The following is a 57,671-nucleotide window of genomic DNA, read 5'->3' on the forward strand; positions in this document are numbered from 1 at the left end:
TCGGCATCGGCAGCGTGCTGGTGCCGTTCGCCGCCGCCGTCGACGACCACCAGACCCGCAACGCCGAATACCTGGTCGAGCGCGGCGCCGCCGTGCTGCTGAAGCAGGACGACGCCCTGGCCGGCCACCTGCAGCGCGTGCTGCGCGACCTGCTGGCACAACCCGCACAACGCCTGGCCATGGCCGAGGCCGCACGCCAGCTGGCCAAGCCGGATGCGGCCGAGCGCATCGCGGACATCGTGCTCGAAGAAGCCGGGAGTCGGGATTCGGGATTGGGGATTGGCAAGAAGCAGGAGCACAAGCAGGACACCATGCAGACACCCGTACAACGTGCAGCGCTGCGGCAACCGGCCGCCAGCGACACGAATCCCCAATCCCGAATGCCCAATCCCGGCACCTCCACCGGAGGTGCCCAATGATCCGCCGTCTCCACGACACCGGCGATCTCGTCCGCGCGTTCCCGCGCGTGCACTTCGTCGGCATCGGCGGCACCGGCATGAGCGGCATCGCCGAGGTCATGCTGACCCTGGGCTATGAGGTCTCCGGTTCGGACAACGCCGACAACGCCGCCACCCGGCGCCTGGTCAAGCTCGGCGCGCGGGTGATGCGCGGGCATTCGGCGGCCAACGTGCTCGGCACCGACTGCGTGGTGGTGTCCAGCGCGATCCGCGAGGACAACCCGGAACTGATGGAGGCGCGCAGCCAGCGCATTCCGATCATGCCGCGCGCGGCGATGCTGGCCGAACTGATGCGCTTCCGCCGCGGCATCGCGGTGGCCGGCACCCACGGCAAGACCACCACCACCAGCCTGGCCGCGGCGGTGCTCAGCGAAGGCGGGCTGGACCCGACCTTCGTGATCGGCGGCCAGCTGCTCGCCGCCGGCGCCAACGCCAAGCTTGGCGGCGGCCAGTGGCTGGTGGCCGAGGCCGACGAGAGCGACGGCAGCTTCCTGCGCCTGAACCCGCTGATCTCGGTCATCACCAACATCGATGCCGATCACCTGGAGAACTACGGCAACGACTTCGCCCGGGTCCAGGCTGCGTTCGCCGAGTTCCTGCAGCGCCTGCCGTTCTACGGTCTGGCGGTGCTGTGCATCGACGATCCGGAGGTGGCCGCGCTGGCGGCGAAGACGCCGCGCCACGTGATGAGCTACGGGCTCAGCGAGAACGCCGACGTGCGCGCCGAGGATGTGGTCCAGGACGGCCCGCGCATGCGCTTCACCCTGCGCCTGCCGGAAGGCAGCAGCATCCCGGTGACCCTGGCACTGCCGGGCCGCCACAACGTGCTCAACGCGCTCGCCGCCGCCGCCATCGGCTGGCAGCTCGGCGTGGCCCCAGAGGCGATCGCCAGCGCGCTGCAGAGCTTCGCCGGCATCGGCCGCCGCTTCAACGACCTGGGCGAAGTGACCACCGCCGGCGGCGCGCGCGTGCGCGTGGTCGACGACTACGGCCACCATCCGCGCGAGCTGGCCGCGGTGTTCGCCGCCGCCCGCGGCGGCTGGCCGGACAAGCGCCTGGTGGTCGCGTTCCAACCGCATCGCTACAGCCGCACCCGCGACCAGTTCGACGCCTTCGCCGCGGTGCTGTCGGAAGTGGACGCCCTGGTGCTCAGCGAGGTCTACCCGGCCGGCGAGGCGCCGATCCCCGGGGCAGATGCACGCTCGCTGGCGCGCGCGATCCGCGCGCGCGGCCGCAGCGAACCGGTGGTGGTCGGCCAGGTCGGCGAACTCGACAGCGTGCTGCCGGACGTCCTGCAGGACGGCGACCTGTTGCTGATGATGGGCGCGGGCGACATCGGCTACGTGGCCCAGCACATCGCCCAGCACGGCTTCGCTGGCGGAGCCGACGCATGAGCGCGCAGACCGTGCCGCCGCCGCGCGTCACCGATCCGGCCGCGTTCGGCCGCGTCGCCGTGCTGCTGGGCGGCAGCTCCAGCGAGCGAGAGGTGTCGCTGAACTCCGGCGCCAACGTGCTCGAGGCGCTGCGCAGCCGCGGCGTCGACGCGCAGCCGGTGGACGGCATTCCCGCCTTGCTCGAGCGCATCCGCGCCGGTGCGGTCGACCGCGTGTTCAACATCCTGCACGGCGGCGACGGCGAGAACGGCGTGCTGCAGGGCCTGCTGCGCGCGCTGCAGGTGCCGTTCACCGGCCCCGACGTGCTCGGCAGCGCGCTGACCCTGGACAAGATCCGCACCAAGCAGGTGTGGATCGCCGCCGGCCTGCCGACCCCGGGCTTCGCCCGCATCGACGCCCAGGCCGACCTGGCTGCGGCCGCCGCCGCGCTGGGCTACCCGCTGTTCGTCAAGCCCGCCTGCGAAGGCTCCAGCGTCGGCGTGTTCCGCGTGCTGTCCGAGGCCGACCTGGCGCCGGTGCGTGCCTTCGCCGCCGACTACCGCGGCGAGCTGCTGATGGAGCAGATGGTGCAGGGCGAGGAATACACCGTCGGCATCCTCGGCGACGTCGCGCTGCCGTCGATCCGCATCGTCCCCGCGGGCGACTGGTACGACTACCACGCCAAGTACATCGCCGAGGACACCCAGTACCTGTGCCCGGGCATGGAGGGTGAGGACGAGACCCAGATCCGCCAGCTCGCCCTGCAGGCCTTCACCGCCGCCGGTTGCAGCGGCTGGGGCCGCGTCGACGTGATGCGCGACCGCGTGCGCGGCCTGCAGCTGATCGAGGTCAACACCGCCCCGGGCATGACCAGCCACTCGCTGGTGCCCAAGGCCGCGGCGCAGCTCGGCGTGGATTTCGCCGGCCTGTGCTGGCGCATCCTGGAGCAGACGCTGTGAAGCGGGGATTGGGGATTCGGGAGTCGGGATTCGCAGCGTCGGCGCTTCGCGCCGCCGGCGGGTTCCGCTGCGCGCGTTGCGCCAATCCCCAATCCCCAATCCCCAATCCCGCGCACCGGAAGGTGCGCCAATGAACGCCTCCCTGCGCATCCTCGCCTGGCTGCTGGCGCTGGCCCTGGTCGCGCTGCCGATCGTGGCCGTGCTCAACGGCTGGGTCGGGGCCGAGCGCTGGCCGCTGAGCCGGCTGCAGGTCAGTGGCGACTTCAAGCGCGTGTCCGCCGAGCAGTTGCGCCAGGTGGTGCTGCCGTACGCGCGCCGCGGCTTCTTCGCGGTGCGCCTGCAGGATGCGCAGGACGCGATCGAGCGCCTGCCGTGGGTGGAGAGCGCGCGGGTTCGCAAGCGCTGGCCGGACGTGCTGGAAGTGCGCGTCGTCGAGCACCGCCCGTTCGCGCGCTGGGGTGCGGACCGGATGCTGTCCGAGCAGGGCCGCATCTTCGCCCTGCCCAACGAACTGCGCGACGTGGCCCTGCCGCACCTGGCCGGCCCGGACGCCAAGGCCGCCGACGTGGTCGCGCTGTACAACAGCTCGCGCGCGCTGTTCGCGCCGGTCGGCTTGCCGGTGCAGGGCGTGGCCCTGGACGCGCGCGGCAGCTGGTCGCTGGCGCTGGGCAACGGCGTGCAGGTGGTGGTCGGCCGCGACGACGCGCGCGCGCGCCTGGAGCGCTTCGCCCGGGTGCTGCCGCAATTGCTGCAGCCGGGCCAGCCGCCGCTGGCGCGCGCCGATCTTCGCTACACCAACGGATTCACCGTGGCATGGGTACCCGAGAGCAAAGAGCCGAGCAAGGAGCCGGGCAAGGAGAAGAAGCCCGCGGCGCCGGCCCAGCCCGCGCGGCACGCGGCACTGGCCGACCCTCCATCCCATCGCGAGAGCCCGCTCTTCTCCCTTCCCCATTCCCGATTCACTATTCCCGGCTCCAAGACATGAACCGCAAAGGCGACAAATCCCTCATCGTTGGACTGGACATCGGCACCTCCAAGGTCGTCGCGCTGGTCGGCGAATACTCGCCCGGCAACCCGATCGAGGTGATCGGCATCGGTTCGCACGAATCGCGCGGGCTCAAGCGCGGCGTGGTGGTGGACATCGAATCCACCGTGCAGTCGATCCAGCGCGCGATCGAGGAAGCCGAGCTGATGGCCGGCTGCGAGATCCGCTCGGTGTACGCGTCGATCTCCGGCAACCATGTGCAGTGCAAGAACTCGCCGGGCATCGTGCCGATCCGCGACGGCGAGGTGACCTGGAACGACCTGGACCGCGTGCTGGAAGCGGCCAAGGCGGTGGCGATCCCGGCCGACCAGCGCATCCTCCACGCGATCCCGCGCGAGTACGTGCTGGACGATTCGCAGGAAGGCATCCGCAACCCGGTCGGCATGACCGGCGTGCGCCTGGAGGTGCATGCGCACCTGGTGGTGTGCGCGCAGTCGGCCGCGGCCAACATCAGCAAGTGCGTGCAGCGCTGCGGCCTGCAGGTGGACGACCTGATCCTGTCCTCGCTGGCGTCCTCGGTGGCGGTGCTGACCGCCGACGAGCGCGAACTGGGCGTGGTGCTGGTGGACATGGGCGCCGGCACCACCGACCTGGCGGTGTTCGTACAGGGCGCGATCTGCCACACCGCCTCGCTGCCGATCGCCGGCGACCACGTCACCAACGACATCGCGCACATGCTGCGCACGCCGACCCCGGAAGCCGAGCAGATCAAGGTGCGCTACGCCTGCGCGCTGGCGCAGCTGGCCACCGCCGAGGAAAGCATCCAGGTGCCCAGCGTCGGCGACCGTCCGCCGCGGCGCATGCCGCGCCATTCGCTGGCGCAGGCGGTGCAGGGCCGCTACGAGGAGATCTTCGAGATGGTGCAGGCGGAACTGCGCCGCTCCGGCTTCGAGGAACTGGTGCGCGCCGGCATGGTGCTGACCGGCGGCGCCTCGAAGATGGAAGGCGTGGTCGAACTGGCCGAGGAAATGGTGCAGATGCCGGTGCGCGTGGGCATTCCCCAGCACGTCACCGGCCTGGGCGAAGTCGTCGGCAACCCGGTCCACGCCACCGGCGTGGGCCTGCTGCTGATGGGCAGCCAGATCGAACACCCGCGCCGCCCGTCGCTGCCGACCGGCCGCGCCGGCAGCTTGTTCAAGAAATTGAAGAACTGGTATCGCGGCGAGTTCTGATGGGGCTGGGATTCGGGATTCGGGATTTGGGATTGGTGGGAGCAACAGCGGTAGGTAGAGAGAGAGTGGAGAGCGGTAGGTAGGCAGGCGATCGTTTTTTGCAGTAATTCCGCCGCGGAGCAGGGCACGGAACTGGAGAGTCGCTTTTGCGAATCCCCACTCCCGACTCCCGAATCCCGGCATCCAAACAACAACACTCGCCGGACGGAGAGGCGGGAAAAAGGATCGGAGTTCTCCGAATCCCCAATCCCCACTCCCGAATCCCGGCTCAAAGAGGAAACGGACATGGCGCATTTCGAACTGATTGAAAAGATGGCACCCAATGCAGTGATCAAGGTGGTCGGCGTGGGCGGCGGCGGCGGCAACGCGGTCGCGCACATGGTCAGCAGCAGCGTGGACGGCGTGGAGTTCATCACCGCCAACACCGACTCGCAGGCGATCAAGAACTGCGGCGCCAAGCTGCAGCTGCAGCTCGGCACCAACGTCACCAAGGGCCTGGGCGCGGGCGCGAACCCGGAAGTCGGCCGCCAGGCCGCGCTGGAAGACCGCGAGCGCATCATGGACGCGCTGCAGGGCGCGGACATGGTGTTCATCACCGCCGGCATGGGCGGCGGCACCGGCACCGGCGCCGCGCCGGTGGTGGCGCAGCTGGCCAAGGAAATGGGCATCCTGACCGTGGCCGTGGTCACCAAGCCGTTCCCGTTCGAAGGCCGCCGCCGCATGCAGGTGGCGCTGAAGGGCATCGAGGAACTGAGCCAGCACTGCGACTCGCTGATCACCATCCCGAATGAAAAGCTGATCACCGTGCTCGGCCGCAACGCCACCATGATCCAGGCATTCCGCGCCGCCAACGACGTGCTGCAGGGCGCGGTGCAGGGCATCGCCGACCTGATCGTGCGTCCGGGCCTGATCAACGTCGACTTCGCCGACGTGCGCACCGTGATGTCGGAAATGGGCCTGGCGATGATGGGCACCGGCTCGGCCCGCGGCGACGACCGCGCGCAGGCCGCCGCCGAAGCGGCGATCCAGAACCCGCTGCTGGACGACGTCAACCTGGCCGGCGCCAACGGCATCCTGGTCAACATCACCGCCGGCCCGGACTTCACCATGGCCGAGTTCGACGAGATCGGCCGCACCATCGAAGGCTTCTCCTCCGAGGACGCCACCGTGGTGGTCGGCACCGTGCTGGATCCGGACATGCAGGACGAAGTGCGCGTGACCGTGGTCGCCACCGGCCTGAACCGTGCGGTGTCGCGCCAGTCGCAGCGCCCGGAACAGCGCGCGCCGATCAAGCTGGTGCGCAACGCCACCACCGGCCAGCCGGAGTTCGGCGACTTCGAGCATGGCGGCGACGCCGTGTCCAAGGCGGTCGGCGGTGCGATGGGCCTCGGCCTGCGTCGTCCGAGCGGCGAGTCGATGAGCGCCGCGGCGTCCGCCCCGGCACCGGCCGCGGCCGACCTGCCGAGCGACTACCTGGACATCCCGGCGTTCCTGCGCCGTCAGGCCGACTGATGCCGTCCCTGGCGCAGCCGTCCGGCTTGCGGATGGGCCTGCCCGGCCATCCGTGGCCGGGCGCGGGGCCGCTCGCGACGCAGTGCGTCGCAAGCAAGCGGCCCGCCCTGCGCCGTCAGGCCGACTGAGGTCGATGCGTCATCGGCCGGCGTTCGCGCCGGCCCGCAACACCGCCGTCCAGGAGCGCCTCCCTGGCCGGCGCGCCGTGTCCCTTGCTGCCGGGTCCCCGCGACCCGGCAGGTTTTTGCGACCGCGACGCCGGCACGGGCCAGCGTTGCACCGATGGGATGCTGTGACCGCTTTGTTAAAATTTAGCTAAACGCGTGATATTCTCGTTGTCTGTTCAGTTCCCGTGCGAACAGACGTTCCCAGACTGTCTGCCATGACCCAGCAACGCACCCTCAAGAACACGATCCGCGCCACCGGCGTGGGCCTGCACAGCGGCGACAAGGTCTACATGACCCTGCGCCCCGCACCGGCCGACCACGGCATCGTGTTCCGACGCGTGGACCTGGATCCGGCGGTGGACGTGCCGGCCGATGCCGAGCTGGTCACCGAGACCACGCTGTGCACCGGCCTGAGCCGCGGCCAGGCCAAGATCCAGACGGTGGAGCACCTGATGTCGGCGATGGCCGGCCTCGGCGTGGACAACGCCATCGTCGAACTGTCCTCGGCCGAACTGCCGATCATGGACGGCTCGGCCGGTCCGTTCGTGTTCCTGCTGCAGTCGGCGGGCATCGTCGAGCAGGACAAGGCCAAGCGCTTCATCCGCATCAAGCGCGAAGTGGAAGTGCGCGACGGCGACAAGATCGCCCGTTTCGTGCCCTACGACGGCGGCTACAAGCTCGGTTTCACCATCCAGTTCGACCACCCGATGATCCCGGCCAAGCAGTCGCGCCAGGAGATCGAGTTCTCGACGATGGCCTACATCAAGGAAATCTCCCGCGCGCGCACCTTCGGCTTCATGCGCGACCTGGAGTACATGCGCGAGCGCAATCTCGGCCTCGGCGGTTCGATGGACAACGCCATCGTGCTCGACGAGTTCCGCGTGCTCAACGACGACGGCCTGCGCTACGCCGACGAGTTCGTGCGCCACAAGATCCTCGATGCGATCGGCGATCTGTACCTCGCCGGCGGTGCCATCCTCGGCGCCTACGAGGGCTACAAGTCCGGCCATGCGCTGAACAACAAGCTGGTCCGCGCGCTGCTCGCCGAACAGGCAGCGTGGGAGTGGGTCAGCTTCGAATCCGCCGCCCAGCAGGCGCCGGTGGCTTACGGGGCGGCGGCTTACGCCTGAACCGTTCAACCCGGTGACGGCCGGGTGGGTATCACGGAATCGGCAATCGGCCGTTCCTTCTTCTCCCCTTAACGCCGATTTAACGAATCGGTAACGACCTCGCGCCCGACGCCCGCTAGGATGCGTCGGTCGCGGCGTGCGTGTCTACGTACGTCGACGGCCACGGTCGGAGCCCGTGGTCGCATCAGGCGTCGCGGAGACGACGTCCTGCAGGGAAGCCAGGGCCTCGCGCAGTCCCTTGTGCGTGGCCGCAGAAACCGGAGCTGGCGTGCTTCTTGCCTGATGCATTGGGGAATGCGCGGGCGCAGTCGCAGTCTTGACGGTCACTTTGGTGGCTTTCAGCCCGAGGGAACGGGCCGCAGCAAGGATGTCGGCCTCGGCCAGCCTGACCCGGGCGTGCCAGACCGGAGACTCAACGAGAAAAACGAGCTGTTCGCCGTTCACATTGGCCAACCGGCAACGGGGCGCCAGGTTCGGCGGCAAATGGGGGCGTAACTGCCGGTCCAGCGCGTCGAGCCACAGGGCGCGGCGCAACGGGTCGCCCGCCTTGTCAGCCAGTGCGGCGTCCAGCGCCGGCTGCGGCGTGGCGGTATGGCCTTCGCCGGACTTTCGCTTAGACATGAAAACTCATATGACGTTCAAGAAGATCGTAATCCGTTCCAGTGAAAAGGGGGTCAAGACGTTGCCGTGGCGATTGCGCGAATTCGCCGATCGTCGCCCCCTCGCCGCGCTCGGTGCGGTGCTCGGCCTCGGCATGGTACTCGGCATCGGCGTCAGCGCCGCAGCCGGATGGGGTGGTTCGGCGCAACTGCGCGCCAAGCTCGAGCGGCAGGACCAGGAGCTGGCGCAGGTGCGCCGCGACGCGCAGACCCAGGTCAACGCCCTGGCGGCGCGGCTGGGCGAACTGCAGGCGCAGGCGACCCGGCTCAACGCGCTCGGCGATCGCCTGACCCGCATGGGCAAGCTGCAGGACGGCGAGTTCGATTTCGACCAGCCGGTCGGCGTCGGTGGCGGCGACGACGAACCCAGCCACGACATGCCCGCGCAGCAGCTCGGCAAGGAACTGGACGGGCTGCAGCAGCAGTTCGCCACCTCCGGCCAGCAGCTGTCGGTGCTGGAATCGCTGCTGTTCGACCACCAGCTGGACCAGAACGCGGTGCCCTCGCGGATGCCGATCCGCAACAGCTACATCACCTCGGCCTTTGGCGGCCGCGCCGATCCGTTCGGCCGCGGCACCGGCAACCACAAGGGCATCGACTTCCACGCCAACGTCGGCGACCCGGTGCTGGCGGTGGCCGACGGCGTGGTCAGCTACTCCGGCGTGCGCGGCGGCTACGGCAATGTGGTCGAAGTCGACCACGGCAACGGCTATGTCACCCGCTACGCGCACAATTCGCGGCTGTCGGTGAAGGTCGGCGACCTGGTGCGGGTCGGCCAGGAAGTGGCCAAGGCCGGTTCCACCGGCCGTTCCACCGGCGCCCACGTGCATTTCGAGGTCTGGAAGGATGGGGTGGTGGTGAACCCGGCCAAGTTCCTCGGCGATGGCGCCATTCCGGTGGGCCGCCGCGGCCGTGGCTGAGCCGCGCGGGGGCTGGCGTGCCGGCGCTTGAATCGCCGGGCGCCGCCCCAAGCTACAATGTGCTTTGCCATCGACAGGGCGCCTCGCGCCCTGTTTCGTTTGCGGCCCGTCGATTCCTTGGGGATCGGGCCGTCGAGGCGTTCCTTTCCAACCGGTTCCTTCAATGATCAACAGTCTGCTTACTCGCGTTTTCGGTAGCCGCAACGAGCGCCAACTGCGCCAGCTCCACCGTATCGTCGCCAAGATCAATGCGCTGGAGCCGGAGATGGAGCAGCTCTCCGACGAGCAGCTGCAGGCCAAGACCCCGGAACTGCGTGGGCGCATCGCCGGCGGCGAGACCCTGGACAAGGTGCTGCCGGAAGCGTTCGCGGTGTGCCGCGAGGCCAGCCGACGCGTGCTGGGCATGCGCCACTACGACGTGCAGTTGATCGGCGGCATGGTCCTGCACCTGGGCAAGATCGCGGAAATGCGCACCGGCGAGGGCAAGACCCTGGTCGCGACGCTGCCGGTGTACCTCAACGCGCTGGAAGACAAGGGCGTGCACGTGGTCACCGTCAACGACTACCTGGCGCGCCGCGACGCCGCGCAGATGGGCAAGCTGTACAACTGGCTGGGCCTGAGCGTGGGCGTGGTGTACCCGGGCATGCCGCACAGCGACAAGCACGCCGCCTACGCCGCCGACATCACCTACGGCACCAACAACGAATTCGGCTTCGACTACCTGCGCGACAACATGGCGCTGTCCAAGGCCGACCGCTTCCAGCGCGGCCTCAACTACGCCATCGTCGACGAAGTCGACTCGATCCTGATCGACGAAGCGCGCACCCCGCTGATCATCTCCGGCCCGGCCGACGAATCGCCGGAGCTGTACATCCGCGTCAACCGCATCGTGCCGCAGCTGGTCAAGCAGGAGTCCGAAGAGGGCGAGGGCGACTTCTGGGTCGACGAGAAGGGCAAGCAGGTGCACCTGTCCGAAGCGGGCATGGAGCACGCCGAAGAACTGCTGCGCGCCGCCGGCATCCTCACCGACGAGGAAGACCGCCTGTACGGCGCGCAGAACCTGAGCGTGGTCCACCACCTCAACGCGGCGCTGCGTGCGCATGCGATCTACCAGCGCGACGTCGACTACATCGTGCGCGACGGCGAGGTGGTGATCGTCGACGAGTTCACCGGCCGCACCCTGCCGGGCCGCCGCTGGTCCGACGGCCTGCACCAGGCGGTGGAAGCGAAGGAAGGCGTGCCGGTGCAGCGCGAGAACCAGACGCTGGCCAGCATCACCTTCCAGAACCTGTTCCGCATGTACAAGAAGCTGTCCGGCATGACCGGTACGGCCGATACCGAAGCCTACGAGTTCCAGAGCATCTACGGCCTGGAAGTGGTGGTGATCCCGACCAACCGCCCGACCATCCGCAAGGACTGGCCGGACCAGGTGTTCCTCAACCGCCAGGGCAAGTTCAACGCGGTGCTGGCCGACATCGAGGACTGCGCCAAGCGCGGCCAGCCGGTGCTGGTCGGTACCACCTCGATCGAGACCTCGGAGATGCTGTCCGAGCACCTGCGCAAGGCGGGCGTGAAGCACGAGGTGCTCAACGCCAAGCAGCACGAGCGCGAAGCGCAGATCGTCGCCAACGCCGGCCAGCCGGGCGCGGTGACCATCGCCACCAACATGGCCGGCCGCGGCACCGACATCGTGCTCGGCGGCTCGCTGGAAGCCGAACTGCATGCGCTGGGCGAGGAGCCGGACGAGGAGACGCGCGCGCGCCTGAAGGCGGCCTGGCAGGAGCGCCACGACGCGGTCAAGGCCGCCGGCGGCCTGCACATCATCGGCACCGAGCGCCACGAGTCGCGGCGTATCGACAACCAGCTGCGCGGCCGTTCCGGCCGCCAGGGCGACCCGGGTTCCTCGCGGTTCTACCTGTCGCTGGAAGACAACCTGATGCGCATCTTCGCCTCCGATTGGGTGCAGAAGGCGATGCGCATGATGGGCATGAAGGAAGACGACGTCATCGAGGACAAGCTGGTCAGCCGGCAGATCGAGAAGGCGCAGCGCAAGGTCGAGGCGCACAACTTCGACATCCGCAAGAACCTGCTCGACTTCGACGACGTCAACAACGACCAGCGCAAGGTGATCTACGCCCAGCGCGACGAACTGCTGGACGCCGAGTCGGTCAAGGAGAACGTCGACGGCATCCGCGACGACGTGATCTACGACATCGTCTCGCGCTTCGTGCCGCCGAACTCGGTGGACGACCAGTGGGACCTGCCGGGCCTGGAAGCCACGTTGGCCAGCGAACTCGGCCTGTCGCTGTCGATCACCGACCTGGTCAAGCGCCACGAGGAACTGGACGCGGACGGCATCGTCGAGAAGGTACGCGAGGAAGTGGACCGCCATTTCCGCGAGAAGGAATCTGCGATCGGCGGCGAGACCATGCGCGCGCTGGAGAAGCACGTGATGCTCACCGTGCTCGACCAGAGCTGGAAGGAGCATCTGGCGCGCATGGACTACCTGCGCCAGGGCATCCACCTGCGCGGCTACGCGCAGAAGCAGCCCAAGCAGGAATACAAGAAGGAAGCCTTCGAACTGTTCTCGGAGATGCTGGAGCACGCCAAGCGCGAAGTGGTCACCCTGCTGGCGCGGGTGCGCATCCGCAGCGAGGAGGAAGTGGCCGCGCTGGAGGCGCAGGAGCGCCAGCAGGTGGAGGCGCAGTTGCGCCAGGCCCAGTTCCAGCACCAGGACGCCGGCGGTTACGGCGCCGACGAGGAAGCCGAGCAGGTGCAGCGCGGCGAGGCGGGCGCGCCGACCGTGGCGCAGGTGACCCGCGAAGCGCCGAAGGTCGGCCGTAACGATCCGTGCCCCTGCGGCAGCGGCAAGAAGTACAAGCACTGCCACGGCCAGCTGAGCTGAGCCTGGCGTTGCGCGGACCGCTGCGCAATCGCGCGGCGGCCCCGCATTCGGCGTCGCACGCTGTGGGTGCCGGCGCGCCGGCCATCACATCCCCATGCCGGCTGGTGCACTCCCTTCGGGGAAGGAGGAAGCGACGGATGCAGGTGCTGGATCGATCACGTGTTTGCGAATAGCCCCGCCTTGCGCGGGGCATTCTGTTTTTGGGAAGGGCTTGGGGCGATGCGCTTGCCGACGTGACGTATCGTGCGTGCGGCGCGTAGGCTGGCCGATGTCGCCATTGCCTCTGTAGGCCTGCCGTGGAGCCTTCGCCCAGCCTGGAACTCAAGGTCTTCGTGCCGGCGCAGGATCTCGCGCTGTCGGCGCAGTTCTATGCGGACATGGGCTTCGCGCCCGAGCCGCTCGGCGACGGCCTGATCTGCTTCCGCCATGGCGACCGCTGCGCGTTCCTTCTGCAGGATTTCTACCACGCGGGCCTGGCGCACAACCTCGTGCTGCATCTGTGGGTGGACGACGCCGATGCCTGGTGGCGGCGGCTGCAAGCGGCCGACCTGGTCGGCCGTTACGGCGCGCGCCTGGGCGAGCCCGAGGACCGTCCCTGGGGCATGCGCGACTTCACCCTGCACGATCCCGGCGGCGTGCTGTGGCGGATCGGCCACGGCCTGGGCGCCTGAGGGTGCGGCGGTGGTGGAAGTGTGGCAATCACCGCGCGCGCCGCCGCAGCTCTCTGCGCGCCGGGCAGCGTTGCAGGTGGAGCAGCGACCGCTCAAGGCCATCTTCGATGACGCTCTGGCGTTGGTGCGGTAGGCATCTGCCATCAGTGGCGCGCCGCCAAAGAGGCCATCGCCTGGGACTGCCTGGCTGCGTGGGCGTCGCCGCTCTCCACAGCCGATCGGCGCCAATGTGACCCTGGTTGATTGCGCTGGCGCTGCCGGAAACGGCAAGCTTGCGCCATGTCCGAACCGCTCAGATCCATTCATGTCGTCGCCGGCGTCATCACCGATGCGCGCGGCCGTATCCTGCTGACCCGCCGCACCGAGGGTCGCGACCTCGCCGGCCTGTGGGAATTCCCTGGCGGCAAGCGCGAGCCCGGCGAGACCTCGGAGCAGGCGCTGGTGCGCGAGTTGCAGGAGGAACTGGGCATCGAGGCCGTCGTCGGCGAGTGGCTGATGGAAGTGCCGCAGCGCTACCCGGACAAGCGGCTGCGCCTGGAAGTGCGCCAGGTGGCGGCGTGGAAGGGCACGCCGCGTGGCCGCGAGGGCCAGGCGCTGACCTGGGTGAGCGCCGACAAGCTGGGCCGCTACGCGATGCCGCCGGCGGACCAGCCGGTGGTGGCGATGCTGCGCCAGCCCGCCTGCTACCTGGTGACGCCGGAACCGGCCGAGCCGGGCCCCTGGTTGGCGGCGCTGGAGCGCGCGCTGGACGCCGGCGTGCGCCGCGTGCAGCTGCGTGCGCGCAGCCTGCCGGCCGAGCAATGGCCGCCGCTGGCGCGGGCGGCCGCCGCGCTGTGCGCGACGCGTGGCGCGCAGGTGCTGCTCAACCGCGACGTGGCGCTGGCGCAGGAACTGGGCGTGGGCGTGCACCTGGGCGCCGAGCAGCTGCCGCAGTGGCAGGCGCGCCCGTTGCCTGACGGGCAGGCCGTGGCGGCGTCCTGTCATACCGTTGAGGAATTGCAGACAGCGCAGCGCATCGGCTGCGATTTCGCGGTGGTCGGGCCGCTGGCCCCCACCGCCAGCCATCCTGGCGCCGCGCCGCTGGGCTGGGAGGCGTTCGAGCGTCTGCGCGAGCAGGTCGCCCTGCCGATCTACCCGATCGGCGGCCTGGCGTCGACGCAAGTCGCCGAGGCGCGCCGTCATGGCGGCCAGGGCATCGCCGCGATCCGCGGGCTGTGGCCGCTGGCGGCCGATGTGGCGTGAGCGCCGCCAGGGCGCATGCCCGATCGTAGGAGCGGCTTCAGCCGCGACCCGGCATCCTCGAGAAGGCCCGATCGCGGCTGAAGCCGCTCCTACAGATGATGCGGTGTGCGCATAGGAGCCGCTGTTGCGATTTCCCCAATCCGCATCCTCGAATCCTGGCTCCACTGCGTCGCGGCTGAAGCCGCTCCTACAGATGATGCGGTGCGCGCACAGGGAGCCGCTGTTGCGATTCCCCAATCTCGAATCCCGAATCCCGGCCCTTCAGAAACTGATCCAGAAGCAGTCGTACTGCCGGCGCAGGTCCAGCACGGTGGAGGCGGGGGTGATGCTGCTGGCGAGGGTCTGCTGCAGACGCAGGCCGGTCGGGTGCGGACGCGATGGCGCCTCGCCACCGTCGGCCTCCGCCACGGCCGACGTAGCCGTTGTCGCGGACGCGGCTGTCGACGCCGTGCCGGCTGCGGGAGCGTTGGTTCCGCTGGTGTCCGGCAACACCGGTACGATTGCGACAAGGGGGCGGCGCACGATCGCCTCCAGCCGGTCGAAGATGCGTTGCGCGCCGTCGTCGGAAACGCCGTTCCACCAGTACAGTGCCGATAGTCGATTGACGTCGCGAGTCTCGACCGCGCTGCGGATCTGCTGCGCCAGCACGCTGAGCCGGCGCACGCACTGCGGCGGTGCCAGGCCGCGGGCGTTGCCGCCGACGTTGCCAGGTGCGGCCGGTGGCGGCAGGCGATCGATCGCGCCGACGTCCTCGCAGCGGCGATCGCTGAACACGGTGGTGCCGTCGGGCCCGGTGCAACGGTTCACCCGTTGCGCGGTGGCGGGCGTGGCGAGGCCCCACAGGCACAAGAGCAGCAGCATCGGCGGGAGCAGGCGCATCGCCGCAGGGTAGCCGCAGCCGGCGTGACCGCGGAGCGAATGCCCTCACGAGCGCTGGGATTGGGGATTCGGGATTGGCAACAGCGGCGCGCGGCCTGGCTTTGGCGAATCCCCAATCCCGAATCCCCAATCCCGAGCGGCCGCACAGCGGCCGCGACACTCAGCCGACGGCTGAGGGCAGACGTGCCAGGACGCTGGTGGTGGGCTTGGCCAGGTTGAGCGTGTAGAAATGCAGCCCGGGCGCGCCGCCGTCGACCAGGCGTTGGCACAAGGTGGCGACCACGTCGGCGCCGAACTCGCGGATGGCCTCGGCATCGTCGCCGTAGGCCTGCATGCGCTTGCCGATCCAGCGCGGGATTTCCGCGCCGCACTGCTCGGAGAAACGCCGCAGCTGGCTGAAGTTGGAGATCGGCATGATGCCGGGCACGATCGGGATCTGCACGCCGAGCTTGCGCACCGCGTCGACGAAGTGGAAGTAGGCGTCGGCGTTGTAGAAGTACTGGGTGATGGCGGCATCGGCGCCGGCATCGACCTTGGCCTTGAAGTGGCGCAGGTCGCTGAGCGCATCGTTGGCCTGCGGATGCGTTTCCGGATACGCGCCCACTTCCAGGTGGAAGGCGTCGCCGTGCTCGGCGCGGATGAAGGCGATCAGGTCGGCGGCATAGCGCAGGTCGCCCGGGTGGCCCATGCCCGACGGCAGGTCGCCACGCAGCGCGACCAGGCGGCGGCAGCCGATGGCGCGGTACAGCTTGAGCAGCTCGCGGATTTCTTCGCGGCTGCCGCCCACGCAGGACAGATGCGGCGCGGCCTCGAAACGGTGGTGCTGCTTGAGGTGGCGCACGGTCTCGGAGGTGTAGCTCAGGGTCGAGCCGCCGGCGCCGAAGGTGCAGGACACGTACTCCGGCGCGTAGGCCTTCAGCCGCGCGGCGGTGCGGTCGAGCTGCGCGCGCTGCTCGTCGGTCTTGGGCGGATAGAACTCGAAGCTGATGGCGGTCATGGGCGCAACGCAGCGGGTGGTGCGCCGAGTATATCTCTTCATCCGGATGGATATGCAAGAAGTCGCGGCTGCGCGGTCGCCGCGTCGCCCGGGATTGACGACGCGATCCCCGCGCGGCGCGCCGATGGGCGCGCCGCGTCCGCTCCCAGGCTCAGCGCTTCCACATCCGCGCCTGCCGTGGCGGCAGGCTGAAGGTGTAGCTGCCGCTGGAAATACGCACCACGCTGCCGGAGCCCAGCGCATCGGTGTAGTCGACGTTCCAGCGCAGCACGCTGCCGGTCATCGGTACCGCGGCGGTGACGGTATTGCCGCACTTGTTGATGCCGACGATACCCAGGTCGCCGCGGCGGAACAGCAGGTAGCAGGCGCCGTGCGCCAGCACCTGCATGTCGCGGCCCTGCGCGGCGTTGTGGAAGCCGACCATGCGCTTGAGGTCGTCGCGCTGGTAGGCGTTGACCCAGCGGTTGTCGCCGCTCTCGTTGTTGTCCGAGTACACCATCGGCACGCCGCCGTCGCGGCCGAGCAGGTAGGCGTAGGCCAGGGTCTCGTCGACCGGGTCCATGATCGCGTAGCGGAAGCCGGCGTTGTTGGGGATGTCGTGGGTGATGGCGAAGGTCACCGCGCGCGCACCGGGCAGCGCCTGACCGTAGGCGCCCGGATCCACCAGCAGGTCCATGCTGCCGCCGTAGGCGAAGGCGTTGCGTACCGAGTTGAACAGCGGGAAGTCGTAGGCGGCATGCGGGGTGGCCTGCAGGTACGGCGCCAGGAACTGGTCGTAGTCGGAATTGCCGCTGCCGCCGCCGGTGATCACCTCGCCGAACACCAGCACGCCGGAGCGGACCTGCGCATCGAGCACCTTGTTCAGATGGTCGAAGGTCATGTGCTTGGCCGCATCGATGCGGAAACCGGTGACGCCCAGCGCCTTCAGCGCCAGCAGATAGTTGCGCTGCTGCTGCACCACCCAGTCGTTGCCGACCAGATCCGGCAGGCCGGGATCGCTGCCGCCGCCGCAGATGCGGTAGGTGCGCACCTGGTAGGGATCGTTGTAGTTGGTGATGCACTGCGCCGGGCCGAAATCGTTGGCGCTGAGGAAATTCTGCGAGAGATCACCGAACAGTCGCAGCGACGCATAGCGCTGCGGATTGGCGGCGTACTGGCCGAGCACCGCGCTGCCCGGGTAGTTCAGGTCCGAGCGCGTGGCCGCTTCGTTGGCCATGTGGTTGAGCACCACGTCGGCATAGGTTTCCACGCCCACCGCCTTCAGCGCCTGCACCATGCTGGCGAAGGCGTCGGTGTCGCCGAGCGGGTTGTCGATCAGACGCATGTCCTGCGGCTGGTAGCGCGCCCACCAGGCGTCGCCCTGCGAGCGGTAGGCCGGCGCCACCAGCACCTTGCGGTAGCCGGCGGCGGCGATCTGCGCGGCACGCGCTTCCACGGTGGCGTAGGGCCAGTTGAAGGCATGCAGGATGACGTCGGCCTGGGCGCTGGCGGTGGCCAGGAGCAGCAGCAGGCCGACCAGCAGGCTGCGCCAGCGGTGCAGGTGCAGCAGACGATTTGCAGCGGATGGGACGCGCATCGTTCGATCTCCTCGTTGCATGGGCGCAGGCAGGGACGCCTGCAGGACAGGGGCATGACGTCGCCGCGGGGCTGGCGTGCGGCGGGAGGATGCTAAGCGCGCATCGCGGCGCAACATGCGCGCGCTACATACGTATTCATGGCGACAGCGCACGAAAGCGGGATCGGCATCCGCTTCCGCTCGGGAGCGCCGTGCGCGCTGCATTCATGGCACATGTCGCATCGCGGCCCATGCGCTTTGCTACAGTCGCCGCCCTCACCTGTCGACGCGGAGCCGCACCATGACCAGCGCAGCCTTCTATCCGATCGGAACCCCCGGCGTGCCCTGGGGCGCCGCCGAGAAGGCGGCCTGGCTGGCGGGTCAGCCGCGCCGGCGCAGCTACCAGGACGAGGTGGTCGCTGTCATCGAAGGCCTGCGCGGGCAATGGGACGTGGTCGCGTACGGGGAACTGGTGTACGCGCAGGAGCGGTATCCGCTGCTGGCCTTGCGCAGCCGCAACTGGGACGATGCCTTGCCGTGCATGCTGGTCACCGGCGGCGTGCATGGTTACGAGACCAGCGGCGTGCACGGCGCGCTGCAGTTCGCGCAGCAGCATGCCGAGGACTACGCCGGCCGCGCCAACGTGCTGGTGGCGCCGTGCGTGAGCCCCTGGGCATACGAGCGCATCCACCGTTGGAACGCCGATGCGCTGGATCCCAACCGTTCGTTCCGCGCCGACAGCCCGGCGCAGGAATCGGCCGCGCTGCTGCGCCTGGTCGCGCCGCTGCGCGATCAGGTGCGCATGCACATCGACCTGCACGAGACCACCGACAGCGACGAGTCCGAGTTCCGGCCGGCGCTGGCCGCGCGCGATGGCATCGCCTACGCGCCGGGCGGCATTCCCGACGGTTTCTACCTGGTCGGCGACAGCGAGAACCCGCAGCCCGCGTTCCAGCAGGCGGTGCTTGCCGCGGTCGCGCAGGTCACCCATATCGCGCCGGCCGATGCCGCCGGCGAACTCATCGGCACGCCGCTGGCGGCGCCGGGGGTCATCAACTACCCGGTGAAGCGGCTGGGGCTGTGTGCGGGCATCACCGACGCGCGCTACACCACGACTACCGAGGTGTATCCGGACAGCGCCAGCGCCACGCCGGAGCAGTGCAACGCCGCGCAGGTGGCGGCGGTACGCGCGGCGATCGACTACGCCTTGGCGCATCCGTCGTCGCAAGGGGCTGCATGATCGTGTAGGAGCGGCTTCAGCCGCGATGCCTTACCGGTAACGCCCATCGCGGCTGAAGCCGCTCCTACGTAGGACTTCCGCACGCCCGGATTCCGCCGGCGGCGGTGGGCACCGACCCTGCCGCGCGCTACGCTTGTCCGCCCTCGTTCGCCATCACGCCATGTCCATCGTCCTCACGCCGTTCGCCCGCACGCGTCTGTTCCCGCGCGACGGTCGCCGCAATGCGATCCAGGACTGCACGCCCGAACAGTTCGAGCAGCACCTCAACGCGCACACGCCGCTGCAGGTGCTGGACGGCTACGCGCCGTTCTGCAAGTTGCACGTGCACCGCAACTGGACCTCGACGCGCTGCCTGACCGTGCCGATCACCGACGCCAACCGGCGCCTGCTGCGCTCGGGCTACGAGGCGCGCAGCCGTGAAGAACTGCCGGTCCTGGTGCGCTGGTTCGAAGGGGTCGAGCCGCCGGTGGCCGAGTACCTGCTGCCGATCCTCTACAGCCGCGAACAGCTCGCGCACGAGGGCGCGCCGATCGAGGCGGACTGGGGCGTGGTTGGTTGCCTGTATACCGCCGAGCCGCAGGAAATTCCGATGGCGCCGATCACCATGCTGCGCAATGCGCTGGGCGTCGAGGAGGGCGGCTCGGGCGTGCCGCTGGATCGCGATGCCTATCGGCGCAGCGTGGCGTTCTGGGAGCACAACGCCAACTGGCGACCGTAAGCGCGGCCAGACGCGGTCCGCGCGCAGCGACCTCGCCGGGCATGCATCGCGGTGGCGTGCGGCGGCGGTGCGTGCGCCGCACGTTGCCGCGCGCAGGCGTGAAAGCCCCAGACGCGGTCACGCATTCGCGCAGCCGTCTTCACGCATCTGTGTACGTTGCCGCCGCCGGCCCGCCGCGCTGCATCCGTGCACGCGCCCGTTCACTGGCGCATAAGTGCTGAACAGAACTGCGCGCTGCCGCGCGTTTTCGCCGCGAAGCCCTGTCCGTTCATCGGCATGACGCGGAATGACCATCAAGTTTGCGGACGGCGGGACGATAGCGAGAGGGTGGGTCGCCATGCAGCGGCGCCAGGACGCAATGTCCGGCAGCGCATCGTGGCCCGGTGGGGAAGGCGCCTTGGGCAGGTCATCGGCAGCGGACACGGCGCACTCGCGCCGCGCGCCGTGGCGGGCTGCCGCGTGGGGCGTTCCCCGCGACCGTATTCCCTCTCCCCTGCCAAGGAAGTCGTCATGTCCACTCCGTCGCCGCAGCGCCGTCGCGGCAGCGTCGCCAAACGCCTGATGCTCGGTACCGGCCTGCTCGCGCTGGCCTGCTTCGGCCTGACCGCGCTGATCATCTACTGGCGCAGCAGCGATGCGCTGCTGTCGACCTCGCGCACCAGCATCGAGAACCTGGCGCAAGTGGAGGCGCAGCGGGTGTCGCGCGAAATCGGCGTGGCCTTCGACGCCAGCGACGCGCTGGCCAACAGCTTCCGCGTGCAGCACGCCGCCGGCCTGTCGCGCGCCACCGCCACCGCGGTGCTGCGCAGCCAGCTCGACGCGCATCCGCAGTGGCTGGGCATCAGCACCATGTGGGAGCCGGAGGCGTTCGACGGCAACGACAAGGCCTTCGTCGGTACCGAGGGCCACGACGCCACCGGCCGCTACATGACCTGGTGGTCGCGGCAGAACGGCCAACTGGTGCGCGAGGCGCTGCGCGACTACGAGAAGCCCGGCGACGGCGACTGGTACCTGCTGGCGCGCAACACGCTCAAGCCGGTGGTGATCGAGCCCTACTACTACCCGGTGGCCGGCAAGGACACACTGATGACCACGCTGGCCATGCCGATCCTGGAGAACGGCCGTTTCCTGGGCGTGGTCACCGTCGACTTCACCCTCGATACCCTGCAGCAGCGCATCGCCGCGCTGCGGCCGATGGGCGAGGGCCATGCCAGCCTGCTGTCGCCGTTGGGCATGGTGATGGCCAGCCGCGATCCGCAGCAGGTCGGCAAGACCCGCAGCGATGCCTGGTCCAAGGACATGCTGGCGCGTGTGGCCAAGGGCCAGGTGGTGTTCGACCATCGCCGCACCGACGGCGAGGATGCGTTGAACGTGTTCGTGCCGCTGAAGATCGGCGATGCGCCGCAGGCGTTCGCGCTGGGCATCTCGGTGCCGTACGCGCTGGTCATGGCCAAGGCGCGTGCGCTGTTGTGGACCATCGCCGCGGTCGGCCTGCTCTCGGCGTTGTTGCTGAGCGGCGCGCTGTACCTGCTGCTGCGCCGGCAGGTGCTCGACCCGCTGGCCGAGGCCGTGCGCGTGTCTTCGGCGGTCGCCGCCGGCCGCCTGGACAGCCAGGTCCGGCATCGCCGCGACGACGAACTGGGCCAGTTGCTGGACGCGATGGGCAGCATGCAGACGCAGTTGCAGGCGGTGATGCAGGCGCAGGCGGAGATGGCGCAGCGCCACGACGCCGGCGAGATGAGCTACCGGATGGACGCCGAACGTTTCCCTGGCGAGTACGGCCGCATGGTCCATGGCACCAACGCACTGGTGGCCGCGCACGTGGACGTGCAGCGGCGCCTGGTCGAGGTCATGTCGCAGTACGCGATCGGCAACATGCAGGTGGACATGGAACCGCTGCCGGGCGAGAAGGCGGCGATCACCGAGGCGATGCGCACCACCAAGGGCAGCCTGCAGGCGATCAATCAGGCCATCACCGAACTGGCGCAGGCCGCGGCCTCCGGCGACTTCTCCCGGCGCGGCGATGCCGAGCGCTTCCAGTACGACTTCCGCGGCATGGTGGTCGGGCTGAACCGGCTGATGGAGTTGACCGAAGGCAACCTCTCGGCCTTGTCGGCGCTGTTGCGTGCCGTGGCCCAGGGCGACCTCACCGCGCGCATGCACGGCGAATTCCACGGCGTATTCGCGCAGATGCGCGACGATGCCAATGCCACCGTGGAACAGTTGACCGGCATCGTCGGCCGCATCCAGCAGGCCACCACCGCGATCAACTCCGCCGCCAGCGAGATCGCCGCCGGCAACGACGACCTGTCGCGTCGCACCGAGCAGCAGGCGGCCAATCTGGAAGAAACCGCGGCCTCGATGGAAGAGCTGACCTCGACGGTGAAGCAGAACGCCGAACATGCGCACCAGGCCAACCGCCTGGCGCAGGACACCGCGGGCGTGGCCTCGCGTGGCGGCGCGGTGGTCGAGCAGGTGGTGGACACCATGTCCGGCATCGCCGAAGCATCGAAGAAGATGGCCGAGATCATCGGCGTGATCGACGGCATCGCCTTCCAGACCAACATCCTCGCGCTCAACGCCGCGGTGGAGGCGGCGCGCGCCGGCGAGCAGGGCCGCGGTTTCGCGGTGGTGGCCAGCGAGGTGCGCGCGCTGGCGCAGCGCTCGGCGACCGCGGCGCACGAGATCAAGGGCCTGATCGACGCCTCCGTCGGCAAGATCGACGATGGCACTGCGCTGGTCAACGGCGCCGGCGACACCATGCGCGAGGTCGTGGCCAGCGTGCGCCGGGTCACCGACATCATGAGCGAGATCGCCGCCGCCTCGCAGGAGCAGAGCGCCGGTATCGAACAGGTGAGCAAGACCATCGTGCAGATGGACGAAGCCACCCAACAGAATGCCGCGCTGGTCGAGGAGGCCACGGCGGCGGCGCGGGCGATGGAGGATCAGGCCGCGGAACTGCAGCGCGCGGTGGCGCTGTTCAAGCTCGCGGCACCTTCGTCGGGCGGCCTGGCCATGCCGGGCCGGGCGCGGCTGGAGCTGGTGTCGTGAGCGCCGTGCGCACCGTGGCGTTGCTGCTGGCGCTGGGCGTCGCCGCACCGGCCTGGGCCGGCACCGCCAGCGCCAATCTGGCGGCGACCTCGAACTACGTTTCGCGCGGATTCGAGCAGAGCTGGGGGCGGCCGGTGTTGCAGGGCGGGCTGGACGTGGCCGCGGACAGCGGTTGGTATGCCGGCACCTGGGCGTCGGGCGTGAGTTCGTACTTCATTGAAGGCGGGCACGTGGAGTGGGACGTGTATGCCGGCTATGCGGCCAGCCATGGCGACTGGGGCTGGCGCGCCGGCGTCTACCACTACGCCTATCCCGGCGCACGCATGAGCGCCAGCGGCACCCGCTACGACTATGGCGAAGCCATCGTCGCCGGGCACTGGCGCACGCTGGAACTGTCCTACGCCAGCACCTGGACGCGCGACTACTTCGGCTACAACAGCGCCACCCTGGGCGTCGGCCGAGGCCGGCACTCGCGCGGCTCCGGCTATCTGGCACTGGACGCCACGCTGCCGCTGGCGGCGGACTGGCAGGCCAGCGTGCATGCCGGCCACCAGCACGTGCGCAACTTCGCCGACTACGGCTGGACCGACGCGCGCGTGGGCCTGAGCCGCACCTGGCGCGGCACCGAGTTCGGCCTGAGCTACGCACGCGCCTGGAACAGCGCCGGCGTCTATCGTCGCTACACCACCGGCGTGGCGGATGGCGAGGGCCGGGTGCATGTCTCCAACCCGATCGACGGCGCCTGGTCGTTCACCATCAAGCGCAATTTCGCGTTGTAGGCGGACGCGTGCTCAGCCGTCGGCGGGTGGCGCGAACGCCTCCACGGCGAGCCGGTCCAGGTAGGCGCGCAGGCGTTGTTCGCGTTGCGCCGGGTCGCCGGGCAGCGGGCGCGCTTGCGTGCCGCCGCTGCTGCGCGCATGCACGCGCGGATACGGTTGCGCCGGCACCGGCACGCCCAGGAAGGTGCACAGCGGCTCCCAGCCGCTCTGCGCGTCGGTGTCGAGCACCAGCAGGCGCTGTGCCGGCACGCTGGCGATGACGGCCTGGTTCCAGCGATGAAAATAGTCGGTCATGAAGCCGCGATCGTCGATGCGCGTGGCGAACCCACGGCGCAGGAACTGGCTCAGCCGTTGGCCGTCGGGCCCGAACAGGGCCGGCACGCTGCCGTCGCTGGCGAAGATGGTGCTGCGCACCGAATCGAACCAGGCATCGGCATCGCGCACGGTCAGGATCACCTTGGCCTGCGGGTAGCGCGCGACCAGCTCGCGCCAGAAGCAGCAGCCGGGATAGTCGACGGTGGCGGTATAGCCGGCGAACAGCGACTCCCAGTCCGCCTGCCCATCGATCGCCGCGTCCCACAGCGGCAAGGCCTGGCGCAGGTGCGCGGCCAGTTCCATCGCGTGATAGCAGCGGCCCAGGCCAAGATGTTCCAGCGCCAGCTTCAGCGACAGGGTGCCGGTGCGGCCGACACCGGCGCCGATGACGCGCAGGCTCATGCCGATGCTCCTGCGCCCTGCGCCAGCCACTGCGCGGCCTCGTGGCCCAGTTCGGTCTGCGCACGTGCCTCGTAGTCGGCGGCGACGGTCGCCGGCAGCAGCGTGCGCCAACGGCCGCTGCGGCCCTGGTTGAAGAAGGCCTTGCCGCCCTCGCGCCACAGCCCCGCGCCCTGTGGCACGTAGCGCGCGGCGTGCTGGCGCATGTAGTCGAACTGGCAGTGCGCCAGGATGGTCTCCCAGGCCGCTTCGCGCACCGGGATCTCCAGGAACGCGGCGATGCGGCGTACCTGTGTGGGCAGATCCTGCAGCAGGTCGGCGTAGTGCACCAGCAGCACGTTCGGCTGCGCGCGCTGCTGCCACCAGCTGCGCACGCCTTCCCAGAACGGCCAGAACGGCGCGCCGTCGTGGGCCAGCCACTGCGCCACGTAGGCATCCACCGGCAGGCTAGGCGGCGGGACCACGCGCAGCTTGCCCGGTTCGGCCGCGCCGGCATCCAGCCGCGCCTGCGCATCCTGGCTGACCGCACACTGGTGGTCGTACAGGCTGAGCGCGATGTCGCGGCCATCGCGGCCGATGTACAGGTACTTGGCGCGATCGCTGACCACCAGCGCATCGGCCGGCAGATGCGTCTTGATGAAGCGCCGGTGGGTCTGCGCCTGCAGCAGCGCGAGCTTGCTGGCGCGGTCCGGGTACACGCCGTCCAGCCACGGCGAGATCGTCGACACGTCGACGTCTGCCGCGCCCTCGAATAACAACTGCGCGACGATCTGCTGCAGCCAGGTGGTGCCGGCCTTGGCGTAGCTGGCGATGACGATGTCGCCGTCGCGGAAGTTCAGTGCGTTCCAGGCGGCGGAATCGAAAAAGCGGTTGGAGTATTCCCGGGTCTTGGCGAAGACGGCGGAATCAGCCATGCGGGGTTTCCGGTGTGCGGGGGAAGGGCGCCGTCGCGGGCGACTGGCAGGGCGGGGCTGTCGTGCGCGGGCGCAAGGCGATGCGGACATCGAGTGGGCGCAGCACCAGCGCCGGATACGGTCGCGGCCGCGCATCCGCCGCCAGGTGCAGCGTGCGCTCGCGCAACAGGCCGGCCACAACCACGGTCATCTGCACCATTGCCAACTGGCTGCCGATGCAACTGCGCGGACCGCCGCCGAACGGAAAGTAGGTGTAGCGCGCCGGTGTCTGCGCCGGGTCCAGCCAGCGTGCCGGCAGGAAGCGCTCCGGCGCGGCGAAGTGGCGCGGATCGCGCTGCACCACCCACTGGCTGACGATCAGCTGGGTGCCGCGCGGCACCGCGAAGCCGCCCAGCGTGGTGTCGCGTTGCGCGATGCGTGCGGTCATCCACGCCGGCGGATACAGGCGCAAGGCTTCCTTCACGCAGGCGCGAGTCAGCGGCAGGCGTTCGACGAGCGCGTCGGCGCAGGTCGTGGCGGATGCGCCGTCGATACCGGGCAGGGCATCGGTTTCCTCCACCACGGCCTGCGCGATCGATGGATGCTGCGCCAACAGCAACAGCGTCCAGGTCAGGCCGGCCGCCATCGGCTCCAGCGCCGACATCAGCATCGCCGCCGCTTCGTCGCGGCACCAATCATCGTCGCCCTGCGGAGCGTCACGCCGCAGCAGCTCCAGCACCGAGGGGCCTGCATCAGGCGAACGTGGCGACGCCAGGATCTGCGTCAGCGCGGAGTCCAGTGCGCCGCGTGCGGCACGCAGGCGGCGCTTGCCGGCACTCGGCCACCACGCCGGTGCCGCGGACGGCGTGCGCGTCTGCTGCAGGATCGCATCGACCATCGGCAGCAGCCGCAGTAGCGCCGGCGCGTGCGCCGCATCGCCGAGCAGGAAGCCGGCGCCCAGTTGCGCGCAGAGCGCGGTCATGGTCAGGCGCAGGTCGTGCACGTTGTCGATGTCGTCGCGCGATCGCAGCAGCGCCTGTGTGGCGGCGGCCGCCTTTCTGGCGTAGTCGCGCACCAGGCCGGCGCGGAATGCGGGCTGCAGCGCCTGGCGCTTGTGCCGCCAGGCCTCGCCCTCGCTGTTCATCACCGATGCCGGAAATGCAGCGCGTCGCGCACGTGGATCCGGATCGGATTTGGCGTAGAGGCTGCCGTCGTCGCCGAGCACCGTGGCGATCGCGGTTGGTGCTGCGAGCAGATAGGTGCGCTCGGCGATCCGCACCACATCGCCATGCGCGCGTGCGCAGTGTTGCAGGAATTGCAGTGGATCGGCAGCGAAGGCCTGCCGATTGCCAAACGCCCAATGACCGCGTGGACCGGGTGGGAGTCGGTGCGCATCCGTCACGCGAGAATCCGCGTGATGGCGCACCGCGATGCGGAAGCTGGCAGGTATCGCATGGCGAGCGGGGACGCATGGCCGAGAGAAGAGAAGCACCGCGAGAGGGGGCGGATCGCCCCCTCTCGCACGGTCATGCCACGCGACGGTGGCGAGGAAGGTCAGTAGGTGTAGATGTAGCCGAGCTTGCGGCCACCGAGGCTCTGCACCCAACGCGACAGCGAATCAAAAAGGCGTTTCATGGCGATACTCCTGATTGAACTGGGGGATCTGTTGCGGTTGTCGCGCCTGCCTCAGCGTGGCAGGCGCGAGAAAAAGCATCCCCGCTTGCGGGCGGCGGCGCAAGCGAAAGACTGAAGCGCGGCCAACTGCAATGCGCGTGTCATCTGCAGTTGCGTGGCGTGTGTCGCACGCGATTGCAGTGCATCGCCGCGCCTGCCACGCAGGGTGTCGTCGTGCACGTGTGGCCATTGCCTCGCCATCGCTGCGTGCTATCGTCGCGCCACTTCGGCAACGAGTTGGCTGCGGATGCCCGTGACCCACGAGTACGATCGCCTGGCCGCGATCTACGACCGTTTCTACGATCGCTGGCCCGCCGCCGTCACCCAGCAGTGCGTCGGCGTCCTCGCCGAGCTGGCCGCGGGCCGTGCGGCGCTGGAACTGGGCATCGGCACCGGCCGCATCGGCTTGCCGCTCGCGCACTGCAATGTGCCCGTCACCGGTATCGACAATTCTCCTGCGATGCTCGAGGCCTTGCGTGCCAAGCCCGGTAGCGAACGCCTGCACCTGGTCTGCGCCGATTTCGCCGACATGCCGGTGTGCGGGCCGTTCGGTCTGATCTATGCGGTGGCGGCATTCGGCTATCTGCTGACCCAGGCCGAGCAGCTGCGTTGCATGGTCAACGCGGCGCGCTGCCTGGCGCCCGACGGCCGCTTGCTGATCCAGAGCGCGGTGCCGGGTGCAGAGGTGTTCGAAAGCGGCGGCAAGGTCAGCCAGGTCCTGGACGTACCGGATACCGATGGCGACGGTGCGGCGGTGATGCTGGTGTGCTCGCAGCCCGATCCGCTGCAGCAGCGCATCGACCAGCGCGTGGTGGTGCTGGGCGAATCCGGTACGCGCATCTTCAGCGAGCGCCGCCGCTACGTGTGGCCATCGGAGCTGGACCTGATGGCGCAGATCGCCGGCCTGCGCCTCGAGGCGCGCTGGAGCGACTGGGCACGCACGCCGTACCACGCGCGCAGCCGCATCCAGATCTCGGTGTACGTGCCGGCCAGTGAGTGCACGGCCTGAAGATCGTGCCGTTGCAGGCGTTGGATGACGGTGTCCTATCTACAAATTGCGGCATCGGTATCGGCAGGACCGTGTTGCCTTTGGGTCGGTGTCCATGCCGGCGGTACCCGCCGAAGGTCATTCAGTATCTAATCCGCCGACAGCGAGATGCCGCACTGGTTGCCGTCGAGGGCGAGGTTAGGACCAATCAATTGGCGATGGCCCGAGGGCGATCCACGATGCTCCTGCCGGCATTCGTCGATGCGATGGTGCGGACATCGACTCGGTTTCATCCGCCGCGCGCATAGCCCGCCTCCCGTTGTGCGCGGATGGCCATCACGATCACCGTATCGGTCACATCCACATAGCGATACAACGCCACATACCCATGCGAACCGCGGCCCATCACCAGTTCGCGGTTGTCTCCATGGACCGGGCGGCCGATCAAGGGATTACCCGCCAGCACGTCGAACGCGCTGACGATCTCCTCGGTCCTCGCCTCGGCATGCTGGCTCTCGTGGTCGCGCAAATACGCAGCGATCCGCTCCAGATCCTCGATCACGCCGGGAGCGATGCGGACGCGCGTCACCTCAGTCTTCCAGCTTGCGCGCTACCGGCCGCTTTGCGGGCTTTCCTGAGGCCAGTGCCTTGAAATAGGCACGCGCTTCGTCCCAGGGAATGGTCTCACCCGTTTCCAGGAACTCGGCCCAGCGCTGATCGGCCTGGGCATGGAAGTCGACGCGCCGCTCGGCCAGCTCGGCCTTCTCGGCGATGGCTTCCAGGATGAAGTTGTGCGACGTGGTGCCGGCCGCTTCCGCGGCCTTGGCGATGCGGGCCTTGAGCGCGTCCGGCAGGCGGATGGTGGTTGTGCTCATGGAGAGCTCCAGGCGATTGGCTTGGAGTCAATGTAGCACAGGTGTGTTACAGGTGCCTGGCTGGGCAGGCGCGTCGGCCAACTGGCCGGAAAAGGCCGCTTGCAGCAGGGATTGGCGCAAGGTGGCGACGTCTGCGGTTTTTCGCTTCGTACGAATTTCCAGCTCGCTTCCGCCCCTACACGCTTGCTGCGCTGATCGCACAAAAAAACGGGCGCCTCGCGGCGCCCGTTCCCTGTCTGCTTGGCGATGTCCTGCCAGTGCCTCAGTAGCGGTAGTGCTCCGGCTTGAACGGGCCGTCGACCGGCACGCCCAGGTAGGCGGCCTGCGCGTCGGTGAGCTTGGTCAGCTTCACGCCGATCTTCTCCAGGTGCAGGCGCGCCACTTCCTCGTCCAGCTTCTTCGGCAGGCGGTACACCTGCTTCTCGTAGCTGTCCTTGTTCTGCCACAGGTCGATCTGCGCCAGGGTCTGGTTGGCGAAGCTGTTGGACATCACGAAGCTGGGGTGGCCGGTGGCGCAGCCCAGGTTGACCAGGCGGCCTTCGGCCAGCAGGAAGATCGCGTTGCCGTTGGGCAGTACGAACTTGTCCACCTGCGGCTTGATGTTGATCTTCTGCACGCCCGGCAGCTTGTACAGCGCCTCGACCTGGATCTCGTTGTCGAAGTGGCCGATGTTGCAGACGATGGCCTGGTCCTTCATCTGCGTCAGGTGCTCGATGCGGATGATGTCCTTGTTGCCGGTGGTGGTGACGTAGATGTCGGCCTGGCCGAGGGTGTCCTCGACGGTGTTGACCTCGAAACCTTCCATCGCCGCCTGCAGCGCGCAGATCGGGTCGATCTCGGTGACGATGACGCGGGCGCCGTAGGCACGCAGGCTGTGCGCCGAGCCCTTGCCGACGTCGCCGTAGCCGCACACCACCGCGACCTTGCCGGCCAGCATCACGTCCATCGCGCGCTTGAGGCCGTCGGCCAGCGACTCGCGGCAGCCGTACAGGTTGTCGAACTTGCTCTTGGTCACCGAGTCGTTGACGTTGATCGCCGGGATCAGCAGGGTGCCGGCTTCGGCCAGCTGGTAAAGGCGGTGCACGCCGGTGGTGGTCTCTTCGGAGACGCCCTTCCAGTCCTTGACCACGCGGGTCCAGTAGCCGGGGCGCTCCACCGCCACGCGCTTGAGCAGGTTCTTGATGACCTGCTCCTCGTGCGAGGAGGACGGCTCGTCGACCCACTTGGCGCCGTTCTCCAGCTCATAGCCCTTGTGGATGAGCAGGGTCACGTCGCCGCCGTCGTCCACCACCAGTTCCGGGCCGGTCTGGGTGCCGTCGGGCAGGGTGAAGGTCAGCGCGTCGAGGGTGCAGTCCCAGTATTCCTCCAGGGTCTCGCCCTTCCAGGCGAACACGGGGGTGCCGGTGGCGGCGATCGCCGCGGCGGCGTGGTCCTGGGTGGAGAAGATGTTGCACGAGGCCCAGCGCACGTCGGCGCCGATGTCCTTCAGCGTCTCGATCAGCACCGCGGTCTGGATGGTCATGTGCAGCGAGCCGGTGACGCGCACGCCGGCCAGCGGCTTGGCGGTGGCGTACTGGCGGCGGATCGACATCAGGCCCGGCATCTCGTGCTCGGCGATGTCCAGTTCCTTGCGGCCCCAATCGGCCAGGGAAATGTCGGCGACCTTGTAGTCGCCCTCGGTGGAAAAGCTCTTGAGTGCAGCGTTCATCGATAAAGCTCCGGTCAATGGCGAGAAACTCGCGAAGTCCGGGCGCCGTTGTCGCTCAAGCCTCGCGCCGAGCCTGGCCGGATCTGGAGACGGGGAATCCGGTCTCGATCCGGTCGCAGCGCCCCTCGGCGCAAGGGGTAACCGATTATAGCGGCTGCCGCGTGTGGCGCTTGAACGCGGGGGGCAGGGCGGGGGATGGCAGGCACAAGCCCAACCATCGACAGGGGGCGGGCCGCGCCGGCCCTGCTACCGTCGCTGGTTCGATCGATGCGAAGGAGAGGGGAGAGATGAACCAGATCACAGTGCGCGGGCGCCGCCGTGTCGCCAGGCCGGTCTGCGGCCTGCTGTGCGCGGCCCTGGCCGCGGCCGGCAGCGCCGCCGCCAACGCGGCCCCGGCACCCGCGGCGGCGGCCGCCGCCGATCCTGCCGACAGCGGCTACCAACTGCCGTCGGCACCGCTGCAGGCCATCGTCGATGCGCCGCGGCCGCCGCAGCTGTCGCTGAGCCCGCGGCGCGATCTGGCGGCGATGCTGCAATTGCCTGCGCTGCCCGGCATCGCCCAGGTCGCGCAGCCGGAACTCAAGCTGGCCGGGCTGCGCATCCATCCGCGCACCCGCTCGCAGAGCCGCTTCGCCTTCGGCGACAAGCTGTGGCTGCTGCGCATCGCCGATGGCCGCGAGCTGCAGATCGAGGGCCTGCCGGCGCCGCTGTCGATCGCCGGCATGGCCTGGGCGCCGGACCAGCGGCATCTGGCCTTCAACCGGGTCGACGCGCGCAGCGGCGCCAACGAACTGTGGGTGGTGGACATCGCTGCGCGGCGTGCGCGGCGGGTCGCCGAGCGGCTCAACACGGTGTCCGGCGAGGGCTATGCGTGGATGCCCGACAGCCGCCAGCTGCTGGTGTTGCTGCAGCCGCAGGCGCAGGGCGCGGCGCCGCCGTCCGACGCGGTGCCGACCGGGCCGGCGGTGCAGCAGACCGCCGGTGGCGGCGCCACCGCCTTGCGCACCTACCAGGATCTGCTGAAGAACGAGGCCGACGCGCGCCAGTTCGATTACCAGTTGCGCGCGCAGCCGGCGCTGGTCGATGTCGACGGGCAGGTGCAGCGCATCGCCAGCCCCGACCTGTATCTGTCGCTGGCGCCGTCGCCGGACGGCCGTTATCTGCTGGCGCAGCGCCTGCAGCGGCCGTTCTCCTACCTGGTGCCGGCCAGTGGCTTCCCGCGCACCATCGAGGTGCTGGACCGCGCCGGCAAGCCGGTGCACACGGTGGCGCAGCTGCCGCTGGTGGAAGGCCTGCCGACCGGCAACGATGCGGTGCGCACCGGCGTGCGCGACATCGATTGGCGCAGCGACGCGCCGGCCACCCTGGTCTGGGCCGAGGCCCAGGACGGCGGCGATCCTGCGCGCGAAGCGGCCGTGCGCGACGCGGTGCTGATGCAGGCGGCACCGTTCACCGCGCCGCCGGTGACGCTGGCGCGCCTGCAGTCGCGTTTCGCCGGCATCGCCTGGGGCCGCGGCGACCTCGCCCTGGTCGACGAGTTCTGGTGGAAGACCCGCCAGACCAAGCAATGGCGTGTGGCACCGGACAACCCTGCGCAGGCGCCGCAGCTGCTGGTAGAGCGTTCGCAGGAAGACCGCTACGCGGATCCGGGCACGCCGGTGACGGAGCGCGATGCGGCCGGCAATCCGCGCCTGTTGATCGCCGCCGACGGCCACAGCCTGTTCCTGCGCGGCGAAGGCGCCTCGCCGCAGGGCGATCGGCCGTTCCTGGATCGCTACGATCTGGACACGCGGCAAAGCACGCGCCTGTTCCAATCGCAGGCGCCGTACTACGCGGTACCGCAGGCCTTGCTCGACGCCAGCGGCCAGCGCCTGCTGATCACCCGCGAGACGCCGCAGGAGCCGCGCAACTTCTATCGGCTCGACGGTGCGAACGCGGAGCCGGTGGCACTGACCCACTTCACTCATCCCACGCCGCAGTTGCGCGACGTGCACAAGGAGCAGATCCGCTACCGGCGCAAGGACGGCGTGGAGCTGACCGCGACCCTGCTGCTGCCGCCGGGCTACGACGCCAAGCGCGATGGCGCGCTGCCGATGCTGATGTGGGCCTACCCGGGCGAGTTCAAATCCGCCGACGCCGCCAGCCAGGTCACCGATTCGCCGTACCGCTTCAACGCGATCGGCTATTGGGGCCCGCAGGCGTTCCTGGCGCTGGGCTACGCGGTGCTCAACGATCCGTCGATGCCGATCGTCGGCGAGGGTGCGCGCGAACCCAACGACACCTACGTCGAGCAACTGGTCGCCGATGCGCAGGCGGCGGTGGACGAGGTGGTGCGGCGCGGCGTCGCCGACCGCAACCGCATCGCCATCGGCGGGCATTCCTACGGCGCCTTCATGACCGCCAACCTGCTCGCGCACACGCGCCTGTTCAAGGCCGGCATCGCCCGCAGCGGCGCCTACAACCGCTCGCTGACTCCGTTCGGCTTCCAGTCCGAGGAGCGTACCTACTGGCAGGCGCAGCCGGTGTACCAGGCGATGTCGCCGTTCAACTACGCCGACCGGATCAAGGATCCGCTGCTGCTGATCCACGGCGCCGAGGACAACAACTCCGGCACCTTCCCGATCCAGAGCGAGCGCATGTACGCGGCGATCAAGGGCAACGGCGGCACCGCGCGGCTGGTGATGCTGCCCAACGAGGCACATGCCTACCGCGCGCGCGAGTCGGTGCTGCAGATGCTGGCCGAGAGCGAGCGCTGGTTGCGCACCTATCTGGGACCGGCGCCCACGCCGAGGTCCGCGCCGGCTGCGGCAGGCGCCACGCCGCGCTGAGCCGCGCCTGCGCCACGGCCGCAGGTGCGTGCCGCCGTGGCGCAGGGCGCTGCTGTGCAGTGCAAATGGTTCGCTTTGAAACCGTCGCGCGGCCGACGGGAACGCGATCCCTTTTCGGTTAGGCTTGCGGCGCCCCCACTGCCGAGCCATGCGTTTCCCGATGAACGAGTCCCGCAGCAGCATCGTCTTCGCCACCCCCGACCTTTCCTTGCGCGACGATGTGCGTCGCCTCGGCGCCCTGGTGGGCGACCTGCTCGCCGAACAGGTCTCGGCGCAGTTCCTCGACGAGATCGAACGCATCCGCACCACCGCGATCGCGCGCCGCGAGCGCGCCGCGCCGCTGTCGTCGCTGAGCGAGCAACTCGCCGGCCGCGCGCCGCGCGATGCCGAAGCGCTGGTGCGCGCCTTCAGCACGTATTTCCAGGTGGTCAACATCGCCGAGCGCGTGCACCGCATCCGCCGCCGCCGCGACTACCAGCGCAGCAGCGCCGACACGCCGCAGCCGGACGGCCTGCTCGACGCCTTGCGCCGGCTCAAGGCGCAGGGCGTCGGCATCGACGAACTGCGCGACTGGCTGCCGCGTATCGACGTGGAGCCGGTGTTCACCGCGCACCCGACCGAGGCGGTGCGGCGCGCGCTGCTGGAGAAGGAACAGTTGATGGTGGCCAGCCTGGTCGACAACCTCGACGGCCTGCGCACTCCAGGCGAGCGTGCCACCGACGCGGCGCGCTTCCGCATGGCGCTGACCGCCTCGTGGCAGACCGCCGATTCCTCGCCGGTGCGTCCCACCGTGGAGGACGAGCGCGAGCATGTCGGCTTCTACCTGACCCAGGTGCTGTACCGGGTGATCCCGGTGATGTACGAGACCCTGGAGCACGCCATCGAGCAGACCTACGGGCAGGCGCTGAGCCTGCCGCGGCTGCTGCGTTTCGGTACCTGGGTCGGCGGCGACATGGACGGCAACCCCAACGTCGATGCCGCCACCATCACCGCCACCCTCGACGCGCAGCGGCGTGCGGTGCTGGAGCGCTATCTGAAGGAACTGTGGCAGCTCGCCAGCCTGCTCAGCCAATCGACCACCCTGGTCGCGGTCAGCGCGCCGCTGCTGGCGCAACTGGAGCGTTACCGGCAACTGCTGCCGGAGGCCGCGGCGCGTTCGCGGCCGCGCCACGGCGACATGCCGTACCGCCTGCTCAACGACCTGATGCGCGCGCGTCTGCAGGCCACCCTGGACGACGCGCCCGGCGCCTATGCCGCGCCGGCCGAACTGGAAAGCGACCTGCAGTTGATCCTGGACAGCCTGCAAGCCAACAAGGGCCTGCACGCCGGCTGGTTCGCGGTGCGGCGCCTGCTGTGGCGGGTGCGCAGCTTCGGCTTCCACCTGGCGCGGCTGGACGTGCGCCAGGAGTCCAGCGTGCACGCGCGCGCGGTCGCCGCCGCGCTGGACACGCAGGACTGGGACGCGCGCGCGGTGGAGGAGCGCGCGCAACTGCTCGGTCCCTATGCCGGCGGCGAGCAGACCCTGCCCGCCGCCGACGACGAAGGCAATGCGCGGCTGGACGCGGTGTTCGCCGCGCTCGCCGATGCGCGCGCGCGGCACGGCGCCGATGCGCTGGGCAGCTACATCATCTCGATGGCGCACGACCGCGCCGACGTGCTGACCGTGCTGGCGCTGGCGCGCCGCGGCGGCCTGGTCGATGCCGACGGCGCGGTGCCGCTGGACATCGTGCCGCTGTTCGAGACCGTGGACGACCTGCGCGGCGGCACCGCGACCCTGCGCGACCTGCTGGCCGACCCGGTCTACCGCCGCCACCTGGCCGCGCGCGACGACGTGCAGATGGTGATGCTCGGCTATTCCGACAGCGGCAAGGATGGCGGCATCGCCGCCTCGCGCTGGGGCCTGCAGCGCGCGCAGGTGGAACTGCTGGAGGCGGCGGCCGAACTGGGCATCCGCCTGACCTTCTTCCACGGCCGCGGCGGCTCGATCGTGCGCGGCGGCGGCAAGACCACGCGCGCGCTGGAGGCGGCGCCGCGCGGCAGCGTCGACGGGCGCCTGCGGGTGACCGAGCAGGGCGAGGTGATCCACCGCAAGTACGGCATCCGCGCGCTGGCGCTGCGTTCGCTGGAGCAGATGACCGGCGCGGTGCTGCTGTCGAGCCTGCGCCCGCGTGCGGCCGACGCGCGCGAGGCCGGCTGGCGGCCGGTGATGGATCTGGTCGCCGAGCACAGCAGCCAGGCCTACCGCGGCTTCGTCGGCGATGCCGAGTTCATGCGCTATTTCCGCCTGGCCACGCCGATCGACGTGATCGAGCGCATGACCCTGGGCTCGCGGCCGTCGCGGCGGCTCGGCCAGGATGCGGCGCTGTCCAACCTGCGGGCGATTCCCTGGGTGTTCGCCTGGAGCCAGGCGCGCGCGGTGATCCCGGGCTGGTACGGCGTGGGCAGCGGCCTGCAGGCGGCGGTGGACGCCGGCCACGAGGACGCGCTGCGTGCGATGGCGGCCGACTGGCCGTTCTTCCGCACCTTCCTCGACGACATCGCCATGGTCCTGTCCAAGGGCGACCTCAACATCGCCGAGATGTTCTCGCGGCTGTCCGGGCCGCTGCACGAACGTTTCTTCCCGCGCATCCGCGACGAACTGGCGCTGACCAAGGGCTGGGTGAAGGCGCTGACCGGGCAGTCGTCGCTGCTGCAGCACGATCCGCGCCTGGCCTTGTCGATCCGCCTGCGCAATCCGTACATCGACCCGATCAGCGTGCTGCAGGTGGACCTGCTGCAGCGCTGGCGCGCCACCGACGGCGAGGACGAGGAACTGCTGCGGGCGCTGGTGGCCTGCGTCAACGGCGTCGCCCAGGGCGTGCAGAACACCGGCTGAAACCGGTCCTTCCAGGCGCCGCCGGTGGGGATCGGCGGCGGCCGACCATGATCCGCTTGCAAGCGGACAAAATTGTCCGATAATGCCGCGCATGGAAATGCGAGCCGATACCGCCCACCGCCGCCGCCTGTTGCTGGACGCCGCCGACGAGGTGTTCTGCGCGCACGGCGTGCTGGCGCCGCTGGAGCTGGTGGTGGAGCGTGCCGGGCTCGGCCGCGCCACCCTGTACCGCCATTTCGCCGACCGCACCGAACTGATGGCCGCCCTGCTGGAGCGTGGCCTCGACGGTCTGGAGGGCTGCGCGCGCGAGATCGGCACGCGGCCGGACGGGCTGTTCCTGCTGATGTACGACGTCGCCGAACACATCGCGATGTCGGCGCCGCTGGCCGACTACTGGCGGTCGATGCCGCGCGAGCATCCGACGATCGCCGCGGCGCATACGCGAGCGATGGCGATCCTGCTGCCGTACCTGCAGCGCGCGATCGCCGCCGGCCTGTGCCGCGCGGACCTGGGCGAGCAGGACCTGGCCCTGGCGATGGACATGCTCGGCGCCTGCCAGCGCGGCAGCGACGAGGCCGAACGCAAGGCGCTGGCGCAGCGTTGTTGCCGCCTGCTGTGCCACGCCCTGGCCACGCCCGCGGCGGCGGCCGAGTTGTGAGCGCCGACGGCGCCGCGCGTCGACGCGCCTGGCCATGGCGGCTGGCGCGCGCGCTGGCGATGCTGGCGGTGCTCGGCGCCAGCCTGTGGGGCGCGCTGTTCCTGAGCTATCTGCCGCATACCGGCGCGGTGGTGCGCTACGGCTCGGCGCTGCTGTGGGCGGCGCTGGGCGGCGCGGCGCTGTGGGGCCTGCGGCATCCGCGCGAGTACCGCGTGCTGCCGCTGCTGTTCGCGGTCGGCTGCGCCGGCATGGCGGTGGGCTGGTCGGCGCTGCAGCCGCAGCAGAACCGCGACTGGGCCGACGATGTCGCGCAACTGCTGCAGCCGCAGGTGGACGGGCACATGGTGACCCTGCACAACGTGCGCAATTTCGCCTGGCGCAGCGACCACGACTACACCCCGCGCTGGGAGACGCGCCGCTACGACCTGGAGCGGCTGGCCTCGGCGGACCTGGCGCTGTCGTACTGGATGGGGCCGGCGATCGCCCACACCCTGGTCTCGTTCGGCTTCGACGACGGCCGTCGCGTGGTGTTCTCGCTGGAGATCCGCAAGGAGCGCGGCGAGGCGTTCTCGGCGCTGGCCGGGTTCTTCCGCAATTTCGAGCAGGTGATGGTCGCCGCCGACGAACGCGACATCCTGGCGGTGCGCAGCAACGTGCGCGGCGAGGACGTCTATCTGTACCGGCTCAACCTGTCGCGTGCGCAACTGCGCCAGCTGTTCCTGGGCTACGTGGCGCGGGCGCAGCAACTGCAGCGCACGCCGCGGTTCTACAACACCGCCACCAGCAACTGCACCACCATCGTGTTCGAACTGGCGCGCAAGCTAGATCCTGCGCTGCCGCTCGATGTGCGCCTGCTGCTGTCCGGCTACCTGCCGTCCTACGTCTATGCGCAGCATGGCTTCGTGCCCGGCTACAGCCTGGCCACGCTGCGCACGCGCGGCCGCATCGGCGATCGTGCGCGCGCGGCTGGCGCCGGTGCCGACTTCTCCACGCGCATCCGCGCCGGCATTCCCGGCGACGATCCCGCCGTCGCGCCATGACCCGGTACTTGCGTCTTGCGCGGTGCGCGGGCGCCGCGCTGCTGGCTGCCGGGCTGCTGCTCGGCAGCGGCTGCGCCATGGTCAGCGTGCAGTCGCGCAGCGCTGCCGACTACATCGCCACCCAGCGCGGCGACGTGCTCAGCACCGGCAAACTCAGCGATGCCAGTCTGGAGACGTTGCGCGTGCTCGCGCTCGATCCCAAGACCTGCGAGGCGGACGTTGCGGCCTGCGCCACGCAGCTGCGCGCCCTGCAGGGGCTGGACCAGGAACGGCGGCTGGCGACCCTGTCGGAACTGTGGGTGCATGCGGCCAATGTGCGCACGCCGCGGCAGGCGAGGGCGCTGGACGATGCGACGCTGCAGGCCTGGCTGGAAGCCGCGCGCTACGCCTACGCCTACCTGTTCTACACCCAGCGCCCGGCCAGCGCGCGCGCCTTCGAGGACCGGCAGACCCAGGTGCGCGACTACTACAACTACGCGGTGCAGCAGGTGGTCGGCGAGCTGTTCCTGCGCTGGCGCGCCGGCAGCGCCAGCGGCGAGTTGCACGACGACGACACGCTGCGCACGGCCGGCTGGCAGGTGCGCGCGGACATGGGCAGCTTCCGCCTGCCCGGCGGCGTGGCACGGCCGGACGCGATGCTGCCGGCGTCGACGCTGCGCTTCGATGGCTTGCGCAGCACCTACCGCCGCGACGGCTTCGGCGCCGAACTGGTCGCGGAGATCGCACCGTCCAAGGTCGGCGACCCGACCGCGGCGGCGGCCGCCAAGGCCGCGCCGGACCCGCACGCGCCCGCGTTCAGCGAGATGCCGTATGCGCCGACCACGGTGCTGCTGCGCTTCGACGGCGACAGCCTGGCGCAGGTGCTGGACACCCGCAGCGTGGTGGTCGCCCCCTACGATCCGTATCGCGACGGCGAGGTCGAGGTGCACGGCCAGCGCTTGCCGCTGGCGGCCAACTTCACCGCGGCCTACGGCCTGTGGCTGGCCCGTGCCGGCTTCGCGCGGCAGTCGCTGCGCTCCATGCTCGGCCGCGAGGATGGCATCGACCAGCCGCATCTGTACCTGATGCAGCCATACGATCCGGACCGGCGCATCATCCTGATGCTGCATGGCCTGGCCAGCAGTCCGGAGGCCTGGGTCAACGTCGCCAACGAGTTGATGGGCGACGAACAACTGCGCCGCCACTACCAGATCTGGCAGGTCTACTACCCGACCAACATGCCGATCGCCTGGAACCGCGCGCAGATCGAGACACTGCTGCAGCAGACCCTGCGCCATTTCGATCCGCAGGGGCAGGCGCCGGCCTCGCAGCACATGGTCCTGATCGGCCACAGCATGGGCGGGGTGATCGGGCGCCTGTTGGTCAGCGACTCCGGCGACACGCTGTGGAACGACCTGATCGGCGCGCGCGGCGACCGGCGCCCGCTGGACCCGCAGGCGCTGGCGCAGTTGCAGCCGCTGCTGCGCTTCGCGCCGTTGCCGGAGGTGGACCGCGCCATCTTCATCGCCGCGCCGCAACGCGGCACCACGTTCGCCGAAGGGCGCCTCGGCCGCCTGGCCGGGCGCCTGGTGCGCCTGCCGGTGACGCTGCTCGATCGCTTGAACACCTTGCTGCAGGGGATCGACGGCCCCGACGGCGCGCCGGTGCGCGTGCCCAACAGCATCGACAACCTGCGCGACACCGATCCGTTCGTGCGCGCGGCGGCGGACCTGCCGATCTCGTCGGCGGTGCGCTACCACACCATCATCGCCCGCCGCGATCCGGCGGTGCCGCTGGCCGATTCCGACGACGGCTTGGTGCCGTATCGCAGCGCGCATCTGCCGGGCGCGGCCTCCGAACTGGTGATCACCTCCGGCCACAGCGTGCAGGAGACGCCGCAGGCGATCCTGGAGATCCGCCGCATCCTGCATGCGCAATTGCAGGTGGACGCCGCCACGACGCGGTGACGCTGCCCGCGACGGGCGGTTGTGCGCGTTCGTCGTCGAGCGCCGGCTGGGTTGCGTTGTCGCCTCATGCGCCCCAGGGGCTGGGCCGAGGATCGCGTGAGGGAGCGTTGTCCGCGGCGTCGACGGAAGCGGCCAGGATGTCGCGCTGCCATCGGTGGCGCAGCCGCAAGGCGGCAGGGCGAATGGTTTCAATTGTGCCGAATTGCGCAGGAAAGGCGCCGAATCGGCGGTCGACGACCGGCGATGACATCGTTGTCACGAAATTGCAGCCGCCAACCCGAACAATGCGCGCCGCCGTGAACACGATCACGGCCTCTCTCCCCTCCATGCCCGGCCTGCGGCCCGTTCCGTTGGCCGCGCCTACGTTCGGATTTTTCATGTCGCACTCGATCCATCTTCAGAAACGCCTGTCACTGGCGATCGCCGCCGCGTTGCTCGGTGTCGCGCCGATGGCCTTGGCCCAGGCGCAGGATGCGCAGGAGACGCAGACCACCGCGTCCGACGCCAGCGCCAAGACCCTGGACAAGATCACCGTCGCCGTCACCCGCTACAACGCCGCGGACATGCAGATGGCCGCGACCAACACGGCCAACGTGCTGTCGGCCGAAGACCTGAAGTACACCGCCGTGCACAACATCGCCGAGGCGCTGGGTCTGCTGCCGGGCGTCAACGTGGTCAACACCGGGCAGTCGTACTTCGGCGGCGTCGACGGCGCCGCGCGCGGCGAGGGCATGTTCGCCTCGGTGCGTGGCCTCAACGCCGAGTACAACGTCAACCTGATCAACGGCGTCAACGTGGCCCAGGGCCTGCCCTACAGCCGCAGCGTGCAGCTGAGCCTGCTGCCGCCGTCGGGCCTGCAGACCATCGTGTTGAACAAGACCTCCACCGCGGCGATGGACGGCGACGCGATCGGCGGCACCATCGACTACCGCACCCCCAGCGGCTTCGACTACAGCGAAGCGATGGGCGGCAGCGTCACCGCCAGCGGGCGCATGGAAAGCCGCGCGCGCGACTACGGCGACGACGGCCTGGGCAAGGGCGCGGCCGGCGAATTCCACGCCAAGTTCGGCGCCGACAATCAGTTCGGCGTGTACACCAGCGCGTACTACGACGAGCGCCACTACGTGAACAGCGAAGTGGCCAACGCCGCCGCCTCGCGTGGCGACTGGGGCAAGAAGTACTTCTCGCGCACCACGGCCAGCGGCCAGCCGGCGCCGGGCTACGATCCGCAGGACCTGCTGATGGCCACCGGCGCCAACATCGGCTACTCCGCCGGCGACACCAAGCGCTACGGCGGCAACGTGTCCTTCGACTGGCACGTCGACCCGAGCCTGCAGCTGTACGCGCGCGCCACCTACGCCTACGCCAAGACCGAGCAGAACACCGGCTACACCCAGCTGGTGCCGGCCAACGTGAGCCTGGCGCAGATCGGCACCACCGGCGTGTACCAGCCGCAGATCAACCGCGTGGCGGTGCGCTACTGGTACGAGACCAACCCGGAAGTGGCGGACCTGGCCACCTTCCAGTTCGGCGCCGACAAGCAACTGGGCAACTGGACGCTGTCGCCGAACCTGTTCTACAGCTACGGCGACAACGATCGCCCGGACCACGTGGAAATCTCCGCGCGCGTGGACCAGTACGCCTCCACCCAGTTCCCGTACGGCGGCGCCAGCACCTTCTCCGGCTACGACGGCGACGGCTTCCCCAAGCCGCTGCTGACCCCGGCGATCCAGGCCCAGGCCAGCGACATCGGCAGCCTGTATGCGCGTCGCTACGGCCAGTTGACCAAGTCCTACAGCGGCCAGACCAAGGGCGGCGCCAAGTTCGACGTGCGCTACGACTTCGACCAGGGCGCGCTGAGCAACATCCAGTTCGGCGTGAAGTACGTCGACAGCTCCCGCGACTTCACCTCGCGCGACTGGACCAACAGCAAGTTCACCGATGGCACCCTGCTGCGCGACACCGGCCTGGTGGTCGGCCAGTACGACTCGGTGTACCCGGGCAAGTACGCGTGGCCGACGGTCAAGCTCAGCAACGGCGGGCTGAAGGCGATGATCGCCCAGCACCTGACCGCGGCCAGCTTCGACACCTGCGGCAGCCTGGCGATCAACAACCAGAACTGCGCGACCATGCGTGGCGACGAGGCGGTGACCTCGGCGTATGCGATGGCCACGTTCCGCACCGGCGACCTGGAAGTGATCCCGGGCGTGCGCTTCGAGCACACCAGCATCCGCAACACCTTCTGGACCATGCCCGAAGACGCCAACGGCAACGAGCTGCCCGGTTTCTTCAGCAGCAACCACACCAGCTACGACGTGCCGCTGCCGAGCGTGTTCCTGAACTACCGCCCGGGCAACGGCAATGCGGTGTACCGCGCCTCGGTGTGGACCAGCTACACCCGGCCGGCGCTGGTGCAGCTCGGCGGCGGCGCCAACTACGACGTCTCCAGCGACGGCACCACGGTCATCACCGAGGGCAATCCGGACCTGAAGCCGATCAAGTCGCTCAACGTCGACCTGTCCGGCGAGTGGGACAACGGCCACGGCGGCCACGCGATGCTGGCCGGCTACTACAAGCGCCTGACGAACTACATCTACGAGAGCGGCTCGGATCCGGCCAACGCCGGCACCAGCACCGGCGCCGGCAATGTGCGCTACGTGCGTCCGCAGAACGGCGGCGACGGCAAGGTGCTCGGCTTCGAGGCCGCGGTGCGGCAGACCCTGCAGGGCATGCCGGCACCGCTGGACGGCTTCGGCATCGGCGCCAACCTCACCCGCCAGACCACCCGTGTCGACCTGGGCATGGACGGCTTCCACGACGAGCGCATCCAGAACGCGCCCGACCTGATGGCCAACGCCGAGCTGTTCTACGAGAAGGGCCCGCTGTCGGTGAACCTGGCCTATCACTACTCCGGCGAGTACGTCTCGGTGTACGACTACTACAACCGCGGCGCCACCTGGGACGACCTGTGGGTCAAGCCGATCACGCGCGTGGACCTGCACGTGGGCTACACCTTCAACGAGCACCTGCGCGCCGACCTGTCGGTGGCCAACCTCACCAACCGCTTGAGCTACTGGGCGCACGTGGGCCACAACAGCACCGCGATCTCCGACATCGTCGATGCCGGCCGCACCGCGCTGCTGAACGTGAAGTACACGTTCTGAAGCGGGCGCTTGCGCACGCAGGACGTCGCCACCCGCCGCACGGCCTTGTGCCGCGCGGCGGGTGGGGCGTTGCCGGCCGCGCGCTGCTGCTCGTCTGGCTGGCGCTGATCGGCCTGCCGGGAGCGGCCAGCGCGGCAGCGGCACCGGCGACGGTGCCGATCGACGGCTTGCGCCTGGACCAGGTGCAACTGCTCGGCTCGCACAACAGCTATCGGCCGGTGCCGACCGCGCAGGTGCGCCAGCGCCTGCAGGCGCACGACGCGGCCGAATGGCCGGCACTGGCCTATGGCCATCCTTCGCTGCAGGCCCAGCTCGCGCTGGGGCTGCGGCAACTCGAACTCGACGTGGCCGCCGACCCGCACGGCGGCCTGTATGCCGCACCGTATGCGCATGCCGATGCGGCGACTCGCGCCAGGATGCACGCACCGGGCGCCAAGGTCCTGCACCAGCCGGGCCTGGACTACGCCAGCCATTGCCTGCGCTTCCGCGATTGCCTGGCGATCCTCGCCGCCTGGTCGCGCGCGCACCCACGGCATGCGCCGCTGGTGGTGCTGGTCAATGCGGTGGATTTCGATCCGGTGCCGGGCCTGTGGCCGCACCGTTCCGCGTTCGACGCGCACGCTCTGGACGCGCTGGACCGCGACATCGTCGAGGTGGTCGGGCGCGCGCACCTGATCGTGCCCGACGACGTGCGCGGCGACGCGCCGAGCCTGCGCGATGCGGTGTTGGCACATGCCTGGCCGCGGGTGGCGCAGGCGCGCGGCCGCTTGCTGTTCGTGCTCGATGGCAATCCGCGGCACGAGGCGCTGTATCGACAGGCGCATCCATCGCTGCGCGGCCGCATGATGTTCGGCTGGTATGCGCCGGACCAGCCGGAGGCGGCGGTGCTGTCGATCGAGGATCCGCTGGCCGAGGCGCCGCGGATCCGCGCGCTGGTGACGCAGGGCTTCGTGGTACGCACCCGTGCCGATGTCGACGGCCGCGAGGCGCGCGCGCACGACCGGCGCCGCGCACAGGCGGCGCTGGAGGCCGGCGCGCAATGGATCAGCACCGATTACTACGCCGGCGCGCCGGATCCGCAGCGGCTGGGCTACTGGCTCGGCATCGCCACGGGCCTGCGCTGCGACCGGGTCACGGCCGCGTGCGGCACGAGCGCACCGTGAGACTTTCCATGTTGGGGACGATGATGAAAACAGGTACGCGTTGGATGCTGTGGGTCGTGCTGCTGATGGCGGCATTGGGCGCGCAGGCGCGACCGGCGCCGAAGACAGCGCCCGCGCCTGCGCTGCAGGTGGAGAAGGTCTGGATGCTGTTCCGCCATGGCGTGCGCGCACCCTTGCCGGGCGAGGCCGCGGCCGCCGCGCTGGCGCCGCAGCCCTGGCCGGTGTGGGACACGCCGCCGAGCCTGCTCACCGCGCATGGCCGCACGGCGGTGGAGCGCAGCGGCGACTACACCCGGCAATGGCTGCTGCGCGATGGCGTGCTGCCGGCCCAGGGCTGCCCGGCCGACGGCACGGTCAGCATCTACGCCAACACCGACCAGCGCACCATCGTCAGTGCGGAGCTGCTCGCCGACACCCTCGCGCCTGGCTGCCATCTGCAGGCCGGCCACCAGGCCGAGGGCAGCGACGACCCGCTGTTCCGCCCGGTGGAAGCCGGCGCGGTGGACTTCGATGCCGCCGCCGCGGTGGCCTCGATCCAGGGCCAGACCGGCGGCCCGGGCGCGGTATTGGCACCGTATGCGCGCGAACTGCGCACCATGCAGAAGATCCTCGGCTGCGCGGAGCGTTGCGACTTCGTGCATATGCCCTCGTCGCTGACCCCGGGCGCGAACGGGCGCAGCCTGGCCTTGCACGGCCCGCTGGACCTGACCTCGGGCACGGCCGAGGTCTTCATCCTGCAGTACGCCGAAGGCATGCCGCTGGACCAGGTCGGCTGGGGCCGGGCGACGCCGGCGCGCATCGCCGCGGTGTCGCGACTGCACGCCTTGCTGTTCGAGATCTATGCGCGGCCGCGGTACATGGCCGCACGCGCGGGCGCGCCGCTGGCGCACCGCCTGCTGGACACCCTGAGCGCGGCCGACGCGCCGCGGCTGAGCGTGCTGGTCGCCAGCGACACCCACATCGCCGCGCTCAGCGGCCTGCTCGACCTGCACTTCCACCTGCCCGGTTTCGGTCGCGACGACGCGCCCCCCGGCGGCGCGCTGGTGGTGGAGCAGGTGCGCGACCCGCGCAGCGGCCAGCGCTACGTGCGTGCGCGCTACCAGGCGCAGTCGCTGGACCAGTTGCGCACGTTGGCACCGCTGAGCCTGCGTCACCCGCCGTTGCTGCAGACGCTGCAGATTCCGGGTTGCAGGGATCCTGCGACCGGGCTGTGTCCGCTGCCGAAGTTCGAGTCGCTGCTGCAGGCGGCGCTGCAGCGGCGCGGCTGAGCCGGCGCGAAGCTCGTTTGCTCGTCTGCTCGTCTGCTCGTCTGCTCGTCGTAGGAGCGGCTTCAGCCGCGACAGGCCATCCCAGGAATACCGGTCGCGGCTGAAGCCGCTCCTACGACGGACAGCGTGCTGACGCGTGGACGGATGACGTTGCCCTGCATTGCGATGCCGTGTTCTTTGCTCGCGGCGACAGCGATGCGTCGCTGATCCTGTAGGAGCGGCTTCAGCCGCGACAGGCGTTCGTCGTGGCGCCCAGTCACGGAGGCGGTGGCCTACGACGGCGCATCCGCGGCAGCGTCTGCGTCGACGGTTCAGCACCTCCCATCACCCCAAACGCAGAACGGGCCGCAATGCGGCCCGTTCTTTCTTGCAAGCGCGGCAGGCCGGCTTACTTCAGCTTGGCGTCCGCGCGCAGCGCCTCGGCGCGGTCGGTCTTCTCCCACGAGAACGCGGTGCCCTGGTGCTGGGCACCGGTGCCGTCGGTGTAGGTGAAGGCCTTCGGGGTGCGGCCGAAATGGCCGTACGAGGCGGTCTGCTGGTACATCGGGTGGATCAGGTCGAGCATCTGGATGATGCCGAACGGACGCAGGTCGAAGTGCTTGCGGATCAGCTTCTCGATCTTGTCGTCGGCGATCTTGCCGGTGCCGAAGGTGGTGACCGAGATCGAGGTCGGCTCGGCCACGCCGATGGCGTAGGAGACCTGCACTTCGCAGCGGTCGGCCAGCCCGGCCGCGACCACGTTCTTGGCGACGTAGCGCGCGGCGTAGGCGGCCGAGCGGTCGACCTTGGACGGATCCTTGCCCGAGAACGCGCCGCCGCCGTGGCGCGCCCAGCCGCCGTAGGTGTCGACGATGATCTTGCGCCCGGTCAGGCCGCAGTCGCCCACCGGCCCGCCGATCACGAACTTGCCGGTCGGGTTGATGTGGAACTTGGTGCCCTTGTGCAGCCACTTGGCCGGCAGCACCGGCTTGAGGATCTCCTCGCGCACGGCCTCGACCAGATGCTTCTGCTTGATGTCCGGATCGTGCTGGGTGGACAGCACCACCGCGTCGATGGCGGTCGCCACGCCGTCTTCGTAGCGCAGGGTGACCTGGCTCTTGGCGTCCGGGCGCAGCCACGCCAGCGGCGAGTTCTTCTTCTTGCGCACCTTGGCCTGCTGTTCGACCAGGCGGTGCGACAGGTGGATGGCGGCCGGCATGAAGCTGTCGGTCTCGCGGGTGGCGTAGCCGAACATCAGGCCCTGGTCGCCGGCGCCCTGTTCTTCCGGCTTCTTGCGGTCCACGCCCTGGTTGATGTCCGGCGACTGCTTGCCGATCAGGTTGAGCACGCCGCAGGTCTCGCCGTCGAAGCCGACGTCGGAGCTGTTATAGCCGATGTCCAGGATCACCTTGCGGGTCAGCGCTTCCAGGTCGATCCAGGCGCTGGTGGTGATTTCGCCGGCGACGATCGCCACGCCGGTCTTGACCAGCGTTTCGCAGGCCACGCGCGCGCGCTTGTCCTGGGTCAGGATCGCGTCGAGCACCGCATCGGAGATCTGATCGGCGATCTTGTCCGGGTGGCCTTCGGAGACCGACTCGGAGGTGAAGAGATAGCTGGACATCGCGGCTATATCCTTGTATTCGGATGAAAAGATGGAGGCGAATGATACACGGGCGCCGGGCGGCGTGCATGCTGCCCGGGGCGGACGTTGCCCAAGGTTAACCGGTTGGCGCGCCATGGTGCGCCCGTCACCTTGCCGTAGTCAGATTGCAAGATCGGTGTCGCCGCCGCGGCCGAAGCTGTGCGCAGTCAGCAAGGGGGCTTGCCGTGCTCGCACTCGAACGCCGTCTTCAGGACCGCTACCCGCACTGGTTTGCCGGACGCCGCTCGCGGCTGGTCCGGCCATTGCTGCGCGGCCTGCAGAAATGGTCGGGACTGGACGCGCTGGACGCGTTCCTGGAGGCCAACCGCGACCTGCGCGGGTTCGCCCTGGTCCAGGCCGGACTGGATTTCCTGCAGGCCCGCTACGTGGTGGGGCCGACCGCGGCCGAGTGCATCCCGGCGCGCGGGCGCCTGCTGATCGTCGCCAATCACCCCTCCGGCGCGCTGGATGCGCTGGCGTTGCTGGACTGCGTCGGCCAGGTGCGGCGCGACGTGAAGATCGTCGCCAACGATTTCCTGTGGGCGCTGGAAGGGCTGCGCGAGCTGCTGCTGCCGGTGCGCATCCTCGGCGGCGCACCGTCGCCGGCCAGCGTGCGGGCGATCGAGCAGGCGCTGGCGCAGGAGCAATGCGTGATCGTGTTCCCGGCCGGCGAGGTCTCGCGGCTGGGCTGGGGCGGCGTCGCCGACGGGCGCTGGCGCCGCGGCTTCCTGCGCTTCGCCCTGCGCACCGCCGCGCCGGTGCTGCCGGTGCGCATCCACGCACGCAATTCGGCGTTGTTCTACGGCGCTTCGGCGCTGTTCAAGCCGGCCGGCACCGCGCTGCTGGCGCGGGAGATGTTCGCCCGCCGCGAGCGCCGCATCGCGCTCAGCCTGGGCCGCGCCCGTGCGCTGCCGCAGGACCTGCCCGAAGCCGAACTGATGCGGCGCCTGCGCAGCGAGCTGTATGCGCTCGGCCGCAGCGGCGGGCAGGCCGCGCCGAGCGAGGAGGCGCTGGTCGCCGCCGAGGATCCGGCGCAGCTGGCCGTGGAAGTGGCCGGCCTGCGCAGCCTTGGCCATACCCTGGACGGCAAGCAGATCCGCGTCGGCCGGCTGCGCGCCGGCTCGGCGCTGCTGCGCGAGATCGGCCGCCTGCGCGAGCTGACCTTCCGCGCGGTGGGCGAGGGCACCGGCCGGCGCCTGGACCTGGACGACTACGACACCTGGTACGAACACATCGTGCTGTGGGACGGCGCCGCCACGCGCGTGGTCGGCGCCTACCGGGTCGCCCGCGGTGCACCGGTGCTCGCCGAGCGCGGCCTGGCCGGCTTCTACACTGCCGAACTGTTCCGCTATGGCGAGGGCATGCTGCCGCGCATCGCCGCGGGCATGGAACTGGGCCGCAGCTTCGTGGTGCCGGATTACTGGGGCAGCCGCAGCATCGACTACCTGTGGCAGGGCATCGGCGCCTATCTCCAAGACCATCCGCAGGTGCGCTACCTGTTCGGCGCGGTGTCGATCAGCGCCGCGTTGCCGTACGCGGCGCGCGAGCAGATCGTCGCCTACTACGCCCGCTACTACGGCGACGCCAGTGGCGAAGCCGCCTCGGCGCGGCCGTTCCCGTATCCGGAAGCGCCGCCGGCGTTCGACGAACTGGACGCCGACACGGCCTTCAAGGTGCTCAAGGGCAACCTCGACGCGCTGGGCGCGGCGGTGCCGATGCTCTACAAGCAGTACACCGATCTGTGCGAACCCGGTGGCGCGCGCTTCCTCGCCTTCGGCGTGGATCCCGCGTTCAACGACGCCGTCGACGGCCTGATCGAGCTGGACCTGCAGCGCATCCGCAGCAAGAAGCGCGCGCGCTACCTCGAACGTCCCCGCAACGAAGCAGAGGTGGTGGCATGAGTCCGCTCAACAGCCTGGCACCGCGCCGCGCGGTGTTCGTCTCCGATGTGCACCTGGGCGCGCCGCATTGCCACGCACGCGAGCTGGCCGATTTCCTAGGCGGCCTGCGCTGCGACCAGTTGTACCTGGTCGGCGACATCGTCGACTTCTGGTGGATGGCGCAGCGTCGCGCGGTGTGGAGCGCGGCGCACCAGCGCGTGATCGATGCGCTGCACGCGCTGGCCCGCGGCGGTACCGAACTGATCTACGTCCCCGGCAACCACGACCGGCCGATCCGCCGCTTCTGCGGGCTGGCGCTGCCGGCGATGCAGGTGCGCCGGCGCGCGGTGCACGCCACCGCCGACGGACGCCGCCTGCTGGTGGTGCATGGCGACGACTACGACAGCGTGACCCAGTTCGGCGGCCTGCAGGAGAAGTTCGGCGACTGGCTGTACTACCGCATCCTCACCGGCAACCAGCTGACCAACCGCGTGCGCCGCCGCCTGGGCATGCGCTACTGGTCGCTGGCCGACTACCTGAAGCGGCAGAGCAGCGCCGCCGAGCGCTACATCGAGCGCTTCGTCGCCGCCGGTCTGGACGACGCGCGCCGTCGCGGCCTGGACGGGGTGATCTGCGGCCACGTGCACCGCGCCGGGCTGTTCGAGCGCGACGGCCTGGTCTACGCCAACGACGGCGACTGGGTCGAAAACCTTACTGCGCTCGCCGAAGAGGCCGACGGCACCCTGCGCCTGCTCTCGCACCGTGGCGACGTGCTGCGCGAACTGCCGACGCGCCTGCGGCTGGTGCAGGAGAACGTCTGGCCGCGCGCGGCCTGAATTAGCCGATCATGACAGGCGGCGCTGCACAGCCTGGCGCGTGAGTGGCAGGTCGTGCGTTCGACTGCTGCGGTGCCTGCGCGTCGTGCGGCTGTCCTTGTCGCGAATCGCCTCGGGCGTGGCGCCGCCGTCCCTGCACTGGACGGAAGCGTAGAACCCGGTGTGACCGCTATTCCACGATGACCCGTGTGTGGTGTGCATCACCACCGCGCGCGCTTGCCCGGCTTCCGTGGCATCGGGTCTACTGCGATGCGTCGGCGCGGCATGCCCGGGCAGGAACCCACGTTCGCTCCCGGGCGTCACGCTGATCCATGTCGCTGCGGCGCGTGTGCGCCGCATCCCGATCCGTTCTGGAGTTGTGGAGACCGTGAAACCAGGGAAGGCGTTGTGCGGCCGGTCGCGCAGATCCATTGGGACGTGGTTCGGCTTGGTCGGGTCCGGAGTTTCTGGCGATCCCGTCCAGGCGAATGTCACCGCGTCTGGCATGCGGCCGCGGACATGCCTGCGATGGGCGTGCCTGAGCGTCCTGCTCGCGGCGAGCGCGTCCGCGATTGCGCAGAACACGATCTATGGCTGCGCGGAGCCCGCGGCGCCGCGGCCGCTTCCCGATCCGCTGTTGTGCGTGCAGCAGGCGGGCATGTCGACGCCGCACTCGGCGGGCGATGCGCGGGTCGAGGCATTGTTCGCGCGTGCCAGGCAGCAACTCGATGGCGGCCGCTTCGACGCCGCCGAGCAGGCGCTGGATTGCGCGCAGGCCAACCTCGGCGATGCCGGCGGCGCGCGCTTGCGTTACGAGCTCACCCGCCGCCGCGGCATTCTCGATTTCCGCCGCGAACGCCTGCCGCAGGCGCTGGCGCGCTTCGAGTGCGCGGCCACGCTGTCCCGCTCGCTGCACGACCGCATGGGCGAGGCGCGCGATCTGAACAACGTCGGTGCGGCGCTGCGCCGGCTCGGGGATTTTCGCGGTGCCCTGCGCAACCTGACGCTGAGCCTGGACATCCAGCGCGCGCGCGGCTCGGTCTCGGCGTCCGTGCTGACCAATATCGCCGACGTGTATCGCGAACTGCGCGAGTCCGACACCGCGATGCGCTACTACCGCGATGCGCTTGCCGCCAACCGCGCGCAGGGCGACGCCATCGAGGCGGCGCACGTGCAGGAGACCATGGCCGAGCTGGCGCTCGACAGCGGCGACACGCCGCAGGCGCTGGCCTGGTTGCAGGAGGCGCTTGCCGTGTACCGCGCGCAGGGCCGCCGCGTGTACGAACTGCGTGTGCACGATGGCCTGATCCGCGCGGCATTGGCGCTCGGCGACGTCGCGCAGGCGCAGCGCTGGAGCTCCAGTGCGCTGGCGCTCGCCGAGGCATGGGCGCTGCCGCTGCCGTCCGCGCTGCAGTTGCAGCTGGCGCGGACGGCCCGCCTCGAAGGCAACGCGGCCGCCGCCGCGGCCCGCTTGCGCGCGGCGCTGGTGGCGGCCGCCGGCGGCGATCCGGTGCGGGTGCCGTTGCTGGAGGAGTTGGCGCGGCTGCAGGAAAGCAGTGGCGATACGGCGGCGGCCATCGCCACGCTGCGGCGCGCGAACGCGGAGGCTGCGGCGCTGGTCCGTGCGCAGCACGATCGCCAGTTGGACTGGCTGCGGATCCGCTTCGACACCGCCGAAAAGCAGCGCACCATCGACGCCCTGCAAAGCGAGAACCGCCTGCGCCAGGTCCAGCTGCGCCAACGCACGTTGCTGCTGTGGCTGGCATTGGTGTCCGGCGTCGCCGCCGCGCTCGGCCTCTGGCTGTGGCTGCAGCGTCGCCGCCAGCGCGAGCGCTTGCTGCAAGCCGCACGGCAGGTCCGCCACGAGGAGCAACTGGCCCGCTATCGGCGAGAGGCGGATGCGCTGGCCGAGGATCGCAGCCTGCTGCAGACCCTGCTCGACAGCCGCGAGGACGCACTGTGCCTGCTCGATGCCGAAGGCCAGGTCCTGGCCACCAATCGTGCCGGCCGCCTGCTGCTCGGCGGTGCGGACGACGCCGAACCGGTCGGGCAGCCGGTGTTCGCCTGCGTTGCCGAGGGCGACCGCCCGGCGTTGCAGGCGGCGCTGGAGCGGATGGAGGACAGCGCCGCGCAGCGCCTGGAGATCGTCGCACGGCATGGCACGCCGCTCGCCGTGACCTTCGCGCCCTGGCGCGGCGGCGATGGTTTGGTCGTTCTCGCGCTGCAGGAACGCGACCGTGGCGCGGTGGCGGAGACCGCGCAGGCCGAACACACGCCAGCGGAGGCCGCCGCGCCTGCGTTGCGCGATGCCTTCCGGCGCGCGCTGGTCGACCTGATGCTCGCGGTCATCGACACCTGGGAGCGCGCCACCGCGACCGGCCGCCTGGAGTTGGCCGAGCGCAGCCGGATCTGGCGCGTGAACATCGACGATGGCCGCTTGCGCGCGCGGGCGATGGAGCGCTACCTGGCGGTCTCCAAATTGCCCAGCAACCCGCGCTGGCGGGATGTGCTGCGCTCGGCCTATTTCGTGCTCGCGCACTGCGAGGGGCTGTCGGCAGAGGCGCGCGCCGCCCTGCAGTCCAGGATCGACACGGTGCTGGCCTACACCCGCCGGGACGCGCTCGGCTGAGCGTGTCTGGCCCCGCTGCTGGCGATCATTGGCCGCCCTGAGGCGAGCGCGCGCCTGCATGGTGCATCAGCGCCCGCGCTTGGCCGGGCAGACCACACAGGCGCCCTTCAAGCCTTGCTCCATGCGGTAGGCGCTGTGGTGGTCCCGTGACAGGAAGGTCGTCGGGCCGAGCACGATGGGCTTGGCCGAGCGCGACGGCGCCACCACCTCGCAATAGGCGGCGATGGTGTTCAGCGTATTGGTGTACGGCTCGTGGCTATCGACCACGCCGCACTTGTCCATCGTCTGCCGCAATTGCTCGCCGTCGAAATCGAATTTCACCACCACCTCCGGTTCCTGGCTCTCCTCCAGACACCAGTCCGGCGGCAGGGTGTCGTGGGCGTGGGCGGCCAGGGGTAGGGCAAGCAGCACCGCGACGAGGGCGGCATGGAAGAGGGAACGGTGGGTGGGCATCGGAACCTCGCAATGCGCAGAAGAAGAGCCCGCAGCCTACGAGCGGGGCTGCGGCCGATGCCAGCGCATCCGCGGGTATAGACCGGGAATAAATCCGGCTAACGCATTGATTCTCCGATGGTCGCATCGTGCCGCGCTGCGGGCTCGCGCGTCCGCGGCCCGCCGCGCCTGCGCCATGGCCCCGGCAATTCGACCCGATTCGCTCCCGTGGCGACCCGGGTTTGCCCTCGTGCCGCGGCGGCGGCCTGCCTAGCCTGAAATCGCCGGATCGCACCGAGTGCCGATGCGGTGGTGGCCACATCCCCCGGGGGCGATGCACGCAACCCCAGCCATCTCCAATCCCTTCCATATCGCGAGAGAACGCTCATCATGAAGAAGAAGCTCCTTGTCGCAACCGCCTTGCTTGCGGGCAGTGTCGTCGGCGCCCCTGCGCTGGCGGCGGAAAACCCGGTGGACCAGGCCGGCATCCAGCACAACATGTACCTGGGCTGCCTGATGGACCTGAATGCCACGGCCGAAGACGCGCTGACCCTGCTGGTCAAGAAGTGCGGCTATGCCCCCGGCGTGCCGCTGGAACGATTCGTCGCCACGCAGCAGCCCATCGTCGACGCGGTCGACCCGACCCGGCCGATGACCGAAAACCTGGCCGGGCTGCGCCAGCAACTGAGTGCCTACGAATACTCGTTCATCGAGCGGATGGACCAGATCGTGCAAAACGCCGAAGACTTCGACGCGGCGGCGTTGCAGTTCGAGGAACTGGAGCGGGAAGGCATCGCGCGGCTCGACCCCAAGTCGAAGAATGGCGCGCTTGTCCTGGGCGCGCTTAGCGTGGCCAGGCACTCCACGCAGTACTGGTCCAAGTATGCGGCCGAGCATGGGGAGTCCGCGGCTGGCGGAGCTACTTCGAAGAAGGGCTTCTGGAAGTGGTTTGCCACCATCGGCTCGGACGTGGTCGGCTATGCGCTCTCAAGCAACATCGGCGTGGCGGCAACCGTTTCCAACGTTGTCCACGGATGGTTCAAGTGAGCGGCTGATCAAACGGCGCATGGAGTAAGGGCAGGGCGTCCCCGGTGGGGCGCCTTGCCTGTTCTATGTGGCAGGCAGGCAAAGCGTGTTCGCCAGTCCGTTCGTCAAGGCGCGGCGTCGACGGTCTTTCGCCACTGCCACGGCCACGCACCCATCCCCGCATCGCTGCTAGCATCGGCCGATGGATTCCCTTACCCAGATCGTGCTCGGCGGCGCCATTGCCGCCGCCATCGCCCCGGCCGCACATCGGCGCGCTGCACTGCTTGCCGGTGCCGCGCTCGGCACCGTGCCGGATCTCGATGCGCTGATCCTGTTGCCGCTGACCCGCGATCCGGTGACGCTGATGACGGTGCATCGCAGCATCAGCCATTCGCTGTTCGTGCTGCCGTTGCTCGGCTGGCTGATCTGGTGGCTGTTCCGGCGCTTCGGCCATGGACGCGTGGCCGAAGCGCCACGCCGCTGGTTCTGGGCGATCCAGCTGGCGTTGATCACCCATCCGCTGCTGGATGCGTTCACCGTCTACGGTACGCAGCTGTGGTGGCCGCTGCGGCCATCGCCGACGATGTGGTCGAGCGTGTTCATCATCGATCCCGCCTACACGCTGTGGCTGTTGCTGGCCTGCGCCATCGCCTGGTTCGCCCGCGCGCGACGCGTGGCGCAGCAGGCGTTGCTGGTCGGACTGCTGTTGAGCACTACCTATCTGGGCTGGTCGCTGCTGGCCAAGCACCTGGTCGACCGCGAGGCCGACCGCGCGCTGGCGGCGATGGGACTGGCGCAGGCGCCGCGCTTCTCGGTACCGATGCCGTTCAACACGCTGCTGTGGCGGGTGGTGGCGATGACCCCGAGCGGCTATGTGATCGGCGAACGCTCGCTGGTCGCCGACCACGGGCCGATGCGCTTCCAGGGCTATCCCTCCAACACCCAGGCGCTGGCGCGGGTGCGCGACCTGCCGGCGGTGCAGCGACTGAGCTGGTTCAACCGCGGCTTCATGCGCGCGCAGGTCAAGGACGGCGAATTGGTGCTCAGCGACCTGCGCATGGGCCTGGAGCCGGACTACAACTTCAATTTCGCCGTGGCGCGACAGCAGGGCGACGGCTGGGCGGCGATGCCGCCGCGGCAGCTGCAGGCGGCGTACCGGGCGCCGGTGGCACGTGGGCAGATTGGTGCGGCGCTGGCGCGGATGTGGCAACGGATCTGGACCGAGCCCGCATCGCCCGCGCCGGTGAGCGCGCAGGTGCCTGCCGCGGCGCGTTGAGCGCGGCGCAATGGAGCGTGGCGCGATGCGCCTTCATTGCCGGTGCCAAGTCGCACGAAGCGGCAATGGCTGCCAGGACTTACGAGCATACTTCTCGTGCTCGGCTGCCCCGCACGTGGCCATCACCTGCCGCGGTGATTCCCGGTCGAGATCGAACTTCGTCACCACCTCCGGCTTGTGATCCTGCTCCAGGCAGCAGTCCGGCGGCAGGGTGGGGTGTCTCGGCTGTGGACGGCTAACGGCAAGCTCGAAGGGCCGCGACGACGACGGCATGGACGGCGCGACGCTGGTGAGTAAGTGAGCTTCCTAACCACAAGGCGCGCAACAGCCGCGTTGCAGCGACGCCGCGATTCCAGTGCATCCGCGGCGATGGATCGGGAACGAATCGGCGCAAGGCATTGATTCCTCGATCATGGAGTGTCCGCCGCAAGCCAGCGTCGCGTTTGCGATGCGGTGACGGCGCCATCGATTCGCCCATTCGACCCGGTTCGTTCCCGTCGCGACCCGGTTTCGTCCTCGTGCGTCGCCGCAGATCTGCCTAGCCTGAAACGGTCGCATCGCGCCGTGTGCCGGTGCGGTGGTGATCGCCTTGCCTGGATCCTCCGCAGGAACGTCGGGAGACCTGGGCCACCCTCCATCCATTGCATGGGAACACGCATGACGAAAAAACTCTTTATCGCAATCGCCACCCTCCTGGTCGGCAGTGCCGTCGGCGCCGCCCCTGTGCTGGCGGCCGAGAACCCGATGGACCAAGCGGGCATCCAGCACAACATGTACCTGGGCTGCCTGATGGACACCAACGCCTCGCCCGACGAGGCCCTGGCCGTGCTGGTCGAGAAGTGCGGCTACAACCCCGGCATGCCGCGGGAGCGCTTCATCGCCACGCGCAAGCCCATGATCGATGCCATCGATCCGGCCCGGCCGATGACCGAGAACCTGGCCGGGCTGCGCCAACAGCTGAGTGCCTACGAATTCTCGTTCATCGTGCGCATGGACCAGATCGTGCAGAACGCCGGCGGCCTGGATGCGGCGGCGGTGCAATTCGAGGAACTGGAACGGGAAGCCATCGCACGGCTCGATCCCACGTCGAAGAACGGTGCGCTGGTACTGGGCGGTCTGAGCGTGCTCAGACACTCCGCACGCTACTGGTTCAAACTTGCGGCCGGCACCACATCGAGACAGGCGGCGCCTCCCCATCTGGGCTGGGCGATGGTCGCAGCGGCTGATGCGGGAGGCTATATCGCAACGAGCGACCCCGCATTTGCGTCTGCCGCTTCCTATGCAAGCTTTAGCACACTCGCTGTGCTGGGATATTTCCCGCTCTACGCAGACTAGAATCTGCCGCATCATCTTGCTTCAGGCAGTGCGGCTGACATCGACAAAGGCGTTCTCGATGGGACGCCTTGCTTCATTAGGCACGCGGAGAATGCGGGCGTGTCGCCACTGTGCCTGGCGTGCAGGCGCGGCGCCGACCTGTGCTTCTGGAGGGGTCTGAGGCAAGCTTTTCTCCGCGCCAGCAAAATAGTGTCGCGCTACGACTTCAACTTCGCTGTGCGACAGCAGGGCGATGGCTGGGAGGCGATTCCGCCGCAGCAACTGCAGGCGGCGTACCGGGCGCCGGTAGGTCGGGCAGATCGGTACAGCGCTGGAGCGCATGTGGCAGTGGATCTGGACCGAGCCGGCATCGTCCGCGCCGGTGCGCGCGCAAGCGCCAGCGACGCGGTGAGCGCCATGAAAGCAACTCAATACACCGTCGCGTGCGCCTGCACGAACGAATAGAAGAACACCGCGTCCGGGTCGCTCTGCACCTGGGCCATTTCCCGGCGCATGCCGGCCACGGTTTCCTCATCCACCGCGCCGGCCTGCAGCAGCCGTTCGGCCGCAGACAGCAACAGTTCCTCCCAGAACCCGATCATGGTCTTGCGCCGCGCCGGCTCGCGGTTGTCCAGGTGCAGCGTCTTGATCTCGGTGCTGACGTCGCGATAACCGCCGGCCAGCAACAGGTTGCCGAGCTTGGCGCCGACGAACGGGTCGCCGCCGTGGTCGTACTGGAAGTCGTTGAACGCCATCCAGTAGCGCCACACGTTCGGCGAGTACGGATGCAGCAGGAACGAGGCGTTCATCACCTCGGTCACGTACACCGGCGACCCCGGTGCCAGCACCCGCCGCACTTCGCTGAGCACCCGCGCCGGCGACGGCACGTGCTCCAGCACCCAGCACAGGAACGCCGCATCGAAGCTGCGCGGCTGGAACGGCAGGTCGCCGGCATCGGCCTGCTGCAGCGTGTAGCGGTCCTGGCACCAGGGCATGCGCTGCAGGTTCTCGCGCGCGGCCTGCAGTTGCGCCTCGCTCAGGTCGATGCCGGTGACATGCAGCTCCGGGAAGCGCCGCAGCAGCACTTCGGTCTGCGCGCCGACGCCGCTGCCCACTTCCAGCAGGCGCCGCGCGCCGGTGTAGTCGATCTGGTTGAACAGGGTGGCTTCCAGCAAGCGCGCCTGCTTCAGCAGGCGTGCCTGTTCGGTGTCGGAATAGCCGTGCAGATAGGTCGGGGTGTCGGGAGACGTGCCCATGGCGGTGCTCCAGGGAGAAGAAAACGTCAGGCGGCGGCGGACAAGGCCGGCGGCACCTCGGCGATCAGCGCATCGAAGTACTCGGCGGTCAGCGCCAGTTGCGCCTGCGCGCTCTCGGCGCGGTTGACCACGGCGCGGAACGCGGCGTTCTCGGGTTGATCCTTGGCATACCAGCCCAGGTGCTTGCGCGCGATGC

Annotated in this window: 46 protein-coding genes and 1 riboswitch (2 of these 47 running past the window's edge); of the genes, 30 read left to right on the plus strand and 16 right to left on the minus strand. The window is 69.5% G+C overall.

All coding sequences use genetic code 11. From position 1 onward, the window contains the following. The 7 genes from murG to lpxC all read left to right on the plus strand — a co-directional run. Positions 1–419 carry the 3' end of an undecaprenyldiphospho-muramoylpentapeptide beta-N-acetylglucosaminyltransferase gene (murG, locus tag PIQ37_RS08115; RefSeq protein WP_342073066.1) on the plus strand. Its footprint begins 838 nt before the window's first position, so only the last 419 of its 1,257 coding nucleotides appear in the window; its start codon lies off the left edge, out of view; it ends in the stop codon at positions 417–419. Next, positions 416–1,852 carry a UDP-N-acetylmuramate--L-alanine ligase gene (gene murC, locus PIQ37_RS08120; protein WP_010340124.1) on the plus strand — a complete coding sequence of 479 codons (1,437 nt, stop codon included), beginning with the start codon at positions 416–418 and terminating at the stop codon, positions 1,850–1,852. The genes murG and murC overlap by 4 nt, the downstream gene beginning before the upstream one ends. Further along, complete coding sequence (locus PIQ37_RS08125; RefSeq protein WP_342073067.1) at positions 1,849–2,790, plus strand: D-alanine--D-alanine ligase; 942 nt, start codon at positions 1,849–1,851, stop codon at positions 2,788–2,790. Before murC ends, PIQ37_RS08125 begins: the two co-directional genes overlap by 4 nt. 130 nt (positions 2,791–2,920) lie before the next feature. Beyond that, positions 2,921–3,775, plus strand: a complete 855-nt coding sequence (locus PIQ37_RS08130; RefSeq protein ID WP_342073068.1) for a cell division protein FtsQ/DivIB — start codon at positions 2,921–2,923, stop codon at positions 3,773–3,775. Beyond that, positions 3,772–5,007, plus strand: coding sequence for a cell division protein FtsA (ftsA, locus tag PIQ37_RS08135; RefSeq protein ID WP_010340121.1), 1,236 nt, complete (start codon positions 3,772–3,774; stop codon positions 5,005–5,007). Before PIQ37_RS08130 ends, ftsA begins: the two co-directional genes overlap by 4 nt. Positions 5,008–5,292: 285 nt before the next feature. Next, on the plus strand, positions 5,293–6,519 hold the full coding sequence (ftsZ, locus tag PIQ37_RS08140) for a cell division protein FtsZ (protein WP_342073069.1): 1,227 nt from the start codon (positions 5,293–5,295) through the stop codon (positions 6,517–6,519). Positions 6,520–6,901: 382 nt separating this feature from the next. Further along, a complete protein-coding gene (gene lpxC / locus PIQ37_RS08145; RefSeq protein ID WP_010340119.1) occupies positions 6,902–7,816 on the plus strand; it encodes a UDP-3-O-acyl-N-acetylglucosamine deacetylase in 915 nt (304 codons plus the stop codon). Between the two features lie 144 nt (positions 7,817–7,960). Here the strand turns inward: lpxC and PIQ37_RS08150 are convergent, their stop codons facing one another. Next, positions 7,961–8,437: a DUF721 domain-containing protein gene (locus PIQ37_RS08150; RefSeq protein WP_148827893.1), complete on the minus strand. Its 477-nt coding sequence runs from the start codon at positions 8,435–8,437 to the stop codon at positions 7,961–7,963. A 10-nt stretch (positions 8,438–8,447) separates the two neighbouring features. On the opposite strand from PIQ37_RS08150, the gene PIQ37_RS08155 reads away from it, so the two are divergent. From PIQ37_RS08155 to PIQ37_RS08170, 4 genes are all read left to right on the plus strand, one after another. After that, entirely contained in the window at positions 8,448–9,395 is a 948-nt protein-coding gene (locus PIQ37_RS08155; protein WP_160957445.1) for a peptidoglycan DD-metalloendopeptidase family protein, read from the plus strand. 163 nt (positions 9,396–9,558) lie between these two features. Next, positions 9,559–12,300: a preprotein translocase subunit SecA gene (gene secA, locus PIQ37_RS08160; protein ID WP_342073070.1), complete on the plus strand. Its 2,742-nt coding sequence runs from the start codon at positions 9,559–9,561 to the stop codon at positions 12,298–12,300. A gap of 296 nt (positions 12,301–12,596) precedes the next feature. Then, positions 12,597–12,971: a VOC family protein gene (locus PIQ37_RS08165; protein WP_342073071.1), complete on the plus strand. Its 375-nt coding sequence runs from the start codon at positions 12,597–12,599 to the stop codon at positions 12,969–12,971. 279 nt (positions 12,972–13,250) lie between these two features. Beyond that, on the plus strand, positions 13,251–14,213 hold the full coding sequence (locus tag PIQ37_RS08170; protein ID WP_342073072.1) for a Nudix family hydrolase: 963 nt from the start codon (positions 13,251–13,253) through the stop codon (positions 14,211–14,213). A 261-nt stretch (positions 14,214–14,474) separates the two neighbouring features. Here the strand turns inward: PIQ37_RS08170 and PIQ37_RS08175 are convergent, their stop codons facing one another. From PIQ37_RS08175 to PIQ37_RS08185, 3 genes are all read right to left on the minus strand, one after another. Next, on the minus strand, positions 14,475–15,092 hold the full coding sequence (locus tag PIQ37_RS08175) for a DUF4124 domain-containing protein (protein ID WP_407136603.1): 618 nt from the start codon (positions 15,090–15,092) through the stop codon (positions 14,475–14,477). 160 nt (positions 15,093–15,252) lie between these two features. Then, a complete protein-coding gene (metF, locus tag PIQ37_RS08180) occupies positions 15,253–16,089 on the minus strand; it encodes a methylenetetrahydrofolate reductase [NAD(P)H] (protein WP_342073074.1) in 837 nt (278 codons plus the stop codon). A 151-nt stretch (positions 16,090–16,240) separates the two neighbouring features. Next, positions 16,241–17,611: an alpha-amylase family protein gene (locus PIQ37_RS08185; RefSeq protein ID WP_342073140.1), complete on the minus strand. Its 1,371-nt coding sequence runs from the start codon at positions 17,609–17,611 to the stop codon at positions 16,241–16,243. Positions 17,612–17,945: 334 nt separating this feature from the next. On the opposite strand from PIQ37_RS08185, the gene PIQ37_RS08190 reads away from it, so the two are divergent. The 4 genes from PIQ37_RS08190 to PIQ37_RS08205 all read left to right on the plus strand — a co-directional run bounded on the left by PIQ37_RS08190 (position 17,946) and on the right by PIQ37_RS08205 (position 23,432). Continuing rightward, the gene (locus PIQ37_RS08190; RefSeq protein ID WP_342073075.1) at positions 17,946–18,884 is read left to right on the plus strand and encodes a M14 family metallopeptidase; all 939 of its coding nucleotides are present in this window, start codon (positions 17,946–17,948) and stop codon (positions 18,882–18,884) included. Between the two features lie 160 nt (positions 18,885–19,044). Then, complete coding sequence (locus tag PIQ37_RS08195) at positions 19,045–19,602, plus strand: DUF3228 family protein (protein ID WP_017912964.1); 558 nt, start codon at positions 19,045–19,047, stop codon at positions 19,600–19,602. A gap of 510 nt (positions 19,603–20,112) precedes the next feature. Beyond that, on the plus strand, positions 20,113–22,653 hold the full coding sequence (locus PIQ37_RS08200) for a methyl-accepting chemotaxis protein (protein ID WP_342073076.1): 2,541 nt from the start codon (positions 20,113–20,115) through the stop codon (positions 22,651–22,653). Then, positions 22,650–23,432 carry a TorF family putative porin gene (locus PIQ37_RS08205; protein ID WP_342073077.1) on the plus strand — a complete coding sequence of 261 codons (783 nt, stop codon included), beginning with the start codon at positions 22,650–22,652 and terminating at the stop codon, positions 23,430–23,432. The genes PIQ37_RS08200 and PIQ37_RS08205 overlap by 4 nt, the downstream gene beginning before the upstream one ends. A 12-nt stretch (positions 23,433–23,444) precedes the next feature. Here the strand turns inward: PIQ37_RS08205 and PIQ37_RS08210 are convergent, their stop codons facing one another. From PIQ37_RS08210 to PIQ37_RS08220, 3 genes are read right to left on the minus strand one after another with little or no spacing between them, the layout of a single operon-like run. After that, on the minus strand, positions 23,445–24,149 hold the full coding sequence (locus PIQ37_RS08210; protein ID WP_342073078.1) for a sulfotransferase family protein: 705 nt from the start codon (positions 24,147–24,149) through the stop codon (positions 23,445–23,447). Beyond that, positions 24,146–25,060, minus strand: a complete 915-nt coding sequence (locus tag PIQ37_RS08215) for a sulfotransferase domain-containing protein (protein WP_342073079.1) — start codon at positions 25,058–25,060, stop codon at positions 24,146–24,148. Before PIQ37_RS08215 ends, PIQ37_RS08210 begins: the two co-directional genes overlap by 4 nt. After that, positions 25,053–26,441, minus strand: a complete 1,389-nt coding sequence (locus PIQ37_RS08220) for a cytochrome P450 (RefSeq protein WP_342073080.1) — start codon at positions 26,439–26,441, stop codon at positions 25,053–25,055. Before PIQ37_RS08220 ends, PIQ37_RS08215 begins: the two co-directional genes overlap by 8 nt. A gap of 519 nt (positions 26,442–26,960) precedes the next feature. Here PIQ37_RS08220 and PIQ37_RS08225 point away from each other — a divergent pair. Continuing rightward, positions 26,961–27,722: a class I SAM-dependent DNA methyltransferase gene (locus PIQ37_RS08225; protein ID WP_342073081.1), complete on the plus strand. Its 762-nt coding sequence runs from the start codon at positions 26,961–26,963 to the stop codon at positions 27,720–27,722. 268 nt (positions 27,723–27,990) lie between these two features. Here the strand turns inward: PIQ37_RS08225 and PIQ37_RS08230 are convergent, their stop codons facing one another. The 3 genes from PIQ37_RS08230 to ahcY all read right to left on the minus strand — a co-directional run bounded on the left by PIQ37_RS08230 (position 27,991) and on the right by ahcY (position 30,284). Then, complete coding sequence (locus PIQ37_RS08230; RefSeq protein WP_342073082.1) at positions 27,991–28,290, minus strand: type II toxin-antitoxin system RelE/ParE family toxin; 300 nt, start codon at positions 28,288–28,290, stop codon at positions 27,991–27,993. A 1-nt stretch (position 28,291) separates the two neighbouring features. Further along, positions 28,292–28,576 carry a ribbon-helix-helix protein, CopG family gene (locus PIQ37_RS08235; RefSeq protein ID WP_342073083.1) on the minus strand — a complete coding sequence of 95 codons (285 nt, stop codon included), beginning with the start codon at positions 28,574–28,576 and terminating at the stop codon, positions 28,292–28,294. Positions 28,577–28,838: 262 nt separating this feature from the next. After that, on the minus strand, positions 28,839–30,284 hold the full coding sequence (gene ahcY, locus PIQ37_RS08240) for an adenosylhomocysteinase (RefSeq protein ID WP_152235560.1): 1,446 nt from the start codon (positions 30,282–30,284) through the stop codon (positions 28,839–28,841). A 33-nt stretch (positions 30,285–30,317) separates the two neighbouring features. Next, positions 30,318–30,417, minus strand: a riboswitch (S-adenosyl-L-homocysteine riboswitch). A gap of 211 nt (positions 30,418–30,628) precedes the next feature. On the opposite strand from ahcY, the gene PIQ37_RS08245 reads away from it, so the two are divergent. From PIQ37_RS08245 to PIQ37_RS08265, 5 genes are all read left to right on the plus strand, one after another. Further along, the gene (locus PIQ37_RS08245; protein WP_407136607.1) at positions 30,629–33,112 is read left to right on the plus strand and encodes a S9 family peptidase; all 2,484 of its coding nucleotides are present in this window, start codon (positions 30,629–30,631) and stop codon (positions 33,110–33,112) included. Positions 33,113–33,272: 160 nt separating this feature from the next. Further along, a complete protein-coding gene (ppc, locus tag PIQ37_RS08250; RefSeq protein ID WP_342073085.1) occupies positions 33,273–35,987 on the plus strand; it encodes a phosphoenolpyruvate carboxylase in 2,715 nt (904 codons plus the stop codon). 82 nt (positions 35,988–36,069) lie between these two features. After that, complete coding sequence (locus PIQ37_RS08255; protein ID WP_017912480.1) at positions 36,070–36,645, plus strand: TetR/AcrR family transcriptional regulator; 576 nt, start codon at positions 36,070–36,072, stop codon at positions 36,643–36,645. A 59-nt stretch (positions 36,646–36,704) separates the two neighbouring features. Next, on the plus strand, positions 36,705–37,685 hold the full coding sequence (locus PIQ37_RS08260; RefSeq protein ID WP_342073141.1) for an Lnb N-terminal periplasmic domain-containing protein: 981 nt from the start codon (positions 36,705–36,707) through the stop codon (positions 37,683–37,685). Then, on the plus strand, positions 37,682–39,631 hold the full coding sequence (locus tag PIQ37_RS08265) for a lipase family alpha/beta hydrolase (protein ID WP_342073086.1): 1,950 nt from the start codon (positions 37,682–37,684) through the stop codon (positions 39,629–39,631). The genes PIQ37_RS08260 and PIQ37_RS08265 overlap by 4 nt, the downstream gene beginning before the upstream one ends. Before the next feature lie 64 nt (positions 39,632–39,695). Here PIQ37_RS08265 and PIQ37_RS08270 read toward each other — a convergent pair whose 3' ends face one another. Beyond that, entirely contained in the window at positions 39,696–40,010 is a 315-nt protein-coding gene (locus tag PIQ37_RS08270; protein ID WP_342073087.1) for a hypothetical protein, read from the minus strand. 70 nt (positions 40,011–40,080) lie between these two features. Here PIQ37_RS08270 and PIQ37_RS08275 point away from each other — a divergent pair, with 70 nt between their 5' ends. From PIQ37_RS08275 to PIQ37_RS08285, 3 genes are read left to right on the plus strand one after another with little or no spacing between them, the layout of a single operon-like run. Further along, complete coding sequence (locus PIQ37_RS08275) at positions 40,081–42,795, plus strand: TonB-dependent receptor (protein WP_342073142.1); 2,715 nt, start codon at positions 40,081–40,083, stop codon at positions 42,793–42,795. 47 nt (positions 42,796–42,842) lie between these two features. Beyond that, positions 42,843–43,958: a Ca2+-dependent phosphoinositide-specific phospholipase C gene (locus PIQ37_RS08280; RefSeq protein ID WP_342073088.1), complete on the plus strand. Its 1,116-nt coding sequence runs from the start codon at positions 42,843–42,845 to the stop codon at positions 43,956–43,958. A gap of 44 nt (positions 43,959–44,002) precedes the next feature. After that, positions 44,003–45,226, plus strand: a complete 1,224-nt coding sequence (locus tag PIQ37_RS08285) for a histidine-type phosphatase (protein ID WP_342073089.1) — start codon at positions 44,003–44,005, stop codon at positions 45,224–45,226. Positions 45,227–45,614: 388 nt separating this feature from the next. Here the strand turns inward: PIQ37_RS08285 and metK are convergent, their stop codons facing one another. Next, the gene (metK, locus tag PIQ37_RS08290) at positions 45,615–46,826 is read right to left on the minus strand and encodes a methionine adenosyltransferase (protein WP_342073090.1); all 1,212 of its coding nucleotides are present in this window, start codon (positions 46,824–46,826) and stop codon (positions 45,615–45,617) included. A 206-nt stretch (positions 46,827–47,032) separates the two neighbouring features. Here metK and PIQ37_RS08295 point away from each other — a divergent pair, with 206 nt between their 5' ends. Both PIQ37_RS08295 and PIQ37_RS08300 read left to right on the plus strand, forming a co-directional pair. Beyond that, positions 47,033–48,748 (plus strand): lysophospholipid acyltransferase family protein, encoded by a 1,716-nt coding sequence (locus PIQ37_RS08295; protein ID WP_342073091.1) that lies wholly within the window; start codon positions 47,033–47,035, stop codon positions 48,746–48,748. Next, entirely contained in the window at positions 48,745–49,563 is an 819-nt protein-coding gene (locus tag PIQ37_RS08300) for a UDP-2,3-diacylglucosamine diphosphatase (RefSeq protein ID WP_342073092.1), read from the plus strand. The genes PIQ37_RS08295 and PIQ37_RS08300 overlap by 4 nt, the downstream gene beginning before the upstream one ends. A gap of 9 nt (positions 49,564–49,572) precedes the next feature. On the opposite strand, the gene PIQ37_RS08305 is transcribed toward PIQ37_RS08300, so the two are convergent. Then, on the minus strand, positions 49,573–49,974 hold the full coding sequence (locus PIQ37_RS08305) for a hypothetical protein (RefSeq protein ID WP_342073093.1): 402 nt from the start codon (positions 49,972–49,974) through the stop codon (positions 49,573–49,575). 226 nt (positions 49,975–50,200) lie between these two features. Between PIQ37_RS08305 and PIQ37_RS08310 the strand changes: the two genes are divergently transcribed. Beyond that, a complete protein-coding gene (locus tag PIQ37_RS08310; protein WP_342073094.1) occupies positions 50,201–52,171 on the plus strand; it encodes a tetratricopeptide repeat protein in 1,971 nt (656 codons plus the stop codon). Between the two features lie 66 nt (positions 52,172–52,237). On the opposite strand, the gene PIQ37_RS08315 is transcribed toward PIQ37_RS08310, so the two are convergent. After that, positions 52,238–52,624 carry a hypothetical protein gene (locus tag PIQ37_RS08315; RefSeq protein ID WP_342073095.1) on the minus strand — a complete coding sequence of 129 codons (387 nt, stop codon included), beginning with the start codon at positions 52,622–52,624 and terminating at the stop codon, positions 52,238–52,240. 369 nt (positions 52,625–52,993) lie between these two features. On the opposite strand from PIQ37_RS08315, the gene PIQ37_RS08320 reads away from it, so the two are divergent. The 3 genes from PIQ37_RS08320 to PIQ37_RS08330 all read left to right on the plus strand — a co-directional run bounded on the left by PIQ37_RS08320 (position 52,994) and on the right by PIQ37_RS08330 (position 56,240). Beyond that, complete coding sequence (locus PIQ37_RS08320; protein ID WP_342073096.1) at positions 52,994–53,650, plus strand: hypothetical protein; 657 nt, start codon at positions 52,994–52,996, stop codon at positions 53,648–53,650. 181 nt (positions 53,651–53,831) lie between these two features. Continuing rightward, complete coding sequence (locus PIQ37_RS08325) at positions 53,832–54,905, plus strand: metal-dependent hydrolase (protein ID WP_342073097.1); 1,074 nt, start codon at positions 53,832–53,834, stop codon at positions 54,903–54,905. A 657-nt stretch (positions 54,906–55,562) separates the two neighbouring features. Beyond that, positions 55,563–56,240: a hypothetical protein gene (locus tag PIQ37_RS08330; RefSeq protein WP_342073098.1), complete on the plus strand. Its 678-nt coding sequence runs from the start codon at positions 55,563–55,565 to the stop codon at positions 56,238–56,240. Between the two features lie 407 nt (positions 56,241–56,647). On the opposite strand, the gene PIQ37_RS08335 is transcribed toward PIQ37_RS08330, so the two are convergent. Together PIQ37_RS08335 and dusB are read right to left on the minus strand one after the other, a co-directional pair. Further along, the gene (locus PIQ37_RS08335) at positions 56,648–57,475 is read right to left on the minus strand and encodes a methyltransferase domain-containing protein (protein ID WP_342073099.1); all 828 of its coding nucleotides are present in this window, start codon (positions 57,473–57,475) and stop codon (positions 56,648–56,650) included. A gap of 26 nt (positions 57,476–57,501) precedes the next feature. After that, positions 57,502–57,671, minus strand: partial view of a tRNA dihydrouridine synthase DusB gene (gene dusB / locus PIQ37_RS08340; RefSeq protein ID WP_342073100.1) — the 3' portion only. The gene runs 829 nt beyond the window's last position; the window shows 170 of its 999 coding nt (coding positions 830–999); the start codon falls outside the window, past its right edge — the gene reads right to left on this strand; its stop codon occupies positions 57,502–57,504.

It is taken from the genome of Xanthomonas protegens, from assembly GCF_038442435.1.
Lineage (GTDB): Bacteria > Pseudomonadota > Gammaproteobacteria > Xanthomonadales > Xanthomonadaceae > Xanthomonas_A > Xanthomonas_A sontii.

Coding starts and splice junctions, on each gene's coding strand:
- PIQ37_RS08310 (WP_342073094.1), top strand. CDS start 50,201: ATGTCGACGCCGCACTCGGCGGGCGATGCGCGGGTCGAGGCATTGTTC.
- PIQ37_RS08170 (WP_342073072.1), top strand. CDS start 13,251: ATGTCCGAACCGCTCAGATCCATTCATGTCGTCGCCGGCGTCATCACC.
- metK (WP_342073090.1), bottom strand. CDS start 46,826: ATGTCCAGCTATCTCTTCACCTCCGAGTCGGTCTCCGAAGGCCACCCG.
- PIQ37_RS08125 (WP_342073067.1), top strand. CDS start 1,849: ATGAGCGCGCAGACCGTGCCGCCGCCGCGCGTCACCGATCCGGCCGCG.
- PIQ37_RS08255 (WP_017912480.1), top strand. CDS start 36,070: ATGCCGCGCATGGAAATGCGAGCCGATACCGCCCACCGCCGCCGCCTG.
- PIQ37_RS08285 (WP_342073089.1), top strand. CDS start 44,003: ATGCTGTGGGTCGTGCTGCTGATGGCGGCATTGGGCGCGCAGGCGCGA.
- PIQ37_RS08335 (WP_342073099.1), bottom strand. CDS start 57,475: ATGGGCACGTCTCCCGACACCCCGACCTATCTGCACGGCTATTCCGAC.
- PIQ37_RS08225 (WP_342073081.1), top strand. CDS start 26,961: ATGCCCGTGACCCACGAGTACGATCGCCTGGCCGCGATCTACGACCGT.
- PIQ37_RS08270 (WP_342073087.1), bottom strand. CDS start 40,010: ATGAAAAATCCGAACGTAGGCGCGGCCAACGGAACGGGCCGCAGGCCG.
- PIQ37_RS08315 (WP_342073095.1), bottom strand. CDS start 52,624: ATGCCCACCCACCGTTCCCTCTTCCATGCCGCCCTCGTCGCGGTGCTG.
- PIQ37_RS08175 (WP_407136603.1), bottom strand. CDS start 15,092: ATGCGCCTGCTCCCGCCGATGCTGCTGCTCTTGTGCCTGTGGGGCCTC.
- PIQ37_RS08235 (WP_342073083.1), bottom strand. CDS start 28,576: ATGAGCACAACCACCATCCGCCTGCCGGACGCGCTCAAGGCCCGCATC.
- metF (WP_342073074.1), bottom strand. CDS start 16,089: ATGACCGCCATCAGCTTCGAGTTCTATCCGCCCAAGACCGACGAGCAG.
- PIQ37_RS08215 (WP_342073079.1), bottom strand. CDS start 25,060: ATGGCTGATTCCGCCGTCTTCGCCAAGACCCGGGAATACTCCAACCGC.
- ftsA (WP_010340121.1), top strand. CDS start 3,772: ATGAACCGCAAAGGCGACAAATCCCTCATCGTTGGACTGGACATCGGC.
- PIQ37_RS08260 (WP_342073141.1), top strand. CDS start 36,705: ATGCTGGCGGTGCTCGGCGCCAGCCTGTGGGGCGCGCTGTTCCTGAGC.
- PIQ37_RS08130 (WP_342073068.1), top strand. CDS start 2,921: ATGAACGCCTCCCTGCGCATCCTCGCCTGGCTGCTGGCGCTGGCCCTG.
- PIQ37_RS08150 (WP_148827893.1), bottom strand. CDS start 8,437: ATGTCTAAGCGAAAGTCCGGCGAAGGCCATACCGCCACGCCGCAGCCG.
- PIQ37_RS08210 (WP_342073078.1), bottom strand. CDS start 24,149: ATGAGCCTGCGCGTCATCGGCGCCGGTGTCGGCCGCACCGGCACCCTG.
- PIQ37_RS08275 (WP_342073142.1), top strand. CDS start 40,081: ATGGCCTTGGCCCAGGCGCAGGATGCGCAGGAGACGCAGACCACCGCG.
- PIQ37_RS08305 (WP_342073093.1), bottom strand. CDS start 49,974: ATGGATCTGCGCGACCGGCCGCACAACGCCTTCCCTGGTTTCACGGTC.
- ftsZ (WP_342073069.1), top strand. CDS start 5,293: ATGGCGCATTTCGAACTGATTGAAAAGATGGCACCCAATGCAGTGATC.
- secA (WP_342073070.1), top strand. CDS start 9,559: ATGATCAACAGTCTGCTTACTCGCGTTTTCGGTAGCCGCAACGAGCGC.
- PIQ37_RS08155 (WP_160957445.1), top strand. CDS start 8,448: ATGACGTTCAAGAAGATCGTAATCCGTTCCAGTGAAAAGGGGGTCAAG.
- lpxC (WP_010340119.1), top strand. CDS start 6,902: ATGACCCAGCAACGCACCCTCAAGAACACGATCCGCGCCACCGGCGTG.
- ppc (WP_342073085.1), top strand. CDS start 33,273: ATGAACGAGTCCCGCAGCAGCATCGTCTTCGCCACCCCCGACCTTTCC.
- PIQ37_RS08265 (WP_342073086.1), top strand. CDS start 37,682: ATGACCCGGTACTTGCGTCTTGCGCGGTGCGCGGGCGCCGCGCTGCTG.
- PIQ37_RS08320 (WP_342073096.1), top strand. CDS start 52,994: ATGAAGAAGAAGCTCCTTGTCGCAACCGCCTTGCTTGCGGGCAGTGTC.
- PIQ37_RS08190 (WP_342073075.1), top strand. CDS start 17,946: ATGACCAGCGCAGCCTTCTATCCGATCGGAACCCCCGGCGTGCCCTGG.
- ahcY (WP_152235560.1), bottom strand. CDS start 30,284: ATGAACGCTGCACTCAAGAGCTTTTCCACCGAGGGCGACTACAAGGTC.
- PIQ37_RS08195 (WP_017912964.1), top strand. CDS start 19,045: ATGTCCATCGTCCTCACGCCGTTCGCCCGCACGCGTCTGTTCCCGCGC.
- PIQ37_RS08300 (WP_342073092.1), top strand. CDS start 48,745: ATGAGTCCGCTCAACAGCCTGGCACCGCGCCGCGCGGTGTTCGTCTCC.
- PIQ37_RS08325 (WP_342073097.1), top strand. CDS start 53,832: ATGGATTCCCTTACCCAGATCGTGCTCGGCGGCGCCATTGCCGCCGCC.
- murC (WP_010340124.1), top strand. CDS start 416: ATGATCCGCCGTCTCCACGACACCGGCGATCTCGTCCGCGCGTTCCCG.
- PIQ37_RS08330 (WP_342073098.1), top strand. CDS start 55,563: ATGACGAAAAAACTCTTTATCGCAATCGCCACCCTCCTGGTCGGCAGT.
- PIQ37_RS08200 (WP_342073076.1), top strand. CDS start 20,113: ATGTCCACTCCGTCGCCGCAGCGCCGTCGCGGCAGCGTCGCCAAACGC.